The 57671-nt window shown below is 73.7% G+C and carries 42 protein-coding genes (1 of these 42 running past the window's edge); 25 read left to right on the forward strand and 17 right to left on the reverse strand.

The window, feature by feature from the left end; genetic code table 11:
• From IE217_RS27160 to IE217_RS27170, 3 genes are all read right to left on the reverse strand, one after another.
• A partial coding sequence (locus IE217_RS27160) for an ester cyclase (protein WP_190180590.1) occupies window positions 1–640 on the reverse strand: 640 nt, incomplete at its 3' end.
• 80 nt (window positions 641–720) lie between these two features.
• Window positions 721–1494, reverse strand: a complete 774-nt coding sequence (locus tag IE217_RS27165; RefSeq protein ID WP_190180591.1) for an SDR family NAD(P)-dependent oxidoreductase — start codon at window positions 1492–1494, stop codon at window positions 721–723.
• A gap of 121 nt (window positions 1495–1615) precedes the next feature.
• A complete protein-coding gene (locus tag IE217_RS27170) occupies window positions 1616–2296 on the reverse strand; it encodes an MOSC domain-containing protein (protein WP_190180592.1) in 681 nt (226 codons plus the stop codon).
• Between the two features lie 89 nt (window positions 2297–2385).
• On the opposite strand from IE217_RS27170, the gene IE217_RS27175 reads away from it, so the two are divergent.
• A complete protein-coding gene (locus IE217_RS27175; protein WP_190180593.1) occupies window positions 2386–3282 on the forward strand; it encodes a LysR family transcriptional regulator in 897 nt (298 codons plus the stop codon).
• A 146-nt stretch (window positions 3283–3428) separates the two neighbouring features.
• Here the strand turns inward: IE217_RS27175 and IE217_RS27180 are convergent, their stop codons facing one another.
• A complete protein-coding gene (locus tag IE217_RS27180; protein ID WP_189703446.1) occupies window positions 3429–3761 on the reverse strand; it encodes a WhiB family transcriptional regulator in 333 nt (110 codons plus the stop codon).
• A gap of 381 nt (window positions 3762–4142) precedes the next feature.
• On the opposite strand from IE217_RS27180, the gene IE217_RS27185 reads away from it, so the two are divergent.
• The 4 genes from IE217_RS27185 to IE217_RS27200 all read left to right on the forward strand — a co-directional run bounded on the left by IE217_RS27185 (window position 4143) and on the right by IE217_RS27200 (window position 8961).
• Window positions 4143–4754, forward strand: a complete 612-nt coding sequence (locus tag IE217_RS27185) for a response regulator transcription factor (RefSeq protein ID WP_003948568.1) — start codon at window positions 4143–4145, stop codon at window positions 4752–4754.
• Between the two features lie 698 nt (window positions 4755–5452).
• Window positions 5453–6040 carry a sigma-70 family RNA polymerase sigma factor gene (locus IE217_RS27190; RefSeq protein WP_189703447.1) on the forward strand — a complete coding sequence of 196 codons (588 nt, stop codon included), beginning with the start codon at window positions 5453–5455 and terminating at the stop codon, window positions 6038–6040.
• A gap of 175 nt (window positions 6041–6215) precedes the next feature.
• On the forward strand, window positions 6216–7718 hold the full coding sequence (gene guaB, locus IE217_RS27195; protein ID WP_190180594.1) for an IMP dehydrogenase: 1503 nt from the start codon (window positions 6216–6218) through the stop codon (window positions 7716–7718).
• 118 nt (window positions 7719–7836) lie between these two features.
• The gene (locus IE217_RS27200; RefSeq protein WP_190180595.1) at window positions 7837–8961 is read left to right on the forward strand and encodes a GuaB3 family IMP dehydrogenase-related protein; all 1125 of its coding nucleotides are present in this window, start codon (window positions 7837–7839) and stop codon (window positions 8959–8961) included.
• Between the two features lie 545 nt (window positions 8962–9506).
• On the opposite strand, the gene IE217_RS27205 is transcribed toward IE217_RS27200, so the two are convergent.
• Window positions 9507–10715, reverse strand: a complete 1209-nt coding sequence (locus IE217_RS27205; protein WP_190180596.1) for a nucleotide sugar dehydrogenase — start codon at window positions 10713–10715, stop codon at window positions 9507–9509.
• A gap of 293 nt (window positions 10716–11008) precedes the next feature.
• On the opposite strand from IE217_RS27205, the gene IE217_RS27210 reads away from it, so the two are divergent.
• The 8 genes from IE217_RS27210 (at window position 11009) to IE217_RS27245 (ending at window position 27284) form a co-directional block, all read left to right on the forward strand.
• Entirely contained in the window at window positions 11009–12715 is a 1707-nt protein-coding gene (locus IE217_RS27210; protein WP_190180597.1) for a glycerol-3-phosphate dehydrogenase/oxidase, read from the forward strand.
• A gap of 224 nt (window positions 12716–12939) precedes the next feature.
• A complete protein-coding gene (locus IE217_RS27215; protein WP_190180598.1) occupies window positions 12940–15198 on the forward strand; it encodes a serine/threonine-protein kinase in 2259 nt (752 codons plus the stop codon).
• Between the two features lie 173 nt (window positions 15199–15371).
• Window positions 15372–18008, forward strand: a complete 2637-nt coding sequence (locus IE217_RS27220) for a serine/threonine kinase C-terminal domain-containing protein (RefSeq protein ID WP_229865633.1) — start codon at window positions 15372–15374, stop codon at window positions 18006–18008.
• A 184-nt stretch (window positions 18009–18192) separates the two neighbouring features.
• Window positions 18193–19887 (forward strand): serine/threonine-protein kinase, encoded by a 1695-nt coding sequence (locus IE217_RS27225; protein ID WP_190180691.1) that lies wholly within the window; start codon window positions 18193–18195, stop codon window positions 19885–19887.
• A 146-nt stretch (window positions 19888–20033) separates the two neighbouring features.
• Complete coding sequence (locus IE217_RS27230) at window positions 20034–21698, forward strand: serine/threonine-protein kinase (protein ID WP_190180600.1); 1665 nt, start codon at window positions 20034–20036, stop codon at window positions 21696–21698.
• Window positions 21699–21773: 75 nt separating this feature from the next.
• On the forward strand, window positions 21774–23582 hold the full coding sequence (locus IE217_RS27235; RefSeq protein ID WP_190180601.1) for a serine/threonine-protein kinase: 1809 nt from the start codon (window positions 21774–21776) through the stop codon (window positions 23580–23582).
• Window positions 23583–23736: 154 nt separating this feature from the next.
• Window positions 23737–25350, forward strand: a complete 1614-nt coding sequence (locus IE217_RS27240; protein WP_190180602.1) for a succinic semialdehyde dehydrogenase — start codon at window positions 23737–23739, stop codon at window positions 25348–25350.
• A gap of 101 nt (window positions 25351–25451) precedes the next feature.
• Window positions 25452–27284, forward strand: a complete 1833-nt coding sequence (locus tag IE217_RS27245; RefSeq protein WP_308432775.1) for a GMC oxidoreductase — start codon at window positions 25452–25454, stop codon at window positions 27282–27284.
• A 588-nt stretch (window positions 27285–27872) separates the two neighbouring features.
• On the opposite strand, the gene IE217_RS27250 is transcribed toward IE217_RS27245, so the two are convergent.
• Window positions 27873–28193 (reverse strand): chorismate mutase, encoded by a 321-nt coding sequence (locus IE217_RS27250; protein ID WP_268249177.1) that lies wholly within the window; start codon window positions 28191–28193, stop codon window positions 27873–27875.
• Between the two features lie 323 nt (window positions 28194–28516).
• Here IE217_RS27250 and guaA point away from each other — a divergent pair, with 323 nt between their 5' ends.
• A complete protein-coding gene (guaA, locus tag IE217_RS27255; RefSeq protein ID WP_190180604.1) occupies window positions 28517–30091 on the forward strand; it encodes a glutamine-hydrolyzing GMP synthase in 1575 nt (524 codons plus the stop codon).
• A 20-nt stretch (window positions 30092–30111) separates the two neighbouring features.
• Here the strand turns inward: guaA and IE217_RS27260 are convergent, their stop codons facing one another.
• Complete coding sequence (locus IE217_RS27260) at window positions 30112–30588, reverse strand: pyridoxamine 5'-phosphate oxidase family protein (RefSeq protein ID WP_190180605.1); 477 nt, start codon at window positions 30586–30588, stop codon at window positions 30112–30114.
• Window positions 30589–30734: 146 nt separating this feature from the next.
• Here IE217_RS27260 and IE217_RS27265 point away from each other — a divergent pair, with 146 nt between their 5' ends.
• Window positions 30735–31529 carry a class II aldolase/adducin family protein gene (locus IE217_RS27265; RefSeq protein ID WP_190180606.1) on the forward strand — a complete coding sequence of 265 codons (795 nt, stop codon included), beginning with the start codon at window positions 30735–30737 and terminating at the stop codon, window positions 31527–31529.
• A gap of 126 nt (window positions 31530–31655) precedes the next feature.
• Here IE217_RS27265 and IE217_RS27270 read toward each other — a convergent pair whose 3' ends face one another.
• A complete protein-coding gene (locus IE217_RS27270; RefSeq protein ID WP_190180607.1) occupies window positions 31656–32537 on the reverse strand; it encodes a DUF4429 domain-containing protein in 882 nt (293 codons plus the stop codon).
• A gap of 163 nt (window positions 32538–32700) precedes the next feature.
• On the opposite strand from IE217_RS27270, the gene IE217_RS27275 reads away from it, so the two are divergent.
• Window positions 32701–33978: a hypothetical protein gene (locus tag IE217_RS27275; RefSeq protein ID WP_190180608.1), complete on the forward strand. Its 1278-nt coding sequence runs from the start codon at window positions 32701–32703 to the stop codon at window positions 33976–33978.
• A gap of 159 nt (window positions 33979–34137) precedes the next feature.
• The gene (locus IE217_RS27280) at window positions 34138–34668 is read left to right on the forward strand and encodes a DoxX family protein (RefSeq protein WP_190180609.1); all 531 of its coding nucleotides are present in this window, start codon (window positions 34138–34140) and stop codon (window positions 34666–34668) included.
• Window positions 34669–34721: 53 nt separating this feature from the next.
• Here IE217_RS27280 and IE217_RS27285 read toward each other — a convergent pair whose 3' ends face one another.
• Together IE217_RS27285 and IE217_RS27290 are read right to left on the reverse strand one after the other, a co-directional pair.
• On the reverse strand, window positions 34722–34964 hold the full coding sequence (locus tag IE217_RS27285) for a hypothetical protein (RefSeq protein WP_190180610.1): 243 nt from the start codon (window positions 34962–34964) through the stop codon (window positions 34722–34724).
• Window positions 34951–36504 carry a PspC domain-containing protein gene (locus tag IE217_RS27290; protein WP_190180611.1) on the reverse strand — a complete coding sequence of 518 codons (1554 nt, stop codon included), beginning with the start codon at window positions 36502–36504 and terminating at the stop codon, window positions 34951–34953. Before IE217_RS27290 ends, IE217_RS27285 begins: the two co-directional genes overlap by 14 nt.
• A 347-nt stretch (window positions 36505–36851) precedes the next feature.
• Between IE217_RS27290 and IE217_RS27295 the strand changes: the two genes are divergently transcribed.
• Both IE217_RS27295 and IE217_RS27300 read left to right on the forward strand, forming a co-directional pair.
• Window positions 36852–38141: an ATP-binding protein gene (locus tag IE217_RS27295; protein ID WP_190180612.1), complete on the forward strand. Its 1290-nt coding sequence runs from the start codon at window positions 36852–36854 to the stop codon at window positions 38139–38141.
• Entirely contained in the window at window positions 38141–38890 is a 750-nt protein-coding gene (locus IE217_RS27300; protein ID WP_190180613.1) for a LuxR C-terminal-related transcriptional regulator, read from the forward strand. The genes IE217_RS27295 and IE217_RS27300 overlap by 1 nt, the downstream gene beginning before the upstream one ends.
• Before the next feature lie 56 nt (window positions 38891–38946).
• On the opposite strand, the gene IE217_RS27305 is transcribed toward IE217_RS27300, so the two are convergent.
• Entirely contained in the window at window positions 38947–40002 is a 1056-nt protein-coding gene (locus IE217_RS27305) for a C40 family peptidase (RefSeq protein ID WP_190180614.1), read from the reverse strand.
• Between the two features lie 414 nt (window positions 40003–40416).
• Between IE217_RS27305 and IE217_RS27310 the strand changes: the two genes are divergently transcribed.
• Window positions 40417–40770: a hypothetical protein gene (locus IE217_RS27310; protein ID WP_190180615.1), complete on the forward strand. Its 354-nt coding sequence runs from the start codon at window positions 40417–40419 to the stop codon at window positions 40768–40770.
• Here IE217_RS27310 and IE217_RS27315 read toward each other — a convergent pair.
• Together IE217_RS27315 and IE217_RS27320 are read right to left on the reverse strand one after the other, a co-directional pair.
• Entirely contained in the window at window positions 40748–41731 is a 984-nt protein-coding gene (locus tag IE217_RS27315) for a tellurite resistance/C4-dicarboxylate transporter family protein (protein WP_190180616.1), read from the reverse strand. The genes IE217_RS27310 and IE217_RS27315 overlap by 23 nt on opposite strands.
• Before the next feature lie 113 nt (window positions 41732–41844).
• Window positions 41845–43074: a C40 family peptidase gene (locus IE217_RS27320; protein ID WP_190180617.1), complete on the reverse strand. Its 1230-nt coding sequence runs from the start codon at window positions 43072–43074 to the stop codon at window positions 41845–41847.
• 220 nt (window positions 43075–43294) lie between these two features.
• Between IE217_RS27320 and pcrA the strand changes: the two genes are divergently transcribed.
• Window positions 43295–45778 (forward strand): DNA helicase PcrA, encoded by a 2484-nt coding sequence (gene pcrA / locus IE217_RS27325; protein WP_190180618.1) that lies wholly within the window; start codon window positions 43295–43297, stop codon window positions 45776–45778.
• A gap of 60 nt (window positions 45779–45838) precedes the next feature.
• On the opposite strand, the gene IE217_RS27330 is transcribed toward pcrA, so the two are convergent.
• Window positions 45839–47413 carry a M23 family metallopeptidase gene (locus IE217_RS27330; protein ID WP_190180619.1) on the reverse strand — a complete coding sequence of 525 codons (1575 nt, stop codon included), beginning with the start codon at window positions 47411–47413 and terminating at the stop codon, window positions 45839–45841.
• Window positions 47414–47519: 106 nt separating this feature from the next.
• Window positions 47520–48389: an esterase/lipase family protein gene (locus IE217_RS27335; RefSeq protein ID WP_190180620.1), complete on the reverse strand. Its 870-nt coding sequence runs from the start codon at window positions 48387–48389 to the stop codon at window positions 47520–47522.
• 644 nt (window positions 48390–49033) lie between these two features.
• Here IE217_RS27335 and icmB point away from each other — a divergent pair.
• On the forward strand, window positions 49034–49450 hold the full coding sequence (gene icmB, locus IE217_RS27340; RefSeq protein ID WP_189703468.1) for a coenzyme B12-dependent isobutyryl CoA mutase small subunit: 417 nt from the start codon (window positions 49034–49036) through the stop codon (window positions 49448–49450).
• 74 nt (window positions 49451–49524) lie between these two features.
• On the opposite strand, the gene IE217_RS27345 is transcribed toward icmB, so the two are convergent.
• A complete protein-coding gene (locus IE217_RS27345) occupies window positions 49525–51153 on the reverse strand; it encodes a DUF5691 domain-containing protein (RefSeq protein ID WP_190180621.1) in 1629 nt (542 codons plus the stop codon).
• Window positions 51154–51408: 255 nt separating this feature from the next.
• Window positions 51409–52758 (reverse strand): SWIM zinc finger family protein, encoded by a 1350-nt coding sequence (locus tag IE217_RS27350; protein WP_190180622.1) that lies wholly within the window; start codon window positions 52756–52758, stop codon window positions 51409–51411.
• Between the two features lie 133 nt (window positions 52759–52891).
• Between IE217_RS27350 and IE217_RS27355 the strand changes: the two genes are divergently transcribed.
• The 3 genes from IE217_RS27355 to IE217_RS27365 all read left to right on the forward strand — a co-directional run.
• On the forward strand, window positions 52892–54079 hold the full coding sequence (locus IE217_RS27355) for an ATP-binding protein (protein WP_190180623.1): 1188 nt from the start codon (window positions 52892–52894) through the stop codon (window positions 54077–54079).
• 111 nt (window positions 54080–54190) lie between these two features.
• Window positions 54191–56692 carry a DUF5682 family protein gene (locus tag IE217_RS27360; protein WP_190180624.1) on the forward strand — a complete coding sequence of 834 codons (2502 nt, stop codon included), beginning with the start codon at window positions 54191–54193 and terminating at the stop codon, window positions 56690–56692.
• A gap of 26 nt (window positions 56693–56718) precedes the next feature.
• Window positions 56719–57671: the 5' portion of a VWA domain-containing protein gene (locus tag IE217_RS27365; RefSeq protein ID WP_190180625.1), read on the forward strand. Its footprint extends 241 nt past the window's final position; 953 of the gene's 1194 nt are visible here — the first part of the coding sequence; it begins with the start codon at window positions 56719–56721; its stop codon lies off the right edge, out of view.

Genomic DNA, 57671 nt, shown 5'->3' on the forward strand with positions numbered 1-57671 from the left:
GAGGCACTTCACGCCCACCCCGCCAGCCACCCAATCGGCTTGACACCATCATTGAGACTCGCTTGCCGGTGGGGGCGATGCCCAGGAAGTCACCCTTGTGGGTGGCCGTCCAGGTCCAGCGGGCGCAGGCGCGGTCGCCCTGGGCGAGGACGTCCTCGATCTCGATGGAGAAGTCGAAGGCGGCCCGCCACATGCGGTACTCGCTGCGGACGCTGTCCAGACCGATGGTGTCCTGCGGGTTCATCGGGTCGTGACTGTGGATGTCCTCGTCCAGCAGGTCGTTGAGCGGTGACAGCTCGCCCGGCGCCTCGAGCGCCTCGAAGAAGCGCCGCACCGTGATCTCGGTGAGCAACTCGTCCCGTACGACGTCCAGGTCGGTGAACGTCGGCGCCTCGTCGCACAGCGCGACCATGTCCCGGAAGATCCGGTCGGTCTCCGGGAGGTTCGAGTTCCGCACCGCCTCCTCGTACGACGGGAACTCCACCACCTCGACGATGTGCGACGCGTCCGAGCGGTCCTTGCCGACCAGTGCGTGCGTCGCCGTCCGTTTCCCCTTGGTCCGCGCGACCCAGTCGTCGAAGAGCCGGTTCATCTCGTCCAGCCGGCTCGTCCTGCACTCGATGAGCTGTACGAAGGTCATGACGCAGCCTCCGGCCCCCCTGGTCCGGTTCCGTCCCCGCCATTTTCCCACCGGGACGGCCACGTCACCCCTTCACCCGGCTACTGCGGACCGTACTTGCGGCCCGTCCTGGAGGTCACGCCGCCCAGCAGCCCGCGCGGGGTCACCTTCACCAGGCCCATCAGCGCCTTGTAGCGCGGGTCGGGGATGGACAGCGTCCTGCCGCGGGCCAGGTCGGACAGGGCCGACGCGACCAGTTTGTCGGCATCCAGCCACATCCAGTTCGGGATGTTGTCCGTGCCCATCCCGGCCCGCTGGTGGAACTCGGTGCGCACGAAGCCGGGGCACAGGGCCATCAGCCGGACACCGCTGCCCGCCAGGTCGCGCGCCGCGCCCTGGGTGAACTGCACGACCCACGCCTTCGACGCGCCGTACGTCCCGCGCGGGACGAAGGCCGCCACCGACGCCACGTTGACGACACCGCCCCGGCCGCGCTCGCGCATCGCGGCGGTCGCCGCCGACGTCAGCCGCAGCACGGCCTCGATGTGCACCTTGATCATCTTCAGCTCGTCGGCCATCGACACGTCGAGGTAGCGGCCCTTGTTGCCGAAGCCGGCGTTGTTGATCAGCAGGTCGACGGGGTTGCGGCGGTCGCCCAGCCGGTCGGCGACCGCCTCGATCCCCTCGTCCGTGGCCAGGTCGGCGGTCAGCGCCTCCGCCTCGATGCCGTGCCGGTCGTGCAGCTCGGTCGCCTGGTCCCGCAGGCGCTTGGTGTCCCGTGCCACCAGCACGAGGTCGTGCCCGTCCGCCGCCAGCCGCCGCGCGAACGCGGCGCCGATGCCCGCGGTCGATCCCGTAATCAGAGCCGTTGTCATGGCGAAAGGTTAGTGGCCGGGAACGGGTGACTCCGATCAGCGTGCGACGCGGGGGAGGGGCGGGGACGCACGGCGCCGGTGGCGGGCCGGCGCGGCCGGGCGCCGGCCCGCCCGCGCGACGTCAGCCTGCGTGCCTCTCCGTGTACTCCCTCGCCGCCGCCAGTGTGTGCGGGGGCAGGGCCGGGCCTGCCGCGAGAAGGGCCGGCAGCAGCGAGCGCTCGGTGGTGACGGCGCGGAACTGCAAGGCGATCGTCACCTCGTGGGCCGGGCGGTGCACGATCTCCACCGGGTCGCCGGTGCGGATCTCGCCGGGTTGCAGGACCCGGAGATACGCTCCCGGCGCGCCCCGGCGCGTGAACCGCTTCACCCATCCCCGCTCACCCAGATGGCCCTGGAAGGTACGGCAGGGAATCCGCCCGGAGGCGACCTCCAGCACCACCGGGGAGCCGGACGGCGAGCCGATGCGCCAGCGCTCGCCGATCAGCGCGCCGGATATGTCGATGCCCTCGGTGGTGAGGTTCTCGCCGAACGAGCCGTTGGGCAGCGTGCGGCCCAGCTCGCGCTCCCACTCGTCGAGGTCCTCGCGCGCCATCGCGTAGACCGCCTGGTGGTCCCCGCCGTGGTGCCGCAGGTCGCACACCGAGTCCCCGGCCAGCCCGCTCGCGCCCACGCCCTTCGGCCCCGGCGCCGTCACCCGCACCGGCCCGTCCACCGGCCGCTTGTCGATGCCGGTCACGCCCTCCGGCTGGTCGGTGTACGGCACGGCCCGGGCCTGGCCCAGGTTCACTGACAGAAGCTTCATGGCCGCACGGTAGGGGAGCGGAAGTCAAAGTGTCGACGTGTTTTTCCGCTCACTGGCCAAGGGAGCCTTATGGTCCCTATGCTCGAAGGGTGATTGAGGCCCGTCATCTCCGTGTGCTGCGCGCCGTCGCCGCCACCGGCTCCTTCTCCGCGGCGGCCCGCGAACTGGGCTGCACCCAGCCCGCCGTCAGCCAGCAGATGAAGGCGCTGGAGGGCTCCGTCGGCACCCCCCTGCTGGTGCGCGCGGGACGCGAGATGCGGCTGACCCAGGCCGGCGAGGCGCTCGTCCGGCACGCGGGCGGCATCCTCGCGGGCCTCACCGCCGCCGAGGAGGAGGTCGCCGCCATCGCCGGGCTCCGCGCCGGCCGGGTCCGGCTCGTCTCCTTCCCCAGCGGCAGCTCCACCCTCGTCCCCACCGCCCTCGCCGCACTGCGCGCCGCGCACCCGGGCACGCGCGTGTCGCTGGAGGAGGCCGAGCCGCCGCAGTCCGTGGAACTGCTGCGCGAGGGCGACTGCGACGTGGCGCTCGCCTTCCGCTACGAGGGTGCCGCGGGCGCCGAGGAGTGGGACGACCTCGTCGTACGGCCGCTGCTCACCGACCGCCTCGTGGGCCTCGTGCCCGAACGGCACCGGCTGGCCGGCGCGGAGTCCGTCGCCATCGGCGAGCTCGCGGGCGAGCCGTGGATCGCGGGATGCCCCCGCTGCCGGGGCCAGCTCGTCCAGGCCTGCGAGAGTGCGGGCTTCACCCCCCGTATCGACTTCGCGACCGACGACTACCCGGCGGTGGTCGGCCTGGTCGGGGCGGGACTCGGGGTCGCGGTCCTGCCCCAGCTCGCGGTCGAGTCCGTACGGCCCCGGGGCGCGCGCACGGTCGCGCTGGAGCCGGCGGTGCGCCGGGAGATCGTCGCGCTCACCCTGCCCGACCTGGCCCAGGTGCCGGCCGTCGCCGCCACGCTGGACGAACTGGAGCGCGCCGCGACGCGCTGAGGGGTCGGCAGCGCCTCATCGGCAGCACCTCATCGGCAGCACCGCATCGGCACAGGGCACGGCCCGCCGCAGCAGAAGGGCACGCGTACGGCTGCGCGTGCCCTGGGTGGTCGGGTTAGCTGAGCAATGGGTGAAGAAACGTTCCTTCAGTTGTTCGAGGCGGAGTCCCCGCTGGATGACGAAGCCGCCGACACCAGCCGGTTCCGTGCCCGCCCCATGAGCTCCTCGCGCTCGTCCTCGGTCAGGCCGCCCCACACCCCGTACGGTTCGCGCACCGCCAAGGCGTGCGCCGCGCACTCCGCACGGACCGGGCACCTCATGCAGACCTCCTTGGCCGAGTTCTCTCGAGCGCTCCGAGCCGCCCCGCGCTCGCCCTCGGGATGGAAGAAGAGCGAGCTGTCCACGCCGCGACAGGCAGCCAGCAGCTGCCAGTCCCACAGATCCGCGTTCGGTCCGGGAAGGCGGGAGAAATCTGCCATTACGTGACCCCTTGTAGCCGTTCGTGGCGGATACGGTGCCAACGACCGTACATCTCCGATCTAAGGAGATGAAAATATGACTCATTGCGAATCTAGCCCTAGACACCTAGAAACGGGAAGAAAAGGGGCTGAATGGGGCATAGCTTGTGATGAAAAGTTGAGGGTATGACGTCTGTGTCTGCGGTGTGTCCGCTCCCTCACGTAGAGTGCCGAAGATGGCACACAGCCCCGTAACTCTTTCGAGTGACCGTCGTTGAGAGTGCGGAGGCGGTTGAAAACACAAGTGCTCGGGCAGGCGTCCGAGACGGTCGACCGCACAGGTGACGATTTCGTACCAGCCTGGAGGCTCAAGGTGACGCGCATCAGCTGCGGAGGGCGGCCATGACATCCGTCCTCGTCTGCGACGACTCCCCGCTTGCCCGAGAGGCGCTCCGCCGCGCGGTCGCGACCGTGCCCGGTGTCGAGCGCGTGACGACGGCGGCCAACGGCGAGGAAGTCCTCCGCCGCTGGGGCGCCGACCGCTCCGACCTCATCCTCATGGACGTGCGCATGCCCGGCCTGGGCGGGGTCGAGACGGTCCGGCGGCTGCTGTCCGCCGACCCCGGCGCCCGGATCATCATGCTCACCGTCGCCGAGGACCTCGACGGCGTGGCGCTCGCCGTGGCCGCGGGTGCGCGCGGCTATCTGCACAAGGACGCCTCCCGCGCGGAGCTGCGTGCCACGGTGACGCAGGCCCTCGCCGACCCGACCTGGCGGCTCGCCCCGCGCCGGCTGCGCTCGGCCGAGATGGGGGCGGCCCCCACGCTCACCGCGCGTGAGATCCAGGTCCTGGAGGGCATGAGCCACGGCCGGTCCAACGCGGAGATCGGCCGTGAGCTGTTCCTCTCCGAGGACACGGTCAAGACGCACGCGCGGCGGCTGTTCAAGAAGCTCGGCGCCTCCGACCGCGCGCACGCGGTGGCCCTCGGCTTCCGGTGGGGCCTGGTCCGCTGACAGGCGCGCGCCTGTCCGTGACCCGGGTTCGCGGCTGAACCCGCGTCCGGCGCGCGGGCGTACCGGCACGACGGGCCACCTCCCGGCGGCGGGGCAAGGTCGGCCCGGCCCGGCCGAAACGTGACGGCACCCCCACGTACGGCACCGGACGTGGGGGAGCGGCGGGCCTCCGGCGTCGCCGGCACCGTCCCACCGCGGCCTCGCGCAGCGTCCTGAACGGCAGCCACCGGAGCCACCGGAGCCACCGAAGGCCCTTACGGCCGCTACGGGCGGTCACCGCAGCCCACGCGGGACGGGTCGTCGGAGCCCACGCGGGACGGGCCGTCGGATCCCACGCGGGACTGGTCGTCGGATCCCACGCGGGGCGTGCCTTCGGTGGCTCCGGAAAAGGGGCTGCCGGGCTCGTCGTACCGTCGGGCATCCACGCCCGTCGGCCCAGCGCACGGGTGGTCGCCGGGGTGCCGGCGAGGGGGCGCTACCGCACTGTTGGGGCGGGGGCAACGCGGCCCGCCGGGTGGTCGCTGCTCGTTTCGCGGCGGATGCCGCATCCTTGAGGTGTGGAGTTCCTCGGGGACGAGTCGGTCGAGCGGAAGGGGAGGGCGCAGGAGATGAGTTCCGGCGCACCTGCTCATAACGCTTCGGTGCACAACCACGATGGCGGTGCCACGGATCGGACGACGCCAAGGCACCATGGACCGATGCGTGACGACGAGGCGGCACTTGCCCATGGGGCCATCGGTGCGCTCGTCCACCGCGCGGTCGACGGAGACGAGCAGGCCACGCACGATCTGCTCGCCCGCGTCCACCCCCTGGCCCTGCGCTACTGCCGCACCCGGCTGTCCCGCCTGCCCGGCGACGCGCGCCACTTCGTCGAGGACCTCGCCCAGGAGGTCTGCGTCGCCGTACTGCTCGCCCTGCCCCGCTACAAGGACACCGGCCGCCCCTTCGAGGCCTTCGTCTTCGCCATCGCCGCCCACAAGGTCGCCGACCTCCAGCGCGCGGCCATGCGTCACCCCGGCTCGACGGCCGTGCCCTCCGACGAGATGCCCGAGCGGCCCGACGACTCCCTCGGCCCCGAGGAGCGGGCCCTGCTCAGCAGCGACGCCGAATGGGCCAAGAAACTGCTGGCCAACCTGCCCGAGAACCAGCGCGAGCTGCTGCTCCTGCGCATCGCCGTGGGCTTGACGGCGGAGGAGACGGGACAGATGTTGGGAATGTCACCGGGAGCGGTCCGGGTGGCCCAGCACCGCGCGCTCAGCAGGCTGCGCGCCCTCGCCGAGCAGTAGCCGCCCCCGCCGCCCCCGTCCATCGACCGCCGCCGGCCGCTCCGTTGAACGGACCGGGCACCGGTGTCGTACGAACATATGAAGCCCGGGGTCGCCGTCCACCGTGGAATGAGACACCTCCGCTTCCCGTTAGCATGGACATCCGCACCGATCAAGGCCATTTGGGGAAGGTGTCATGACTGTCTACGTCGACGGAGTGCCCGAGAAATTCGCGACACTCGGGCTGACCTACGACGACGTGCTGCTGCTGCCGGGCGCATCCGAGGTGCTCCCCAACGCGGTCGACACCTCGTCCCTGATCTCCCGCAACGTCAAGGTCAACATCCCGCTGCTCTCGGCGGCGATGGACAAGGTGACCGAGTCCCGCATGGCGATCGCGATGGCCCGGCTCGGCGGCGTGGGCGTGCTGCACCGCAACCTGTCGATCGAGGACCAGGTCAACCAGGTCGACCTGGTCAAGCGGTCCGAGTCCGGCATGGTCACCGACCCGATCACCGTGCATCCGGAGGCGACGCTCGCCGAGGCGGACGCCCTGTGCGCGAAGTTCCGCATCAGCGGTGTCCCGGTCACCGACCCGGCCGGCAGGCTGCTCGGCATCGTCACCAACCGCGACATGGCCTTCGAGCCCGACCGCTCCCGCCGGGTCAGCGAGGTCATGACCCCGATGCCGCTGGTCACCGGCACGGTCGGCATCTCCCGCACGGACGCCATGGCGCTGCTGCGCCGCCACAAGATCGAGAAGCTGCCGCTGGTCGACGACGCGGGCATCCTCAAGGGCCTGATCACCGTCAAGGACTTCGTCAAGGCCGAGCAGTACCCGAACTCCGCCAAGGACGCCGAGGGCCGCCTGCTCGTCGGCGCCGCGGTGGGCGCGAGCCCCGAGGCCCTCGAGCGCGCCCAGGCGCTCGCCGAGGCCGGGGTGGACTTCCTGGTCGTCGACACCTCGCACGGCCACAACAGCAACGCCCTGAGCTGGATGTCGAAGATCAAGTCGAGCGTCTCCGTCGACGTGATCGGCGGCAACGTCGCCACCCGCGACGGCGCCCAGGCCCTGATCGACGCCGGTGTGGACGGCATCAAGGTGGGCGTGGGCCCCGGTTCGATCTGCACCACGCGCGTGGTCGCCGGCATCGGCGTCCCGCAGGTCACGGCCATCTACGAGGCGTCCCTCGCGGCCCGCGCGGCCGGCGTCCCGCTGATCGGTGACGGCGGCCTGCAGTACTCCGGCGACATCGGCAAGGCGCTGGCCGCCGGCGCGGACACCGTCATGCTGGGCAGCCTGCTCGCGGGCTGCGAGGAGTCGCCCGGCGAGCTGCTGTTCATCAACGGCAAGCAGTTCAAGTCGTACCGCGGCATGGGCTCGCTCGGCGCCATGCAGTCGCGCGGCCAGGCGAAGTCGTACTCGAAGGACCGCTACTTCCAGGCCGAGGTCTCCTCCGACGACAAGCTCGTGCCCGAGGGCGTCGAGGGCCAGGTGCCCTACCGCGGCCCGCTGTCCGCCGTGCTGCACCAGCTCGTCGGCGGTCTGCGCCAGACCATGGGCTACGTGGGCGCGGCCACCATCGCGGAGATGGAGTCCAAGGGCCGCTTCGTCCGCATCACCTCCGCGGGCCTGAAGGAGAGCCACCCGCACGACATCCAGATGACGGTCGAGGCGCCGAACTACAGCAGCAAGTGACGCACGCGCGCGCGTGGACCACGTCCGAGGGCGGTCCCGGGATCCTCCGGGGCCGCCCTCGGCATGGGTGTCGGCGATACTGGAAGACGCTGAAACGCATCAGGGAAAGGCCACAGACGTGACTGAGATCGAGATCGGGCGCGGCAAGCGCGGCCGCCGGGCGTACGCCTTCGACGACATCGCCGTCGTCCCCAGCCGCCGTACGCGGGACCCGAAGGAGGTCTCGATCGCCTGGCAGATCGACGCCTACCGTTTCGAGCTGCCCTTCCTGGCCGCCCCCATGGACTCCGTCGTCTCCCCGGCCACCGCCATCCGCATCGGCGAACTCGGTGGCCTGGGCGTGCTCAACCTCGAGGGCCTGTGGACGCGGTACGAGGACCCGCAGCCGCTGCTCGACGAGATCGCCGAGCTGCCCTCCGGGGCCGCCACCCGCCGCCTCCAGGAGGTGTACGCGGCGCCCATCAAGGAGGAGCTGATCGGCGCGCGCATCAAGGAGGTGCGCGACGCCGGGGTGGTCACCGCCGCCGCGCTGTCCCCGCAGCGCACCGCCCAGTTCTCCAAGGCGGTCGTCGACGCGGGCGTGGACATCTTCGTCATCCGGGGTACGACGGTCTCGGCGGAGCACGTGTCGTCCTCGCACGAGCCGCTGAACCTGAAGCAGTTCATCTACGAGCTCGACGTCCCGGTGATCGTCGGCGGCTGCGCCACGTACACGGCGGCCCTGCACCTGATGCGCAGCGGTGCGGCGGGCGTCCTGGTCGGCTTCGGCGGCGGCGCCGCGCACACCACGCGCAACGTGCTCGGCATCCAGGTCCCGATGGCCACGGCCGTCGCCGACGTGGCCGCCGCGCGCCGTGACTACATGGACGAGTCCGGCGGCCGGTACGTGCACGTGATCGCGGACGGCGGTGTCGGCTGGTCCGGCGACCTGCCCAAGGCGATCGCCTGCGGCGCGGACGCGGTGATGATGGGCTCCCCGCTGGCCCGCGCCACGGACGCGCCCGGCAAGGGCCACCACTGGGGCATGGAGGCCGTCAACGAGGAGCTGCCGCGCGGCCAGAAGGTCGACCTCGGCACGGTCGGCACCATCGAGGAGGTCCTCACCGGCCCCTCCCACACCCCCGACGGCTCCATGAACTTCTTCGGCGCCCTGCGCCGCGCCATGGCCACGACCGGCTACAGCGAGCTCAAGGAATTCCAGCGCGTAGAGGTGACGGTCGCCGACTCCCAGCACAAGCGCTAGCCCCCCGGCGTTCCTCCCGGAGGCCCGGCCACTCGCGAGAGCGAGCGGCCGGGCCTCTTCGCGTCTGCGCAGGTGGGGGCGCGTAGAGCGATATGGGGGTGCGCGGTTGCTTTCGGGGCGAATACGCCGGGGGCGGGTGAGATGAGCCGATAGTGTCCGTGATCGGCGCCCCGGATGTTCGGGGCGCCCCCTTCCAAGGACATGGTCCGGACCCCGCCCTCGGGGCCCGGACCGAATTCCAGTGAAACCGTCTACCGGGTCTATGGGCGGCGTCATGGAAGGGGGCGCCCATGGGACGCCACCGCAAGCCCACCCGCTGGGATCGGATCCGTCTTCGGATGGTGAAGTGCCGGAGGAGGTGGATCTTGTGGATCTACGGCCGCTGAGCGGCCACCCCTATGAACACTAGGGGTGGACACTCCGCCTAACGGCCAGGAGCCCGCTGCAGTGACCCCTGCGGTGGGCTCCACCTGTGCACGTAAGTTACCCGCGCGGCGCTCCGGGTGCCAGCAGTCAGGGGTTCCGGCGCTCCCGCGCGCCCCCCTTCACAACCGGTGCGCCGCTCCCGTGGGGGCCGCGCCACGGGTGTCCAGGAGGAGTTGGGCCTTCACCGACAGGCCCTGCAGGTCGTAGGTGCGGTGGTGCTGGAGGAGGATCGTCAGGTCGGCGTCCGCCACCGCCTCGTACAGGGCGTCCGCGCGGGGTACGGGGCGGTCGAGGACGCTCCACGCGGGGATGTGCGGGTCGTGGTAGCTGACGCTCGCGCCGAGGCCGGTCAGGCGGACGGCGATCTCCTCGGCGGGGGTGCCCTGGAGGTCGGCGAGGTCGGGCTTGTAGGTGACCCCCAGAAGGAGTACGCGGGCGCCGCGGGCCGACTTGCCGTGCTCGTTGAGCAGGGTCGCGGCGCGCTGGACGACGTAGCGGGGCATGCGGCTGTTGACCTGCCGGGCGAGTTCCACCATGCGCAGACCGCGGCCGGCGGGGCCGGACAGGTCCTGGGGCAGGCCGTGGCCGCCGACGCCGGGCCCGGGGCGGAAGGCATGGAAGCCGAAGGGCTTGGTCTCGGCGCAGCGCACCACGTCCCACAGGTCGACGCCCAGGTCGTGGCAGAGGACGGCCATCTCGTTGACGAGCGCGATGTTGACGTGCCGGTAGTTGGTCTCCAGGAGCTGGACCGTCTCGGCCTCCTTCAGCCCGCGCGCGCGGACCACTTTGTCGGTGAGACGTCCGTAGAAGGCGGCGGCCGACTCGGTGCAGGCCGGGGTGAGGCCGCCGATCACCTTCGGCGTGTTGGCGGGGGTGACGTCCCGGTTGCCGGGGTCGACGCGGCTGGGTGAGTAGGCGAGGTGGAAGTCGCGGCCCGCGCGCAGCCCCGAGCCCCCCTCCAGCAGCGGGAGCAGGAACTCCTCGGTCGTACCGGGGTGCACGAGGGACTCCAGGATCACGGTGGTGTGCGGGCGCAGGTGCCCGGCGAGGGCGCGCGCGGCGGCCTCCACCTGCCCGAGGTCGGGCCCGCCGTCCGCGCCGCGCGGGGTCGGCGCGCAGATCACCGCGGTGCGCACCCGGCCGAGCTCGGCCGGGTTGGTGGCCGGCCGGAAGCCCCCCGAGAGCATCCGGCGCAGTTCCGCGGGTCTGAGGGAGCCGGACTCGTCCCCCGTCCGGTACCCGAGCGTGGGGATGCCGGCGGCGACGGCTGCCTGGGCCAGGGGCAGGCCGAGGGGACCGAGTCCGATGACGGCGAGATCTGCGGGCATGGCGTGGGCCGTCCTTCCCAATAACCGAGGCAGGGCAGACACGCAAGTCCTGTGGACAGAACGAGCGAGTGCAATGTCAGACTAGGAGTAAATATGACCGTTTTGCGGGATTGACCAGCGTGTTTCTCGGTGAGCCGGGAGGAGTTGTCCACAGGCTGGGGGCGACTGGTGGCTGAAGACGGGCAACCCGGTCAGAATTTGGGCATGGGGAGGGACGAGCGGGGACACGGGAGGGACGGAAACGGGCTTCGCCCGACGGGTGCGGCCGATGCGACCGACAGTGGGAGGCAGCGGTGAGGACAGCGACACTGGGGCCGGCGCAGCGTGCCGAGTCACTGGCGGGAATGGCCGAGCGAGAGCTGGACATCCTGGTCGTGGGCGGCGGCGTGGTCGGCGCGGGCACGGCCCTGGACGCCGTCACGCGCGGCCTGACCACCGGCATCGTCGAGGCCCGCGACTGGGCCTCGGGCACCTCCAGCCGGTCCAGCAAGCTGATACACGGAGGGCTGCGCTATCTGGAGATGCTCGACTTCGCCCTGGTGCGGGAGGCGCTGAAGGAGCGCGGCCTGCTGCTGGAGCGCATCGCCCCGCACCTGGTCCGCCCGGTGCCGTTCCTGTACCCGCTCCGGCACAAGGGCTGGGAGCGCTGGTACGCGGGCTCGGGCGTCGCGCTCTACGACGCGATGTCGATGGCCCGCGGCCACGGCAGGGGCCTGCCCCTGCACCGGCACCTGACCCGCCGTCAGGCCCTGCGCGTCGCCCCCTGCATGAAGAAGGACGCCCTGGTCGGCGCCCTGCAGTACTACGACGCCCAGGTGGACGACGCCCGCTTCGTCGCCACCCTGGTGCGCACCGCCGTGTCGTACGGCGCCAAGGCCGCCAACCGCGCCCGGGTCACCGGCTTCCTGCGCGAGGGCGAGCGCGTCGTCGGCGCCCGGGTGCGGGACGTCGAGGGCGGGGGCGAGTACGAGATCCGCGCCAAGCAGGTCGTCAACGCCACCGGCGTGTGGACCGACGACACCCAGGCCATGGTCGGCGAGCGCGGCCAGTTCCACGTCCGCGCCTCCAAGGGCATCCACCTCGTCGTGCCCAAGGACCGCATCAACTCCACCACCGGGCTGATCCTGCGCACCGAGAAGTCCGTGCTGTTCGTCATCCCCTGGGGCCGGCACTGGATCGTCGGCACCACCGACACCGACTGGGACCTCGACAAGGCCCACCCCGCCGCCTCCAGCGCCGACATCGACTACCTCCTGGAGCACGTCAACTCCGTGCTCGCGGTCCCGCTGAGCCGCGACGACGTCCAGGGCGTGTACGCGGGGCTCAGGCCCCTGCTGGCCGGCGAGTCCGACGCCACCAGCAAGCTCTCCCGCGAGCACACCGTGGCCCACCCCGTGCCCGGCCTGGTGGTGGTCGCGGGCGGCAAGTACACGACGTACCGGGTGATGGCCAAGGACGCCGTCGACGAGGCCGTGCACGGCCTGGACATGCGGGTCGCCGACTGCGTCACCGAGGAGATCCCGCTCTACGGCGCCGAGGGCTACCGCGCGCTGTGGAACGCGCGTGCGCGCATCGCCGCCGACACCGGCATCCATGTGGTGCGCGTGGAGCACCTGCTGAACCGGTACGGCTCGGCGGCCCAGGAGATCCTCGCCCTCATCGCGGGGAACCCGACCCTGGGCGCCCCTCTCCACGCCGCCGACGACTATCTGCGCGCCGAGGTCGTCTACGCCGCCTCGCACGAGGGCGCGCGCCACCTGGACGACGTACTGACCCGGCGCACCCGCATATCCATCGAGACCTTCGACCGGGGCACCCGCAGCGCCCGCGAGGCCGCCGAGCTCATGGCGCCCGTACTGGGCTGGGACGAGGACCAGATCCAGCGCGAGGTCGAGCACTACGAGAAGCGGGTGGAGGCCGAGCGGGAGTCGCAGCGCCAGCCCGACGACCTGACGGCCGACGCGGCCCGGCTCGGGGCGCCCGACATCGTGCCGTTGTAACAGTCCCGACCCCGGAGCCGGGCGGCCGCAGGGGCCGTTAAGAGAGGAAGTGTCCCCAAGCGCCTGACCACGGCGCCGCCCGTTTGTCACGGCCCGTCATGGCGCCGCACGCAGCGCGTCGTTCACCGAGGGCGCGCGTGTCCCCAGGAGCACCCTGGGCGTCGGGCACTTGTCGGGTGAGAGACAATGGAGGCTCTGTCAGGGCGGGTTGCATGAGGGGACGCATGTCGGAGGCGGAGCGGGGCGGGGCATCTCGTCGGAACACTCGTCAGGACACTCTCCAGGGCCGAAGCGAGCGCCTTCTCGCCGGGCGGTACCGGCTGGGGGACGTACTCGGGCGCGGCGGCATGGGCACCGTGTGGCGGGCCGAGGACGAGACCCTCGGCCGTACGGTCGCGGTCAAGGAACTGCGGTTCCCGGCGAACATCGACGAGGACGAGAAGCGGCGGCTGATCACGCGCACCCTGCGCGAGGCCAAGGCGATCGCGCGGATCCGCAACACCAGCGCGGTGACCGTCTTCGACGTGGTCGACGAGGACGACCGGCCGTGGATCGTCATGGAACTCGTCGAGGGCAAGTCGCTCGCCGAGGTCATCCGCGAGGACGGCCTGCTGGAGCCGAGGCGCGCGGCCGAGGTCGGGCTCGCCGTCCTCGACGTGCTGCGCTCCGCGCACCGCCAGGGCATCCTGCACCGTGACGTGAAGCCGTCCAACGTCCTCATCGCCGAGGACGGCCGGGTCGTGCTCACCGACTTCGGCATCGCCCAGGTCGAGGGCGACCCCTCCATCACCTCCACCGGCATGCTCGTCGGCGCCCCCTCCTACATCTCGCCCGAGCGGGCCCGCGGCCACAAGCCCGGCCCGGCCGCCGACCTGTGGTCGCTCGGCGGCCTGCTGTACGCGGCGGTCGAGGGCACCCCGCCGTACGACAAGGGCTCGGCGATCGCGACCCTCACCGCCGTGATGACCGAGCCCCTGGGCGAGCCGAAGAACGCCGGCCCGCTCCGGGACGTCATCCACGGCCTGCTCAACAAGGACCCGGACAAGCGGCTCGACGACGCGGGCGCCCGGGCGATGCTCAACGCCGTCATCCACGCCCCCGACCCGAAGGAGGCCGAACCCGAGCCTCCCGCGGACGCCACCAGGGTCGTACCGCTGCCCGCGCGGCCGGACAGCCGGGACGAGCCGGGCAAGGCGGCCAGGAGCGGTGCGCCGGGCGGCGGGGGCAAGCGCGGCGAGGAGGCCGGCGAGCGGCTGCGCGGCGCGCTGCGCTCGGTGCGCAAGGCCGCCGTCGCGGCGGGCGCGGCCACCTCGGCGGCCGCGAGCCGCACCAAGCCGGCCGCCGGCGGCGCCGGTTCGGGTGCGGTGGGTGCGGCGGGTGCGGCGGGCGCCGGTACGTCGGCCTCCGTGGCCGCCCCCGCGGCGAAGCCGTCGCCTGCATCGTCATCGCCGTCGGTGTCCCCTGCCGCGCCGGACCCGGCGGTGGCTCCGGTGGACGCGTCCGCGGGCCGGACCGGCAAGGACGGCAAGGGCGGCCCGGCGGGCGGCGCGGCCTCCTCCGGGGCGGGCGCCGGTGCCGGTACCGGTGACGCGGCGACCACCGCCGTGGGCGGTGTGCAGGGCGGGCGGACCCGTTCGGGGTGGCCCGTGATGCCGCCGCCGGACCTGGACCTGGCTCCCCGGCCGGTGCCCAGGGCGCCGCTCACCGACGTGGTGCCGCGCCGGACGCTGGTCATCATCGCCGTGGTCGTCGCGCTCGCCGTGATCGGCGCGGTGCTGGCCCTCACCCTCAACGGCGACGACAAGGGCTCCAAGGGCTCCAGGAGCGGCGCGGCCCGCGCCTCCACGACCGCCGGGGCCTCCGCCAGCGCCTCCACCAAGGAGGACACCACCGGCGGGACCGGCACGGACGGCAAGCAGGCCGACGCCGAGAACGGCACGGCCGGACCGGGCGGTTCGCCCGCCGCGTCCACCGCCTCCGGCGGGCAGGGCGACGGCTCCGGCGACGGGTCCGGCGGCTCCGGCCCGGACGGCGGCGGCTCCAAGGACGACGGCGCGGCGACGACGTACAAGAGCTCCCAGGGGTTCACCATCGGGTTGCCCAAGGGCTGGAAGTACGCCAGCACCGACTCCGCGGGCGTCCGCTTCACCGGTCCGGACGGGCAGAAGCTGCTGGTCGCCTGGACCTCCTCGCCCAAGGACGACCCGGTCGCCGACTGGAAGAACCAGGAAGGCTACATGGTGCGCTCGCAGTACCAGCGCATCCGCATAGAGCAGGTGGGCTACCGCGGCTGGAACGCGGCCGACTGGGAGTTCACCTACGTCGACGGCGGCACCGAATACCGCACCGTCGACCGGGGGTTCGTGGTGAACGGACATCTCGGGTACGCGCTGATGTACACGGCTAAGTCCGCGAACTGGGACACCGACCTGCGCCGGAACACCTGGCGGACGCTCACGAAGACCTTCGAGCCCAAGTCCTGAGCGCTCCGGCCCCCGGATCCCGGGGTATCGCACAGGATTTGGGGGCCCTAATCCGTCATCCCCTCTTTGCGGGTTGCCTGCGGCACGTATCGTGAGTGGTTGCGGACCGTAAGCATCGGGAACGGGACGCGTGGCGAACGGATTTGACCGACCGTGCGGCCGGGGGAGGCACTGTGGACGACTATGCGGGCCGGGTACTCGCCGGCCGCTACCGCCTGCCTCTGCCCCCGTCCCACGAGTACGAACTCACCGAGAGCCGCGCCTTCGACACCTACAGCGGCCAGGAAGTCCTCGTACGGCAGGTGCCGTTGCCCGAGGTCGTCGAGGCGGAGGTGCTCGACGCGGACGGGCTGCCCGAGGGCTTCACGGGGCGCACGGCGGCGCGGCGGCCCACCGATCCGGCGGTGCGGCGCGCGGTCGAGGCAGCGCAGGCCGCCGCGCGGATCCCCGACCATCCGCGCCTCGACCAGGTCTTCGACGTGTTCGCGGAGGGCGGTTCGCTGTGGATCGTCAGCGAACTGGTCGCGGCACGCCCGCTGGCGGCCCTGCTCGCCGAGAAGCCCCTGACGCCGTACCGGGCCGCCGAGGTCGCCTCCGACCTGCTCATGGCCCTGCGGGTGCTGCACGCCCACGGCTGGGTGCACCGCAACATCACCGCGCGCACCGTCCTCGTCTGCGACGACGGCCGTGTGATGCTGACCGGCCTCGCGGTCGGCGCGGCCGAGGAGGCCCTGTGCGGGTACGACCCGGTCCCGGCCGAGGACGGCGAGGGCACGCCGGTCCCGCCCCCGCCCCCCGCCAACGGCACGGGCGGTGGCACGGGGCTCGGCGCCGGGTCGGCCGAGGCCGACCCCGAGGCCGCGCGGCGGGCCGCGATCGAGGCCCGTGCGGCGGGCGCGCTGCCCCTGCCCGGGACCGAGCCGGGCGGCGCGGCCGGTGCGCCGGGTCCGGCGGGTGCGCCGGCTCGGCGGGCTCCCGTGAGCGGCGAGGACGTCAGGGCGGCGCGGGCCGGGGCGATCGCCGCCTATCGCGCGGGCGCGCGGGCGGCGGCCAGGGTGCAGGAGGCGCAGCAGAGCGCGCGGGCCGCGCTGCCCGGCGCCCGGCAGCCCGGCACGGGCGAGCGGCCCTCCGACCGGCTCGCCGAGCCGTCGTACGGCACCGTCACGGGCCCCGGCGACCGGGGCCGCACCGCGCCACCCGGCCGGATCGCCGACCCCTACGGCGTCCGCCCCGCCCAGTGGAACGGCACCGGATCCCGGCCGGGCACCGAGGACCCGCAGCAGCCCGGCCGGCTGGGCGGCGGGCAGGGCCGCGCCGCACTCCCCGGCGGCACACCGCTTCCCGGTTCCGCGTCGACGGACGCCGGCCGTGCGGCCGTTCCCGGGTCCGGGACAACGGACGGCAGTCGTACGGCCTTTCCCGGTTCAGGGGCAACGGACGGCGGCCGTACGGCCCTTTCCGGCCCCGTGGCGCAGGAGGGCGCCCGGATGGCGCTTCCCGCCTCCGAGCCCGGCGGTGCCGTCCCGCCGCCCGCCCGGTGGGACGACCTCGCCGCCGGTGCGCCCGTGCGGCGGGGGCCGGCCACCGCGCTGGCGGCCGAGCGCGCCCGGCAGGCCCGTATGGCCGTGGTGGGCCCGGTGACCGAGCGGTGGGCGCCCGAACAGGCCGGTCCCGTGCACGAGAACTGGCAGCTGGCCGCGCCCATCGGCCCCGCCACCGACCTGTGGGCGCTGGGCGCGCTGCTCTTCAAGGCCGTGCAGGGGCACGCCCCGTACCCGGAGGAGTCCACCGCCGAACTGGTGCAGATGGTCTGCGCGGAGCCGCCCGCCTTCGCGGAGGAGTGCGGCCCGTTGCGCCCGGTCGTGGAGTCGCTGCTGCGTCAGGACCCCACCGAACGGCTGGACTTCGAGGAGCTGAGCGGCTGGCTGCGCTCGCTGGTGCGCTCCGCGCCCGAGCCGGAGGCGGGCGCGCACGTCGTCGCCGCCCCGCCCGCCGACCCGAACCGGCTGCCGGTGATACGCCGTCGCGGCGAGCTGGTGCGCAGGCGGCGCGCCGGGCTGCCCGCCCACCACGGGCGGCACAAGCGGACTGCGGCGCAGGCCCGTTCGCCGCGCAGCCTGGGCCGGACCCTGCTCCTGCTGATACTGCTCCTGCTGGCGGCGGCGGTCGCGTACGCGATGCTGTTCATGCCGAAGTCGGGGGGCGGCGGCGCGGCCGGCGCGGACCGTGCCAGAACCGCCGGCGAGGCCAGCCCCGCGCCCACGAGCACGGGCCGGGGCAGCGGCAACGGCGGGGACACGAACGGCACGTCCCAGGCCTCCGGTTCGCCCGAGACGCAGACCAGCGGCCCCGACGCCGGCTCCGGCTTCACCCTGCGCGAGGACCCCGCCGGCTTCCGTGTCGCGGTCGCCAAGGGCTGGACCCGCACGCCGGGCAACGCCGACCGTCAGGTGGTCTACTCCCAGGGCGACTTCGAGCTGATCGTGGTGCCCGGGCGGGACAGCGTGGCGCGCTTCGGCAGCGACCCGATGGTCTACCAGCGGGAGAAGGAGGCCGAGTTGCAGGGGTACCGCTCCTCCAGCTGGGCCACCTCCTCGGGACTGCGGACCATTCAGGTGGGCGGACGGACCATGGCCGAGGGGCAGTTCACCTGGACCGGCGCGGACGGCCGGCAGCTGTTCGTACGCAATCTGGCCGTGCTCATCGACGGGCGCTACCACGTGGTGCAGGTGCGCGGCCCGGAGGCCCAGCGCGACCGGGTGACGCAGCTGTACGAGCAGGCGTCGGCGACCTACCAGTACACGGGGTGACACCGCGCCTCGGCACACCGGGTGACGCCGCGCTGACGCACGGGTCGAACCACAGGACTTTTCAGGTGTCACAGGAGGCGACAACCGTCACAGTGCGGTTTCCTTGGCACCCCGCTGGTTCCCTGCCGGGGGACCGGTCCTTACTCTGGCCCTGTCAAGACCATTGCGGGGAAACGTGAATCAGATGCAGGGCCTGCTCCTCGCGGGCCGCTACCGGCTCGCCGACGCCATCGGCAGCGGTGGCATGGGCCGGGTGTGGCGCGCACACGACGAGGTGCTGCACCGGGCGGTCGCCATCAAGGAGTTGACGGCCGCGCTGTACGTCTCCGAGAGCGACCGGGCGGTCCTCCTCGCGCGTACCCGCGCCGAGGCGCGCGCGGCGGCACGGATCAACCACTCCGCCGTCGTCACCGTGCACGACGTGCTGGAGCACGACGGCCGCCCCTGGATCGTGATGGAGCTCGTCGAGGGCCGCTCGCTGGCCGACGAGGTCAAGGAGCAGGGGCGGGTGGAGCCCCGCGAGGCCGCGCGGGTCGGTCTGTGGGTGCTGCGCGCCCTGCGCGCCGCGCACGGGGCCGGGGTGCTGCACCGCGACGTCAAGCCCGGCAACGTGCTGCTCGGCCAGGACGGCCGGGTCCTGCTCACCGACTTCGGCATAGCCCAGATAGAGGGCGACACCACCATCACGCGCACCGGAGAGGTCGTCGGCTCGGTCGACTACCTCGCCCCCGAGCGCGTCCGCGGCCACGACCCGGGCCCGGCCTCCGACCTGTGGGCCCTGGGCGCCACCCTCTACACGGCGGTGGAGGGCCTCTCGCCGTTCCGCCGCACCTCGCCCCTGACGACCATGCAGGCCGTCGTCGACGAGGAGCCCCGCGACCCGCAGCACGCCGGTCCGCTCGCGCCGGTCATCACCGCGCTGCTGCGCAAGGACCCGGCCGCGCGGCCGGACGCGGCGGCGGCCGAGGCGATGCTCGCCGAGGCGGCGGAGGGCCGCCGGCCGAGCGCCGCGCAGGCGTACGTGCCGACGCAGTCGGTCGGCAACCCGCACGAGACGGCCGCGCACACGGCGGCACTCCACCCCGGGGCGCAGACGGGCGCCACGACGCCGTACCACCCGATGACCGCCCCGACGACGGCCGGACACGGACCGGGACACGGACACGGACCCGGTACGGGCACCGCGCAGGGGTACGCCACGGCGGCGGCCGCGCCGCCCAGGCGCCGCAGGCTGCGCACCCTCGCCCTCGTCGTGGTCCTCGCCGCCCTGATCGGCGGCGGCACCGCCGTGGCCCTCCAGAAGTGGGACGCGGGCCGGCGGCAGGACAGCGGCGGCACGGCATCGGCGTCCGAGTCGCCCTCGCACTCGCCCAGCCCCTCCGCCTCCGGCGGCGGCACGCCGGACGACCTCCCCGACGGGTGGGTGCGCCGGCACGACGCGTACGGCTTCAGCATCGCGGTGCCGGGCGGGGCCTGGAAGCGGCAGTCGCCCGACGAGGCCCTGCACCAGGTCGACTACTCGCCCGACGGGGGCAGGCACTTCATCCGCGTCGCCATCGACGACTCGCCCGACTTCCCCACCGCGCACGACCACCAGCTCGACCTGGACCAGCAGTTGGAGCGGCTGGTCGACTACAAGAGGGTGAAGCTGGAGGCCAACACCTACCGCGACCGGCCCGGTTCCCTGTGGGAGTACACGTGGACGGCGCTGTCCAAGGACACGCCCTTCCCCGGGCCGCGGCACGCGATCGAGGAGACGTACTTCGACCGCAAGGGCACCGAGTACGCCATCTACATGTCCTCGCCCGCGAAGGACTGGGCCACCACGGAGAAGCAGTTCAGGACGGTCCTGCAGAGCTGGCGCCCGGACTCCGACTGACGACCGGCCCGGCCGGCCCCTGCCCCCTTGCCCTTCCTCCTGCCCCGGGTCGGCTCGGTTCCGGCCGGCGTCCCCCCCCGGCGCGCCCGAGGCTTGGCCGGTCGGCGCCACGGAAGGGGGACCCCTGATGCGGCATGATGGGACGCATGGGGACCGAGGGGGACGACTTCCGTGTCATCGCGGGCCGTTACCGTCTGGAGGCGAGGCTCGGGCGCGGCGGCATGGGAGTGGTGTGGCGGGCGACCGACCAGCTGCTCGGACGGCGGGTCGCGGTCAAGGAACTCCCGCTCGACGACACGCTGTCCGCCGAGGATGCCCGGCTTCAGCGCGACCGCACGCTGCGTGAGGCCCGGGCGGTCGCCCAGCTGCGGCACCCGCACATCATCGTCGTCCACGACGTGGTGGAGGACGACGAACGCCCCTACATCGTCATGGAGTTGATCGATGGCGGCTCCCTCGCCGACCGGATCGCCGCGCACGGCCCGGTGGACGTGGCCGAGGCGGCCCGCATCGGCGTCGCCCTGCTCAGCGCCCTGCGCACGGCGCACGCGGCCGGGGTGCTGCACCGCGACATCAAACCGGCGAACGTCCTGATGGAGTCCGGCACCGACCGCGTGGTCCTCACCGACTTCGGCATCGCGCAGGTCGCGGGCGCCACCACCCTCACCGAGACCGGATCCTTCGTGGGCTCGCCCGAGTACACCGCGCCCGAGCGGATGTCCGGCACCCGGACGGGACCGGAGTCGGACCTGTGGTCGCTGGGCGCCCTGCTGTGCACGGCGCTGAGCGGCGCCTCGCCCTTCCGGCGCGACTCGCTGGGCGGCATCCTGCACGCGGTCGTCGTCGACGAGATCCGGCCACCCGCGCAGGCGGGGCCGGTCCTGCCGGTCGTACGGGGGCTGCTGCAGCGCGATCCGCAGCGGCGGCTGACGGCGGCCGAGGCGGAGCGGATGCTGGGCGCCTTCCTGGAGTCGGGGCGCACCCCGCAGCCGCCCGCCCGCTACACGCAGACCCAGCGCGACGTGCCGCGTCCGGCGGCCCCGGCGGCGACCGCACCGCGGGCGACACCCGACGGCCCGGAACCCGGGGCTCCGGCCCGGACCTCGACCCGGGGCGTGCTGGTCGCGGCGCTGCTGGTGGCGGCGATGGCCGGGGCGGGCGTGTCGGCGGCGGCGCTGCTGATGCAGGGGGACGGCAACGGGGGCCCGGCGCCGACGAGTTCGCCGGCGGGGACCGGCGTGCACAGCCCGGGCGGTACGGCCGCCTCCCGGTCCGCCTCCTCGCCGGCCCCGCACTCGCCCTCCGCGTCGTCCGCCTCGCGGGCCGCGGCGCCCGCGTCCTCGTCCTCCTCCTCGGGACCCGGTCCCACCGCTCCCTCCGGCTACCACCTGGTGCGGGACCCGGCCGGCTTCTCGGTGGCGGTGCCGGACGGCTTCACCCGCAGCCCGCAGGGGGAGCGGATCTTCTACCTGTCCCCGGGGGAGACCTTCCGCCTCGGCATCAAGATCGCCGAACCGGGAGCGGGCGGACCGCTCGGGGTGATGCGCCGCGCGGACGCGGCCGGCCCGGACACCAACCCCGGTTACCACGACGGCCGGGTCACCTCCGCCACGCACGGCGGACACCCCGCCGCCCTCTGGGAGTTCAGCTGGAACGGCTACAGCGCGGCGGAGGGGCCCCGGCACACCTACGACCTGTGCTGGGACCAGGACGGACGGATGTACGACGTGTGGGTGTCGGCGCCGGTCGGCAAGGTCCGCGAGGCCAAGGAGTACTTCGACGTGGCCCTGGACACCTTCGCGGCCGCGTAGGACGTAGGTCACCGTTTCGTGACCACCGGGCGCACACGGTGGAGGGGCGGGCGCCGGTCGCGGTATGGATGGACCATGAGCAGCAACGGGGGAGCCCGCAACGAGGCCGACGAGCCGACGAGTTTCGTTCTGCAACCGCCGGCGCCGCGGCCACGGACACCGAACCCGCAGACCAACTACGGCACGTCCGCGGGGCGTTCGGGCACACCGGCCCCGGAGTCACCGATCATCGCGGCCTCTCCGGGCACACCGACCCCGGCCTCACCGGCGCCCGTGCTGCCCCCGGCCTCGCCTGCGCCCGCGGCGACCCCGGCCTCACCGGCGCACCCGGCAGCCCCGGTCCCGTCGGCGCACCCGGCGGCAGCGCCCTCGTCGCCGCCCGCGCAGAGATCCGGCGACCCCGGGGCCGGGCGGCTGATCGCCGGGCGCTACCGGCTGCTGGAGAAGCTCGGGCACGGCGGCATGGGAACCGTCTGGCGGGCGCGGGACGAGGCCATGGAGCGTGAGGTCGCCGTCAAGGAGCCCCGCGTCCCCGACCACCTTCCCGAGCGGGAACGGGCCAACGCCTTCGAGCGGATGCGCCGCGAGGCGCGCGCCGCGGCCCGGCTCGACCACCCGGCGGTCGTCGGCGTGCACGACGTGGCCGTGGTCGACGGACAGCCGTGGATCGTGATGGAGCTGGTGCGGGGCCGCTCGCTGGGCGCGGTCCTGCTGGAGGGCAGGCTGGACGCGCGCGAGGCGGCCCGGGTCGGCCTGGAGGTGCTCGGCGCGCTGGAGGCCGCGCACGGGGCGGGCATCCTGCACCGCGACGTCAAGCCGGACAACATCCTGCTCGGCCGGCACGACCGGACCGTCCTCACCGACTTCGGCATCGCCTGGATCGAGGGCGAGACCAGCCTGACCGACACCGGCGGCTTCGTCGGCTCGCCCGAGTACATCGCCCCGGAGCGGGTGCTCGGGCAGCGCCCCGGACCGGCGAGCGATCTCTGGTCCCTCGGCGTGGTCCTGTACGCGGCCACCGAGGGCGTGTCCCCGTTCCGCCGCAGCAACACCCCGGCCACCCTCCAGTCGGTCCTCAACGCCGTCCCCGCCCCGCCGGCGGCAGCCTCCGGCCCGCTCGCCGAGGTGATCACCGGCCTGCTGCACAAGGACCCGGCGCACCGCCCGGACGCGGCCCGGGTCCGCGCCCTGCTGGAGGCGGCCGCGGCCCCGCCCGCCCCCGCGCCCACCGAGGTCGTGCGGTACACGGGCGAGGAGCGCCGCGGCTTCCGGCCCGGGCGCCGTACCTGGACCGGGCTCGGCGCGGCCGTGGTCGCGGCGGCGGTGACGGCGTACGTCCTGGTCGCGCACCCCTTCGCGGGCCCGCTGCCCGACGGCTGGCGCACCCACCACGAAGCGGACGTGGCCGCGACGCTCGCGGTGCCCGACGGCTACCAGCCCTCCTACCCCGACCGGAAGACGGACAAGGGCCACTGGGTGTCCTACAGCGACTGGAGCGGGAGCATCTCGGTCGGGCTGAACCTGGTGCGCGGGTCCGAGGACACCGGTCACTCCATCCAGGACAGCGCGGCCGCGCAGATGTACGCGGACAACGGCACCTTCAAGCAGTCCGGCGACTACGGTCTCGGCATGCCGGCCGGTCCGAGGACGCAGCCCCTGGAGGCCACCTTCCACGGCAGGAAGGCCGCCGAGAACACCGTCACCTACACCACCAACGACAGCCGGTACCCGCTGCCGCGCGAGCTGCGGATCTTCTACTACAAGACGACCGGCGGCGACATGTACAAGCTCACCGTCGGCTACCCCGCCAAGGGCGACTTCGTGGCGCGCGGACGCGAGGTGGCCCGCACGGCGATCGCCAACTGGGACCCGGACAAGCCGTAGCGCCGGCGAGCTTCCCGGCGGCGCGGTTGCCGGCTTCCACAACGCCCTGATCAGGGCATTCGTTGCCAGTGATCACTGGCGCCGTGTGGATACTCGGTGAATCCCCGTTACCGACGGGTACACAAAGGCCCCGGCGCGGCATACCCTGCGCCTCATGACGGACGCCGATGCCCCGGCCAAGACCGGCACGAATCCCCTGGCTCCCGCCCCCGCGGGCGCCCGCACCGCCGCCGACGTGGTGACCCCCCAGCTGGTCGCCCGGCTCACCAAGGACGTCGTCGGCTCCGGCCGGACCGCCAACCACACGCCGTTCACCGGCGAGAAGCTCGCCGACCTGCCCGAGTCCACGCCCGAGGACGTGGCCCTGGCCTTCGAACGGGCCCGCGCCGCCCAGGCCGTGTGGGCGCAGGTTCCCGTACGGCAGCGCGCCGCGGTCCTGCTGCGCTTCCACGACCTGGTGCTGGAGCGCCAGGCCGAGGTGCTGGACCTGATCCAGCTGGAGACCGGCAAGGCCCGGCTGCACGCGCACGAGGAGGTGCAGGCCGTCGCGGTCGCCGCCCGCCACTACGGCCGCCGCGCCGCCGCCTACCTGCGGCCCAAGCGGCACGCCGGCGCGATGCCGACCCTGACCCGGGTCACCGAACTGCGCCACCCGCGCGGTGTCGTCGGCCAGATCGCGCCCTGGAACTACCCGCTGGAGCTGTCCGTCGGCGACGCGCTGCCCGCCTTCGTCGCGGGCAACGCGGTCGTGATGAAGCCGGACACCGAGACCTGCCTGACCGCGCTGTGGGCGCGCGACCTGCTGATCGAGGCCGGGCTGCCCGCCGAGGTCTTCCAGGTCGTCATCGGCGACGGCCCGGTCGTCGGCCCCGAGGTCGTCAAGCACGCCGACTACGTCTCCTTCACCGGCTCCACCCGCACCGGCCGCGAGGTCGCCCAGGGCGCGGCCGCCCGGCTGGTCGGCGTCTCCCTCGAACTCGGCGGCAAGAACGCCATGCTGGTCCTGGAGGACGCCGACCTCGACAAGGCGGCGGCGGGCGCGGTCCGCGCCTGCTTCTCCTCCGCCGGCCAGCTGTGCATCTCCATCGAGCGGCTCTACGTCCACGAGGCGGTCGCGGACGCCTTCCTCGAGCGCTTCGCCGCCCGCACCAGGGCCATGCGCCTGGGCACCGCCCTCGCCTACGGCGCCGACATGGGCTCGCTCGTCGGCGAACGCCAGCTGAAGACCGTCACCCGGCACGTGGAGGAGGCGGTCGCCAAGGGCGCCAAGGTGGTGGCCGGAGGTGTCGCCCGTCCGGACGCCGGGCCGTACTTCTTCGAGCCGACGATCCTCGACGGCGTCGAGGCGCCCATGTCGGTGTGCACCGAGGAGACCTTCGGTCCGGTCGTCTCCGTCTACCGCTTCGCCACCGACGACGAGGCCGTCGAGCGCGCCAACTCCACGCCGTACGGCCTGAACTCCTCGGTGTGGACCAAGGACGCCCGGCGCGGCCGCGAGATCGCCGCCCGGCTGCGCACCGGCACGGTCAACATCAACGAGGGGTACGCCCCCGCCTACGGCAGCGTCCAGTCCCCGATGGGCGGGATGAAGGACTCGGGCCTCGGCCGCCGGCACGGCTCCGAGGGCATCCTCAAGTACACCGAGGCCCAGACCGTCGCCCATCAGCGGCTGCTGCCCATGGCGCCGTCGCTCGGGATGGACGACGAGAAGTACGCGGCCTTCATGAGCCGCAGCCTGAAGCTGATGAAGGCGTTCCGCTTCCGTTAGCCCAAGCCGCCCCTCCGTCAGCCCCAGCCGCCCCTCCGTCAGCCCAAGCCACCCCCCCCCGTCAGCCCAAGCCACCCCTCCGTTCTCGAAGAGGAGAGCACGTGTCGCAGGAGAACTCCGTCCAGACCCGGGACCAGGACGGGAACGACGACGGGTACGACGAGGACGGGTACGACTACGACGTCATCGTCGTGGGGTCGGGGTTCGGCGGGTCCGTCTCCGCGCTCCGCCTGACCGAGAAGGGCTACCGCGTCGGCGTACTGGAGGCGGGCCGCCGCTTCACCCGCGAGACCCTGCCGAAGAACTCCTGGGACCTCAGGAACTACCTGTGGGCCCCGAAGCTCGGCATGTACGGCATCCAGCGCATCCACCTGCTGGGCAACGTCATGGTCCTGGCCGGCGCGGGCGTCGGCGGCGGCTCGCTCAACTACGCCAACACCCTCTACGTACCGCCGAAGGCCTTCTTCGACGACCCCCAGTGGCGGGACATCACCGACTGGCAGGAGGAGCTGAGCCCGTACTACGACCAGGCCAGGCGCATGCTCGGCGTGCGGCTCAACCCGACGATGACGCCGTCCGACGTGCACCTGAAGGCGGCGGCCGAGCGGATGGGCGTGGGCGACACCTTCCACATGGCGCCGGTCGGGGTGTTCTTCGGGGACGGCGAGGACGCGGACGGCACGACGAGGGCGGCCCCCGGCGAACAGGTCGCCGACCCCTACTTCGGCGGAGTGGGACCGGACCGCAAGGCGTGCACCGAGTGCGGCGAGTGCATGACCGGCTGCCGGCACGGCGCGAAGAACACGCTCAACGAGAACTACCTGTACCTCGCCGAGAAGGCGGGCGCGGTCGTGCACCCCATGACCACGGTCGTCTCCGTCACCGACGACTCGCGCGGCGGCTACGCGGTGGCCACGCTGCCCACCGACAACAAGAAGAAGGGCGCCGGCCGCCTCTTCACGGCCCGCCGCGTCGTCCTCGCCGCCGGCACCTACGGCACCCAGACCCTGCTGCACCGCATGAAGGCGACCGGCAGGCTGCCCCACCTCTCGCCCCGGCTGGGCGAGCTGACCCGCACCAACTCCGAGGCGCTGGTGGGCGCCCAGACCGACAACCGGCGCTACCGCAAGGCGACCGGCGAGGCGAGGGCCGACTTCACGCGCGGAGTCGCCATCACGTCCTCCGTCCACCCCGACGAGAACACCCACATCGAGCCGGTCCGCTACGGCAAGGGCTCCAACTCGATGGGCGGGCTGTCGATCCTGCAAGTCCCCTACGCGGACGGCGGGTCGAGGGTCGCCGCCTGGGTGGCGAACGCCGCCCGCCACCCCCTGCTGGTGCTGCGCTCCCTGTCCAACCGCCGCTGGTCGGAGCGCACGATCATCGGCCTGGTCATGCAGTCCCTGGACAACTCCCTGACCACGTACCTGAAGCCGGACGGCGTCGGCAAGGGCCTGCTCACCGCGCGCCAGGGCCACGGCTCGCCCAACCCCAAGCAGATCAGGGCCGCCACCGAGGGCGCCACCGCGCTCGCCGCCGAGATCAACGGCTTCGCCGGCTCCAACGTGGGCGAGCTGATGGGCACCCCGCTCACCGCGCACTTCCTCGGCGGCTGCCCGATCGGCGCCTCCAGCGAGACGGGCGTCATCGACCCCTACCACCGCCTCCACGGGCACCCGGGCATCTCGGTCGTCGACGGCGCCGCGGTCTCGGCGAACCTGGGGGTCAACCCGTCGCTGACGATCACGGCGCAGGCCGAGCGGGCGATGTCGTACTGGCCCAACAAGGGCGAGAGCGACCCGCGGCCGAGGCAGGGGGCGGCCTACGAGCGCCTGAAGCCGGTGGAGCCGCGCCATCCGGTGGTCCCGGCCGAGGCCTTCGGCGCGCTGCGGCTGCCGTTCCTCGGCATGCCGGCGGTGCCGCCGAAGAAGTAGCGGCCGGGCGGGGAGAGCGGCGGAGAAAAAAGAGAGGACCTGCGTCCCCCTCCTGACGCAGGTCCTCCTTGTTGCTGATGTGACCCTTCCCGGCTGTGAATGGTTGTGCCGCAAGACGGCGAATCGGGTGTGGCCTGAGTCACATTCCGGCAGGGGCTCGCGAGGGCCGGCACGGCGGGCAGGTACGGCGGCTCGGTCCGGACGCGCGGAGGGCCCCGCGGGGCCTGGGCCGCGGGGCCCTCGCGTCGGTCGGCACCGGCGTCAGGGCCGCACCGGTGCCCGGTGAGCGGCGCCGGGGGGTCGCGCCGCCTGCCGCTGTCTTCCCTGAGGGGGGTGCTTCTTCCGCCGGCCGGCCCCGGGCGTCCCCGGAGCCGGCCGTCAGTTGGGTGACCGGGCTGCTGTCCCCTGCCGTCCGGTCACTTCCCCGGGGCGAGGTCCCACGGCGCACGGCACGATCCGCAACGCCTCATCGCCCCGGAGAGCCACGCGTGGTTCTTGCGGGCCCGCCCCTGGCTGGCACGGACACCCCGACCAACGAACCGGCCCGCCCGGCGGTCACGTGCCGTACGGGTGAGAGGCCGCCCGAACTCAGATGCGACCCCGGCACAGCTCGAGCAGCGTCATCGCCAGGGGCGTACCCGGCCTGCCGAGCGCCTCGCTGTAGCGGCCGAGGATCTCCATCTCACGGGAGAGGTTCACCCGCCGTCCGCCGGAGGCGATCCGCGCCTCCTGGACGACGGCGGAGACGGCCACGCGCTCCTGGATCAGGCCGATGATCCGGTCGTCGAGCGCGTCGATGCGCTCACGTGCGCCGGCGATCACGCCGGCGGCCTCGGGGGTGCGGGCGCCGGTGATGTCGGTGGCGGTCATACGGGGCTCCTCGTCGGACGGGGCGTCCCGGAACGGCAGGACCCGGAGAACGGCAGGCGCCCCGGGCCTTGTCGGCCCGGGGCGCCTGGGAAGTCGCTTGTCAGTTGCTCAAGCAGCACGACCATGGCAGCCGGCGGGCCGGTCGCCATAGGTAAAGAGGAAGGACGCGTGCGTGAGCATGGCCCCAGTATGCCGCGCCGCCAGCCGGCGTTCCAAGCCGCGGTTCGCATCCTGAGACCGCGGGGGCCGCACAGCCGTCGCGGGCCCGGGCCGGGACCGGACCGCTCTCGCACCGGAGCGCCTCCGGCCGGGCCGGTAGACTCGGGGGCACACAGCCCTCGCTCACCGCCGGAAGGCAACCCGTGTCATCAGCGAACCCCGCAGCCCCCGACACCGTCCTGGTCGTCGACTTCGGCGCGCAGTACGCCCAGCTCATCGCCCGTCGCGTCCGCGAGGCCCGGGTCTACAGCGAGATCGTGCCGAGCACCATGCCGGTCGCCGAGATGCTCGCCAGGAACCCGGCGGCGATCATCCTCTCCGGCGGCCCGTCCTCGGTCTACGAGGAGGGCGCCCCCCGCCTGGACCGCGAGATCTTCGAGTCCGGCGTCCCCGTCTTCGGCATGTGCTACGGCTTCCAGCTGATGGCCCAGGTCCTCGGCGGCACCGTCGACAACAGCGGCGCCCGTGAGTACGGCGGCACGCCGCTGCACGTCAGCAAGGCGTCCTCCACCCTCTTCGAGGGCACCCCGGCCGAGCAGTCGGTGTGGATGTCCCACGGCGACGCCTGCTCCGCCGCCCCCGAGGGCTTCACCGTCACGGCCTCCACGGACGTCGTCCCGGTCGCCGCCTTCGAGAACGACGAGAAGAAGCTCTACGGCGTCCAGTACCACCCCGAGGTCATGCACTCCACGCACGGCCAGCAGGTGCTGGAGCACTTCCTCTACCGGGGCGCGGGCCTGGAGCCCGACTGGACCACGGGCAACGTGATCGACGAGCAGGTCGCCGCCATCCGCGAGCTGGTCGGCGACAAGCGCGCGATCTGCGGCCTGTCCGGCGGCGTGGACTCCGCCGTCGCCGCCGCCCTGGTGCAGAAGGCCATCGGCTCCCAGCTGACCTGCGTCTACGTCGACCACGGCCTGATGCGCAAGGGCGAGACCGAGCAGGTCGAGAAGGACTTCGTGGCGGCGACCGGCGTCCAGCTGAAGGTCGTGGACGCGAGCGAGCGCTTCCTCACCGCGCTCAAGGGCGTCTCGGACCCGGAGGAGAAGCGGAAGATCATCGGCCGCGAGTTCATCCGCGTCTTCGAGCAGGCCCAGGCGGAGATCATCGCGGACGAGGGCCCGGCCGTGGAGTTCCTCGTCCAGGGCACCCTCTACCCGGACGTGGTCGAGTCCGGCGGCGGCACCGGCACCGCCAACATCAAGTCGCACCACAACGTGGGCGGGCTGCCCGAGGACCTCGAGTTCAAGCTGATCGAGCCGCTGCGCAAGCTGTTCAAGGACGAGGTCCGCATGGTCGGACAGGAGCTCGGCCTGCCCGAGGAGATCGTCCAGCGCCAGCCCTTCCCCGGCCCCGGCCTCGGCATCCGCATCGTCGGCGAGGTCACCAGGGAGCGCCTGGACCTGCTGCGCGAGGCCGACGCCATCGCCCGCGAGGAGCTGACCGCGGCCGGCCTCGACCGGCAGATCTGGCAGTGCCCGGTGGTCCTCCTCGCGGACGTCCGCAGCGTCGGCGTCCAGGGCGACGGCCGCACCTACGGCCACCCGATCGTGCTGCGCCCGGTCTCCTCCGAGGACGCCATGACCGCCGACTGGTCCCGGCTGCCCTACGAGGTGCTGGCGAAGATCTCCACCCGGATCACCAACGAGGTGCGGGACGTCAACCGCGTGGTGCTGGACGTGACCTCCAAGCCGCCGGGCACCATCGAGTGGGAGTGACCGGGGCGGCCTGAGCGTCGCTACTTGCGCTTCACCGTGCGCAGGGGCTCACCGGGCTTCCAGACCTGGACGACCAGAAAGGTGTCGTCCTCGACGAAGGTCCGCACGACCTCGGTCAGCTCGGTGCGGAAGAGGTGGAACGGCTGCGGCGGTTCCACCTCTTCGACGTACCAGCCCTTCCTCGCGTCCCGCACCTCGTGCGCCAGCCCGCTGATCCGCACGTCACCGCCGCCCATGCCCGTCCCCTCGCCCGGGTTCGCGTGGAGCGAGAAGCGCGGGTCGCGGAGCAGGTCGAGGGCTTTGCGCGAGTTCTCCATCATCCCGAACCAGAGCTCGCCGTCGCGGAAGTCGGCCTCGAGGCCGGACAGGCGCGGCGAGCCGTCCTTGCGGAGGGTGGCGAGTACGTGGTGGCGGAAGGCGCCGAAGCGCCGCTCGACGGTGGCCGCCAGACCGGGTGCGTCGGCGGCGAAGGATGCCCAGTTGATACGGGTGCTCATACGGGCCAGTCTCACGGGGAAACCGGACAACCACTGTCGTGTATTCACCGCGTACGTCATCTTTGCTCAAGACCACTGCCCTTTTGCGCTGACCGGGGGTAACTTCCGGCCGTACCCCGATCCCGCGCCGGAGGACCCACGGACCCATGCACGGCCCCACTCCGCCCCAGCCCCTGCCCACCGAGAAGCTGCGCTTCGCGATGCCGCCGATGCACGAGTCGGTCGAGGAGGAGCGCCGGCACCGCAAGGAGCGGCTCGCGGGCGCGCTGCGGATCTTCGGCCGGTCCGGCTTCGAGGACGGCGTCTCCGGGCACATCACCGCCCGCGACCCCGAGTTCAGCGACTGCTTCTGGGTCAACCCCTTCGGCATCCCCTTCAAGCACGTCACCGTGAGCGACCTCGTCCTCGCCAACCAGGACGGCCAGGTCGTCGAGGGCCGCTACCACGTCAACCAGGCCGCGTTCACCGTGCACTCCCAGGTGCACGCCGCCCGCCCGGACGTCGTCGCCGTCGCCCACTGCCACTCCGTCCACGGCCGCGCCCTGGCCGCACTCGGTGAACTCCTGGACCCCATCACCCAGGAGAGCTGCGCCTTCTACGAGGACCACGCCCTCTACGACGCCTACACCGGCGTGGCCGTCGACGCGGAGGAGGGCCGCCGGATCGCCGCCGCGCTCGGATCCCGCAAGGCGCTCGTCCTGCGCAACCACGGCCTGCTCACCGTCGGCGACTCGGTCGACGCGGCCGCCTGGTGGTTCCTGTCCATGGAACGCTCCGCCCAGGTGCAGCTGACCGCCCGCGCGGCCGGCCGCCCGGTGCTGATCGACCACAAACTGGCGGTGGCCACCCGCGAGCAGCTCGGCGGCGACCTGGTGGCGTGGATCAACTACCAGCCCCTGTGGCAGGACATCACCCGCGGCGAACCCGACCTGCTGAGCTGACCCCGCCCGGCGGCCGCTGAGCCGGCCCGTCCGGTGGCCGCTGAGCCGGCTCGTCCGGTGGCCGCTGGGCCGGCTCGTCCGGTGGCCGCTGGGCCGGCCCGTCCGGCGATGCGGCACGCCCCTTGGTCAGAAGCCGCGCAGCACGGCCGCCTTGGCCCGCGCGAACTCCTCGTCCGTGAGCACCCCCGCCCGGTGCAGCTCGCCGAGCTCCCGCAGCCGCCGCAGCAGCACGTCGTGGTGGCCGGCGGGCGGCGGCCCGGCGGTGGCCTCCCGGCGGTCGGCGGACCGGGCGCCCGCACGGGTGGAGGGGTGGGGCAGCCGCGCGGTGACCGCGGTGGCCACCAGCGCGGTGAGCAGGTCCCGGCGGGCGCTGCCCCACAGATCGAGGGCGTACGGGTCCTTCTCCGGCGGCAGCTTCGAGAAGGCCGTCTCGCGGGTCACGAACCGCAGGAAGCCGTCCTCGTGGCCCGAGTTGGGCAGCCACTCCACCTGGACCAGGTCTTCCAGGGCGATCACGCGCGGGCCGGTCGCCCGCTTGACCCGGTCGGAGGTGTCGGCCCAGTCGACACGGACCCGGGTGCCGTCGAAGGAGACCGTGCCGTCGGAGGAACGCACCGACACCGGCACCGGCGGCCCCGTCAGCAGATACGACGTCACCGGCCCCTTGGGCACCTGGTCCAGGAGCAGCGCCCGGCGGATCTCCTCGGCCACGTACTCCGCGACCCCCGACCGGTCGGGCTCCACCAGCAGCCGGTACGGATCGGCCGCCTCCGGCAGCCGGCCGCCGGTCGCCTGGAGGAGGGGGTCGGCGCCCTCGCGCAGCCGCATCCGCAGCCGGCCCCGCCTGCGCTCGGGTTCGTGGACGACGCCCGCCACCGCCTGGAGCGGCACCGCGATCTCCCCGTAGGTCTGCCGGAACAGCGGCACGGACCGGTGCAGCCCCGGCGTGATCCTGACGGTGCTGCCGTCGAAGGCCCAGGTCCCGTCCCGCTGGATGATCTCGGCCATGGGCAGATTCTCCCAGCCGGGTCAACACGGCGGCCGGGGCTTCACCCGCGCTGACCGGGCCGGGCCGACGGGGGAGGGGTGGCGTAGGGCACAATTCGCTGTCGGTGCGGGGGTGTTGTCCGCAGAACTGCTGCGGAATCCGTGGGGAAGGCGGGCATCGGGCGTGGCGGTGCAGGAAGCGAGAGACGGCGCGGGCACGGGTGCCCACTCGGGCGGCTGCGCCTGCGGGGACTGCCCGCACGGGGCGCGCACGGGGCACCGGCGCGCAGTCGCCGAATTCCTCCTCAAACGGGACGGGTTCGCCGCCGGCCAGGGCCTTCCGGCGGCCGTCGCCCACTCGGCGTCCGCCTCCCGGCAGTGGGTCTCGGAGGAACTGACCCAGTCCGCCGGACTCGTCGCCGAACGCGGGCGTGCCGAGGGCGAGGCGTGGCTCGCCCGGTTGTGGCGCCGCACGGTCGGCGCGGTGGGCGCGGCGGTCGTCGTACTGCTCCTCGTGCAGGCGCTGACCGCCGTCGGCGCGGGCTGGACCGCCGCCCGCACCGCGGGACTGCTCGCGGCGCTCGTGGTGGGCGGGGCGCTCACCGCCGCCTCGTGGTTCCACCGGGCGCGCGGCGGCGCCCTGGCCCCCGTCATCGGCGAGGACAACCGGCTGTCCACCTCGCGTGCCGTCGCCGCCGCCTGGGTCCTCTTCGTGGCCTACGCGGTGCTGGTCCTCGCGGGCCGCCTCGCCCTGGCCTCCGACCACACCGAGCGCGACGCGCTGATCGACGGGCTCGGCCTCGCCCGCGGCGCCGGCGTGGTGACCGTGCTCGCCGTGGTCTGCGGCATCGCGGTCCTGGTACGGCGCGTGGTCGCGCTGCGCGTGCTCGGCCAGCGGCTGCAGAAGGTGCGGGCGTACCGGCCGCGCGCCGCCGACCTGCTGACCGACGACGCGGGACGCGGCTCCTTCGCCGACATCCAGTACGTCGTGATCAGCGCCGTGGCCCTGGTGTTCGCGGCGGTGCGGCTGGCCCGGCGCCCCGGCCAGCTCCCCGACCTGCCCTGGGGACTGGCCGTCCTCGCGCTGGTCTCGGCGGCGACCTACCTGGCCGGCAAGTACGCCGAGGGCGGCCGCCCGGTGATCCTCTCGGTGGTCCGGGCCCGGGAGGCCGGCGACCTGGACGCGCCGGTCCGCACCGGCGACGACATCGAGATCCGCGGCGCCGGCTTCGTCCCGCCCGGAGCCCAGGACGCCGACCGGCTGTCGCGGATGGTGGTCCGCATCGGCGCGGTCAACGTCCACGTGCCCCTGGTCCCGGTCGCGGGCGGCTTCAGCAACCCCGCGGACTGCGTCCTCACCGTGCCCGTGCCCGCGGACGTGGAACCGGGCCGCGTGGACGTCCAGGTGGTCACCGCCGCCGGCGTCGAGACCAACCGGTACGCCATCGATGTCACCGAATGACACCGCCCGGAGGGGACACCCGGGGTGTCCGTGACTCAGCGGGCCCAAGCCACGCGTAAGCCGGAAAAAACGGTCCCCCAGGGTTGAGCGACTGCTTTCTTACGTACGTATGGTCTGTTGAAGTCTGGACCACGTCCCGGTGAGAGGCAGCTGATCGCGATGACTCACGGCGTTCGTACGGACACGCGCACCACTTACACCGACCGACGCGGTGGCCTGCGGGAGACCGCCGCCCGCGATGCTCTCCTTCCGCTGCGCGTCTTCCTGGGCGTCACCTTCGTCTACGCGGGTCTGGACAAACTCACCGACAGCTCCTTCATGAAGGCCGCGGGCTCCGGCTCGCTCGGCGACACCATGCGCGCGGTCCGCGACTCCGCCGCCATCCCGGCCCTCGTCGACCTGGCCCTGAAGAACCCGGTCGGCTTCGGCTACGCCATCGCCCTCGGAGAACTCGCCGTCGGCATCGGCGTCCTCGTCGGCCTGTTCGGCCGGCTCGCCGCGCTCGGCGGGGCGCTGATCTCCCTCAGCCTGTGGCTCACGGTCAGCTGGGCCACCACCCCCTACTACTACGGCAACGACCTCGCCTATCTGATGGCCTGGCTGCCCCTGGTGCTCGCGGGCACCCCCAGGTTCTCCCTCGACGCGGTCCTGCGCTCGCGCCGCCGGCGAGGGGCCCGGGACTACCTGTAGCCCGGCACGTTCCAGCCCTGGGCCGGCGCCCGCTCCCTCAGGAGCCCGCTCCCTCAGGGACCCGCGGGCTCCGTCCCGGGACCGTCGGCCGCGGTGCGGCCGGACCGGCGCCGGCGCACCGCCCGGTTGACGGCGGCCGCCGCTCCGGCCAGGCACAGGCCGCCCACGACCAGCGGTATCGCCACGAACCACGGCGCCTGCCAGGCACCGGTCGCGTCGCCCGCGTAGACGACGCCCACGGCCGTCAGGAAGACACCGGCCACCAGCCTCCCGGGCTGGAACTCATGACGCAGCACGGCTCACCTCCGCCTGTCCCAGCCCGACCTCCAGGTCGAGTTCGATCGTCCCGGCGTTCCTGGTCCCGGCGGGCGGGGGCAGCGTCACCTGCTGGTGCCTGCCCGGCGCCACGTCGACGTCCTTGGAGCTGTCGCCCGGCAGCTGGACGTCGCCGAGCCCCACGTCGATGCCGGCCCGCACGGTCACGTCCCGGGGGACGATCACCAGCAGACGCCCGGCCCCCACCTGGGCGCGTGTCGTCACCGTGTGCCCCTGGCCCGGGCGTATTCGGGTCAGGTCGAGGGTGCCCTCGCCGGTTCCGAGGGTGTAGTGGCCCTGGACGTCCGCGGTGGCGGCGGGCTGCCACGTCCGGTGCGTCCAGTGCGTGCCGATGTCCTTCGGGAGGGCCGCCGAAGCGGTGAGCAGGGCCGCGGTGATCAGGGCGAGCAGCATCGTGCCCACGCCCGTGCGCCCGAGGAAGGAGCTCACCGCCATGCCCAGCCCGAACACCGCGAGCGCGCAGGCCAGGCCGATCTGCAGGCTGGTGCCGAGCGCGTGGCCGCCCCACGTCAGGCGGGTGCCGAGGCCGCCGGCGAGCAGGGCGAGCAGGAATATCCAGCCGCCTGTCCAGCGCGGGCCGCGCGGGCGCGGCGGCTCGGTGCGCGGGCCGCGCGTGTCCTCTCTTCCGTAGGCGCCGAGGCTGATGTTGACGGCGGCCGCGATGTCCCGGTCGCGCGAGTCGCTGGGACCCCACAGATAGCCCGTGCCCCCGACATGGGTCCCGTCCTTGACGATGGGGTCGCGCCACCAGGACGGATAGCCGGCCGGGACCGGCGGCGCCTTGGCCTCCGGCGGGGCGTCGGCGGCGGCCTGGGCGGCCAGGGGATCGGGGTCGGGGGCGCCGCGGTGCCGCGACCAGTACCCGGCGCCCGCGAGGAGCAGGGAGAGGACCACGGCGAAGGTGAGCACCCCGGCGTTGCTCAGCATGGACAGGAACACCCCGCAGCCGACCAGCGCGAACAGCACGGCCGCCAGCGCCTGCCCGTCCACCCTGCCGGTGAGGATCTTGCGGACCTCGTTCTCCTCCTCGCCCTCGTAGGGCACGAAGAGCCAGGCGAAGCCGTAGAAGATGAGGCCTATGCCGCCGGTCGCGGCGAGCACCGCCAGGGTGATCCGGAAGATCACCGGGTCCATGTCGCACAGCCGGCCCAGCCCGGAGCAGACTCCCGCTATCGTCCTGTGCCGCCGGTCCCGCCGGAATCCCGGCGCACCCCCGGCGGCCCGCGCGCCCTCCTCGGGCGCGGCCGGCCGCCCGGACGCCTCCGCTGTCCCCGTCACATCCGCCTCTCCCCTTGAGCGGGCCCCGCCGGCCCCGTCCGGCCGTCCGCCCGTTCCTCCCTCTCCGCGCGCGCCCGCCCGCTCGTGCGGGCGCGACTCCTCACCGGCACCGGCGTCGCCGGCGGGCGGGCCGGGTGCCGCGCCCTCCGGGCCGGCGCCCCAGGGCGGGCGCGGGCCGGAGCCCGGTCCTGTACCCCTCGGGGCGTGCTGGTGATTCGTCATGCGTCCATGGTGACGGGCGCGGCACCCCGGCGGCAGCCGGGACTACCCTGGCCGAACCCTGATTCGCCCCTGACCCCCGGCCGGGGATGTGTTCGACGGGACGCCTGCGGCGGCCGGGGCCTGCCCCTTCCGCGGCCGGGGCCGGGGACCGGAGGCCGAGTTTTCCACAGCTGGCGGGCCGGGCGTGAACGGGCCGCGGCCGGCAAGGCGCGGGGATCGGCCTCCGGACGGCACGGGGGCGACACGGGGGCGCGGGGGCGGTCCGCGAACGGGACGCCGGAGATCAGGGGAGTCTCGGGGGCGGACCCTGATGTCCTCCTCCTCGCGGGCGTGTGACCATCAGTGGCATGCCGGAAGCCGCAGCACTGCCCCTCGACGACCAGCGGCCGCCGCGCAAGCTCTACCGCAGCAGCGACGGACGCTGGCTCGGCGGAGTGGCGCGGGGGCTCGCCGGCCACCTCGGGCTGCCCGTGGTCTGGGTGCGGCTCGTCTTCGCGGGCCTGTTCATGGCGGACGGCCTCGGCGCGCTGCTGTACGCGGCCTTCTGGTTCTTCGTGCCCCTCGGCGTGGGAGGCGTCGCCGGCCAGAGGCCGCCGTCCCTGGTCACCAGCGAGACCTCGCCGGACGGCCGCCGCAGGATCGTCGCCCGCAAACCGGACCGGGGCCAGATGGTCGCCCTGCTCCTCATGGTCGTCGTGGCGACCGCCTTCGTCGGCAGCGTCAACCTGGGCAACGGCGCCAAGGCCTACCTGGTGCCGGCCGTCCTCGTCGCCGCCGGTGTCGCGCTGGTCTGGCGGCAGGCCGACAACGCCCGCCGGGCCCGCTGGGTGGAGGTCGGCCGCCGCCGCCGTACGCTCACGCTGCTGCGCGCCGGCGCGGGCGTCCTGCTGGTCACCGCCGGCGTCTCCGCCATCTTCGTCCTCCAGGGGTCCGCCGCCCACCTCGGCTCGGTCCTCCAGGCGGCCCTCGCCGTCCTCGTCGGCATCACGCTGCTCGCCGGTCCGTACCTCGTGCGCATGACGCAGGACCTGTCCGAGGAGCGCCTGATGCGCATCCGCGCCCAGGAGCGCGCCGAGGTCGCCGCGCACGTCCACGACTCGGTGCTGCACACCCTGACCCTGATACAGCGCAACGCGGAGAACCCCGGCGAGGTGCGCCGCCTGGCCCGGGCCCAGGAGCGCGACCTGCGCGCCTGGCTCTACAAGCCGGAGGGCAACGGCAAGGACGAGGCGGACGAGCCGGCCACCCTCGCCGAGGCGGTCAGGCGCAACGCCGCCGAGGTGGAGGACAAGCACGGCGTCCCCATAGAGGTGGTCGTGGTGGGCGACTGCCCGCTCGACGAACGGATCGGCGCCCAGATGCAGGCCGCGCGGGAAGCCATGGTGAACGCCGCCAAGTACGGTGGCGAGGGCGGCGCCGTGCAGGTCTACGCCGAAGTGGAGGGCAGGACGGTCTTCGTGTCCGTCCGCGACCGCGGACCGGGCTTCGACCTCGACGCGATACCCGCCGACCGGATGGGCGTCAGAGAATCGATCATCGGCCGCATGGAGCGCAACGGGGGCACGGCCCGGCTGCGCGCGGTGCCGGACGGCGGCACGGAGGTCGAGCTGGAGATGGAGAGGGCGGAGAACACGTGATGAGCGACCCGACCGAGGCGAACGGTACGGCGGGGGCGGACGCGGCGCAGGCGGCGGAGGCCGCCGGGAGCGGTGCGGGCGGCGTCGGGCGGCGGGTGCGCGTGGTCCTCGTCGACGACCACCGCATGTTCCGCACGGGGGTGCAGGCCGAGATCGGCCGGACCGACGAGACCGGTGTGGAGGTCGTCGGCGAGGCGGCCGACGTCGACCAGGCGGTCACCGTCATCACCGCGACCCGCCCCGAGGTCGTCCTGCTCGACGTCCACCTGCCCGGCGGCGGCGGGGTCGAGGTGCTGCGGCGCTGCGCGGGGCTGATGGCCGACGCCGAGCGGCCCGTGCGCTTCCTCGCGCTGTCCGTCTCCGACGCGGCCGAGGACGTGATCGGGGTGATCCGCGGCGGTGCGCGGGGCTATGTGACCAAGACGATCACGGGCTCGGACCTCATCGACTCGGTCTTCCGCGTCCAGGAGGGCGACGCCGTCTTCTCCCCGCGGCTGGCCGGGTTCGTCCTCGACGCCTTCGCTTCGACCGACGCCCCGCCGGTCGACGAGGACCTTGACCGCCTGACCCAGCGCGAGCGCGAGGTGCTGCGCCTGATCGCGCGCGGGTACGCGTACAAGGAGATCGCCAAGCAGCTCTTCATCTCGGTCAAGACCGTGGAGTCCCATGTCTCGGCGGTGCTGCGCAAGCTCCAGCTGTCCAACCGCCACGAGCTGACCCGCTGGGCGACGGCCCGCCGCCTGGTGTGAACCCGGTGTGAGCGGGCGGCCCCGTCGCCCGCCCGCGCGGCAGGCGCGTCGCGGCCTCACGCCACCCGTGTCGCCCCCGCGAACGGCATCTGGTCGATGGGCGCCACCCGTACCGGCGCCGAGGGGTTGGGGGCGTGGATCATCCGGCCGCCGCCGATGTAGATGCCCACGTGGCTGACGCCGGAGTAGAAGAACACCAGGTCGCCCGGGAGCAGTTCGGAGCGCGGGACACGGCGGCCCGCGCCGATCTGGGCGTAGGTGGTGCGCGGCAGGGAGATCCCGGCCGAGCGGTAGGCCGCCTGGACCAGGCCCGAGCAGTCGAAGGCGTCGGGCCCGGTGGCGCCCCACACGTAGGGGCTGCCGAGCTTGGCGTAGGCGTACGAGACGGCCGCCGCCGCGCGGGAGCCGGGCGTCGCCTGTCCCGGCGCGCCGAGTACGTCCCGCGCGCCGTCCGAGCGGGACGCGTGCCCAGCGTCGCCGCCCTCGCCGATCGCGGCCCGCTCCTCGGGGGAGAGCCGGGACAGCAGCCGCCGGGCCTCGTCGAGCTTGCCGGTGATCGTCCTCTTCCGGCGCCGCAGCTCCGCCTGCCGGTCCTTCAGCGAGGCCAACTCCACGCGCGCGTCCCCGCGCAGCCGCTCGATCTCCCGGACCTGTCTGCGCACCCCGGCCACGGTGGCCGACTGCCGGGAGCCGGCCCGCTCGGCGAGCTCGGCGCCCTCCAGGTAGTGCCGGGGATCTGCGGACAGCATCAGCCGTACGGTCGGGTCGAGGCCGCCGGCACGGTACTGGGCGGCGGCGATCGAACCGAGCGCGTCCCGCGCCGAGTTGAGTCTGTCCTGCCCGCGCGCGGCCTCGTCGGCCAGCGTCCGCAGCCGCCGCCCGGCCGCGTCCGCCTCCTCCTTCGCGCCGTTGTACTTCTCGGTGGCGGCCTCCGCCTCCTGGTACAGCTTGTCCACCTCGGCCCTGACCCGCGCGGGCGTCGGCCGCGGAGCGGCCTGCCCGGTGCCGTCGAAGACGGCGGCGGTCGCCGCGCCCGCCAGCGCGACGGTGACGGCGGTACGGGCGGTGCCGCCGCCGAGCAGGTGTCTACGGGGCTTGCGGTGCGCTGCCACGTGGACCGTCACGTCCCTTCGTCCGGCCGCCGGAGCGGGGCCGCGCGTCCGGCGACGGCTCGCACAGGGGGAGCAGGCCGCCGCCGGACCTCTTGGCGGTGGTGTCCGGCTGCCGCCCCTGGCCCGGGCGGCGGTGGGGAGCCGGTCACCTGGGGGAGGACGCTAAACCCGTCCGTGACCGCACGGTGACCTCATGCGCGGAAGTGACGCGAGGGGACCGCCTGGTGACCGCATGTGACCGTGATCGCCGCGCAGGGGAGCGCCCTTCACAGGGAGTGGTGACCGATGCGGCGGTTCGGGGATGTCCGGGGGCCGCCGGATGCTATGGGGCGCATATATGCACCCCGCCGGTACGCGTCCGCGGGGAGGGCCGGTGTCCGGGCCGGTGACGGGCCCTGGTTAGGCTCCGGCCTCATGGACGTACTCATCCATCTCTTCGTCGGCCTGCACATCATCGGCATCGCCGCGCTGCTCGGCGGTTTCCTCACCCAGATGAAGGCGATGGGCCAGGGCACGGCCCGATTCGTGCCCGCGATGCTGCACGGTGCGCTGACCATGCTGGTCACCGGCGTCGCCCTCGTCGGCCTCAACGAGGCCCAGAGCCACCACGTCGACACGGTCAAGATCGGCGTGAAGCTCGCGGTGCTGATCGTGATCCTCGGCCTGGTCTACGTCAAGCGCGACGACGAGAAGGTCGACAAGAGCCTGTTCGGCCTGGTCGGGCTGCTGACCATGGTGAACATCTTCATCGCGGTGCTGTGGACCTGAGCGCGGTCACCCCCGCGCGCGCGTCCGCGACCGCGCCGGCGGCGACGGCCAGCCACGCCGCCATCGCGACCCACAGCAGCACCTGGCCGGGGACCTTGAGCCAGGGGTGATGCAGGGCGGTGGCCACGGACAGCACCGCCGCCGCCGACATGCCCATCGGGAACGCGGTCGACCAGCGGCGCACGTCGTAGCCCAGCCGGGGCCGCGCCGCCTCGCAGGCGAGCAGGACGACGTACCAGCACAGGTCGAGGACCACCAGAATGACGGTCATCGTGCGCAGTACGCCGTCGTCGTCGGTGTTCCACAGGTACAGGCGCGAACTGTCGGCCTCGATCAGCCTGGTCCCGGCGAGCGTCGAGATCGCCAGCGCGCCGCCCGCGACCCACTGGTCCCCGCGCCCCCGGACCACCTGGCGCGCGTCGAAGCGGCTCAGCGCGAAGACGTAGAGCACGAGGCCGAGCCAGAAGAGGACCAGCGCGGCGTACGCGAGCCACGCGGTGGTCACCGCCTTGGCCAGCGCGGCCGCCAGCACCGCGAGCCCCTCGGTGGCCACACAGCACAGGAACACCGAGCCCGGCATGTGCCGTCCGGTGTGCCGCAGGACCAGCACCAGCAGCCCCGGCCACAGCACCGCGGCCAGCGCGAGCAGGGCCTCGGCGAGGGTCTGCCAGCCGAGCGCCGAGAACCGGGTGCCCAGCACGGTCGTCGCGGCGACCGCGGTGAGCGCGCCCGGCGTCCCCGCCTCGGCCGTCCACTGCGAACGGTCGCGCAGCAGTCGTACGGCGAAGTCCGCGGCCAGCGCGATCCAGGAGGCGCAGGCCAGCACGAGGACCACGCGCGAGAACGCTTCATGACCCGCCAGGTGCAGGCCGACCGACAGGATGCCGGTCGCCATCACGGCGGCGCCGGCCGCCGGCGGACGCTGCGCCAGCCAGGCGCGGAGGAGAGAGGTGGCGGGCATGGCCCGATGCTAAGAGCTTCGCGCGCCGTGCGAGCGGGGCACGCGCGCGGGCGCGCGCAAAACGTCGGCGCGCTCCACCCAGGCCACGCCCGCCTGGCCGGGGCAGCACCGCGTCAGGCCGGCCGCACCACGCCCTCGACCGCCGGCCCGTCGGCACGGTGGATCGGCTCCTCGCACACGTACCCGCCGGGCCGCGGTGCGTGGATCATCATGCCGTCGCCCGCGTAGACGCCGATGTGGCCGATGCCGTCGTGCGCGTCGTTCCGGAAGAGGACGAGGTCTCCGGGGACCGCCTCGGACAGCGGGACCGTCCTGCCCGCGCCGGCCTGGCCGGGGATGGTGCGCGGGAGGGTGACGCCCGCCGCCTTCCACGCGGCCTGCGTCAGGCCCGAGCAGTCGTACGACCCGGGGCCGGCCGCGCCCCAGACGTACGGCTTGCCGATCTGCCCGCGGGCGAAGGCGAGGGCCTTCGCGGCCTTGGGGGCGTACGAGGTGTCCACCGCGGGGGCGGAAGCGGGCGCGGGGGCGTCCGGCGTGACGGAGGGCGCGGGCGGGAGCGGCGCGGACGCCCGGGACAGCAGTTCGCGGGCGGTGGCGAGCTTGTGCTGGACGGCGGCCTTGGCCGACCTGATGTCGTGCCGCGGCGCGGACGGCGCCTCGCGGAACTCCCGGGGCGCACGGACCGCGCCGTCCGGGCGGTCGGCGCGGTCCGCCCGGACGGGTACGGACTCCTGCCGCTGCCGGGGGATCACCGGCCGAGGGGCCACCGGGACCGGGGCCGCCGGGACCGGGGCCGCCGGGACCGGGGCCTCCGGCGCGGCCGGGGCCGCAGGCGCCTCCGGGGCCGCGAGGTTCGCCGGAGCGGCCTGGCTGTGGACCAGGCCGCGCTGCCGGGCGGTGAGCCTGCTCATGACCTGCGCCTGGTCGTAGTAGCCCCGTGGGGTGCCCGCGAGCAGTTCGGCCGCGACCTCGGGGGCGTCGGGCGCCGTCCGGTTCTGCGCGGCGGTGAAGGCGGCGAGCATCTCGCGGGCCCGGGTGAGCATGTCCGCGCGCCTGGCGGCCCGCTCCGCCCTCGCGGCCCGCTCCGCTCCCTCGGACCGCTCGCCGGCGGCCGCCGTCCTCGGCGGGACCGCCTGCTCGGTCGACGACTCCGCCCGGCGGTACAGGTCGTCGATCTTGCGCTGGATCTCTTCCCGGCTCGGCCGGCCCGCGTCCCCCGCGGGGGAGCCCTCGGCAGCGGGCGCGAACAGGGCGACCGGGGTGAGGGCCGCGGTGGCCGGGGCGGGGATGCCGAGGTCTCCTACGCGCGTAACTGCGGGGCGCGTCCTGCGGTGCGACGCCAAGGGAGGCGACTCCTTCCATCGTCCGCCTCGATCTGGCGGTGGAGCTGGGGCCCGGGCCTCGAAACCCGTGCGGCCTGAACGGCACGGTAACCAACTCGTGTGGCTGATGTGAAGGTTGGAGTGCGATATGCCCGATACGTTTTCGTTATCTTGGCCCTCGGGGGCCATGTTTCCGGGGCGGCCCCGGGTTGTCGGTGGTGCGCCCTAGACTCGTAGAGCGATGAGCAGCCTCTTTGACGACAGCTTCCTGGCGGACCTCCAGGCCCCGCGCGGCCACGGGGAGGAGCCCCCGCCGCCGCCCGAGGACGAGCACGCTCCGGAGCCGATTCCGGACGATCTGTTCGGCGGGAGGTTCGACGTGCCGCCGGACCGGGACGCGTACTACCGGGACGGGGCCCCGCGCCCCGCGGTCGACCCGGCCGCGCTCCTCGAGGGGCTGAACGAGAACCAGCGCGCGGCCGTCGTGCACGCCGGCGCCCCGCTGCTCATCGTGGCCGGCGCCGGCTCCGGCAAGACCCGTGTGCTCACGCACCGCATCGCCTACCTGCTGGCCGAGCGGGGGGTCCACCCCGGCCAGATCCTCGCGATCACCTTCACCAACAAGGCCGCGGGCGAGATGAAGGAGCGCGTGGAGCATCTCGTCGGGCCGCGGGCGAACGCGATGTGGGTGATGACCTTCCACAGCGCGTGCGTGCGGATCCTGCGCCGGGAGTCCAAGAGGCTCGGCTTCACGTCCTCCTTCTCGATCTACGACGCGGCCGACTCCAAGCGCCTGATGGCCCTGGTCTGCCGCGACCTGGACCTCGACCCCAAGCGCTACCCGCCCAAGTCGTTCAGCGCGAAGATCAGCAACCTGAAGAACGAGCTGATCGACGAGGAGGACTTCGCCGCCCAGGCCACCGACGGTTTCGAGAAGACGCTGGCGCAGGCCTACGCCCTCTACCAGTCGCGGCTGCGCGAGGCCAACGCCCTCGACTTCGACGACCTGATCATGACGACGGTCAACCTCCTCCGCGCCTTCCCGGACGTCGCCGAGCACTACCGCCGCCGCTTCCGCCACGTCCTGGTCGACGAGTACCAGGACACCAACCACGCGCAGTACGCCCTGGTCCGCGAGCTCGTCGGCACCGGCTCGCACGACGAGGACGTGCCCCCGGCCGAGGGCGACGTCCCGCCCGCCGAGCTGTGCGTGGTCGGTGACGCCGACCAGTCGATCTACGCCTTCCGCGGCGCGACCATCCGCAACATCCTCCAGTTCGAGGAGGACTACCCCGACGCGACGACGATCCTGCTGGAGCAGAACTACCGCTCCACGCAGACGATCCTGTCCGCCGCCAACGCGGTCATCGAGCGCAACGAGTCGCGCCGCCCGAAGAACCTGTGGACCAACGCCGGCGCGGGCGCCCGCATCACCGGGTACGTCGCCGACACCGAGCACGACGAGGCGCAGTTCGTCGCCGACGAGATAGACCGCCTCACGGACGCGGGCGAGGCGAAGGCCGGCGACGTCGCCGTCTTCTACCGGACCAACGCCCAGTCCCGTGTCTTCGAAGAGGTCTTCATCCGCGTCGGCCTGCCCTACAAGGTCGTCGGCGGTGTCCGCTTCTACGAGCGCAAGGAGGTCCGGGACGTCCTCGCCTACCTGCGGGTGCTGGCCAACCCGGAGGACTCCGTCCCGCTGCGCCGCATCCTCAACGTGCCCAAGCGCGGCATCGGCGACCGCGCCGAGGCCATGATCGACGCCCTCGCCCAGCGCGAGCGGATCAGCTTCCCGCAGGCGCTGCGCCGCGTCGACGAGGCGTACGGCATGGCCGCGCGGTCGGCGAACGCCGTCAAGCGGTTCAACACGCTGATGGAGGACCTGCGCACGATCGTCGAGTCCGGCGCCGGCCCGGCGACCGTCCTGGAAGCCGTCCTCGAACGCACCGGCTACCTCGCCGAGCTGCAGGCCTCCACCGACCCGCAGGACGAGACCCGCATCGAGAACCTCCAGGAACTCGCCGCCGTGGCCCTGGAGTTCGAGCAGGAGCGCGGGGAGGGGGAAGCGGTCGCGCTGTCCGACTTCCTCGAACAGGTCGCGCTGGTCGCCGACTCCGACCAGATCCCGGACGAGGAGGAGGACGGCTCGGGCGTCATCACGCTGATGACCCTGCACACCGCCAAGGGCCTGGAGTTCCCGGTCGTGTTCCTCACCGGCATGGAGGACGGCGTGTTCCCGCACATGCGCGCCCTCGGCCAGACCAAGGAACTGGAGGAGGAGCGCCGGCTCGCCTACGTCGGCATCACCCGCGCGCGTGAGCGGCTGTACCTGACCCGCTCGGCCATGCGCAGCGCGTGGGGGCAGCCCTCGTACAACCCGCCCTCCCGTTTCCTGGAGGAGATCCCGCCCGCGCACGTGGACTGGAAGCGCACGGGCGGTTCCTCGCCGATGGCCTCCGGACCCGCCTCCGCGGTCGCGTCCTCGCTGTCCTCCTCGCGGTCCCGCTCGTCGGCGTCCGGCGCCTCCGGGTTCGCCACCCGGCGGGCCTCGGAGAAGCCGGTGGTGTCCCTCGCGGTCGGCGACCGGGTCACCCACGACCAGTTCGGTCTCGGCACGGTGGTCGCGGTCAAGGGCACCGGGGGGAACGCGGAGGCGACCATCGACTTCGGCGACACCAAGCCCAAGCGGCTCCTGCTGCGGTACGCGCCGGTGGAGAAGCTGTAGCAAGCCGAACCGCCCCCGGGGAGCCGGGGGCGGTCTCGTGGTCGTCCGGCCGGGGCCGGATCAGGTCGGGTCCAGGCCGTGGCTGCGCAGCCAGGGCAGCGGGTCTATCGGCGGCCCGCCGGCCGGCCTGACCTCGAAGTGCAGGTGCGGGCCGGTGGAGTTGCCCGAGTTGCCGGAGTACGCGATGGGGGTGCCGGCCTTGACGACCGTGCCGGAGGGGACCCGGTAGCTGGAGAGGTGGCAGTACCACGTCTCCGTGCCGTCCATCGCGGTCACGATCATCATGTTGCCGTAGGCGTTGTTCCACTGCGTGCGCACGGTGCCGTCGGTCGCGGCCATGACCGTCGTCCCGTAGGAGACGGGGAAGTCGATGCCGGTGTGCACGGACATCCAGTTGACGCCGGCCTGGCCGAAGTAGGCGCTGAGCCCCCTCTGCGTGACCGGCAGGACGAACTTGGGGCGCAGCCGCTCCTTGCGGGCCGCCTCCTCCGCCGCCTTCCTCTTCTCGGCGTCCTGCTGCGCCTTGAGGTCGATGCGCTCCTGGGTGCGGCTGGCGCGGTCGGCGAAGTCGTCGGCACCGGCGGACAGGCCCTGGAGCTGGGTGTCCAGCTTGTTGTTCGCGGTGGAGGGGTGCACGGGCTGCGCGTCGGAGGCGGAGGCCGAGGTGTCCTTGGTGTCGGAGCCGAGGCCGCCGACCGAGGCCGCGGCGATACCGGCGACGCCCATCACGCAGACCGAGGGGACCGCCACGGTCAGCAGCGCGGAGCGCTTGGCCGGGGTCCGGCGGCGGGAGCGGGATCCGCCGCGCGAGGCGGCTCGCGGGCCGGGGGCCGGGGCTGCGGCCGGGGTGATCTCCTCCTGGTCGTCCAGCAGCGGCGGGACGGCGGGCATCTCACCGGTGGGCGCGGGCTCCGAGTCGTCCTCTCCGGCGGGGAGTTCGGGCTCGTCGTAGGAGTACGGCTCCTCGACCGGGTCCGCGGTGTTCCACTGGGTGGCGTCGTAGGCGCCGGTGTCGAGGGTCTGCGCGTTCCAGTCCCAGTGCTGGGTGGCCTCGGCGATGCCGGACTGGTCGGGCTGGAGCCAGCCCTGCGCGTCCCACTGACCGGTGGCGTCGACGGGTCCCGACTGCCGCGGTACGGCGGCGAGTTGCTGGTAGCCGGCGGCCCAGGCGGTCGTGTCGTAGGCACCGGTGTCGTAGGAGCCGGTGTCGTAGGCGGCGTGGTGCTGGGCAGCGTACGGGCCCTGGTCCAGGGTGTGGTGGCCGTCCGTGGCCCAGTGCGCGGTGTCGTACGAGCCGGTCGCCTGCGCGGTGTCGGCGGGGAAGGCGCCGAAGAGGGGGTCGGCCGCGAACTGCCCCGTGCCGTAGGTACCGGTGTGAAATCCGGTGGCGGTGTGGTCGCCGTACGTGGTGAAGTCGCCGTACGCGGCTTCCTGGGCGCCGTAGGACGCGTACGGCGTCGAGGCGGCATCGGAGGCCGGAGCCGGGGCGGCCACGCTCCCCGACGGGTGACGGTCGTTCACCAACTTCTCTTTCGCCTCGACAACAGGGGCTGCCAGAGCAGTGCGGCGACTGTACCCGGCGGTATGCGGGCGCGACAATCTTCCACAGGTTTCCCACACATGGGAAACGGGCATTCGGCCGTGTTTCGGGGGAGTGCGGACACGCTTTGGGTTTGCGTTCGAGGACAGTTCGACCCCGATGGGTCAACGCACCGCCGTCAGGCGGCCGTCGCGGCTCCTCCTACGCGACCGTCAGACCGCCGGTGCGGGAGGCGGACGGGTCTCCCGGCCGTACGGAGTCCAGTGCCTGGCGTATGCCGGTCGCCACGGCCGGGTGGACCGGGAGCGCGAGGTGCCCGATGCCGCTGACCTGCACATTCTCCGCCTGGAGGTCGGGGTGGTTGATGCAGGCCGACTCCAGCGGGTCCATCAGGTGGTCGAGGTCGCTCCAGAAGCTCACGAAGTGTGTACGGCAGCCGGGCGCGGGGCCGGACAGCTCCTCGATCAGCTCCGAACCGGGGCGCATCTGGCGCACGATCGGGTGGGCGTTGGCCAGCGGCGCGACCCGGGTGCCGGCGTGCGGGGTGCCGAGGGTGACCAGGGTGCGCACCCGCAGGTCGCCGCCGAGGCGCTGCACGTAGTACCGGGCGATCAGGCCGCCGAGGCTGTGGCCCACGACGTCGACCTGCCGGCTGCCGGTGCGCTCGCAGATCTCCTCGATGTGCCGGCCGAGCAGCTCGGCGGCGGTGCGGATGTCACAGGTCAGCGGCGAGTAGTTGAGGGACTCGACCCGCTGCCGCCCGTGCTGGGCGAGGTTGCGGCGCAGCAGGACGAAGACGGAGCGGTTGTCGATGAAGCCGTGCAGCAGCACGACCGGGGGCTTGGCCTCCGTGGGCAGCTCGGTGGCGCCACTTGGCGGGGGCAGCGGGCAGGACGGGCCGCCGCGGCGTTCCTGGATGATGCCGGACGGGTACAGCAGAACGTGGCCCGCGAGGATCGCGAGCTCGAGGGCGGTCGCCTTCAGGAGGGCCAGCGACAGTCCCGCGAGCCTCGTCGGGAGCAGGCGCTGACAGAGCGGAAGGAAGGGGTCTGCGACGCTGGTGACCTTCATGGCCGACCTCCTGTCGGCACGCGGGAGGACAGCTTCGTCCCCCGTGTGCCCTCGTGGGCAGTCGCGGCGAAGGCGGCCGACAGGGCGTGAGCGGGACACACCAGGGGCGTCCGGCGCGCGGCGCGTGCGATGCCGCCGGGTCCGGGCGGCCCGCCGGTGCCCCGGCGGATCCGTCCGCCGTACCGCCGGATCGGCCCTGTGTGTCCTTCGTGCCCTCGTCGATGCGCCGCACCACCGTGTCGCGCGGCCTGCGGCGCGGTGGTGCGACGACCTCGTTGCGGCTCCCGTGACGCTTGTTCCCGCTGCGGGCCCCGTGCCGCGGCGATGTGCGGCCCGTGGGCCGCGAGGACGTGGAACTCTGCGCGGCATGGGGTTCCCCCTGGCCCCAGGAGACCGGGGGAATGTCCCATCGTGTGATTTCCCCCTCGGTCCGCACCGTGAAACTGCCGGTTGCGGGATGCTGGCGATAACGTTCGTTCACTTCCCCGGACGGTGTGGTGCGGGGCGTCCGTCCCGAAGTGGCGCAGCCGGAGCGGTGAGCGGCGGAACGCACGGCATGTGCGGTATGCCCGGCATGTTCGATGCGCTCGACATGTGCGGTACTTGTCAGTACGGATGGATGTAGTCGCTTCATGGAGGCAGTGATGGGTGTGGCAGCCGGTCCGATCCGCGTGGTGGTGGCCAAGCCGGGGCTCGACGGCCACGATCGGGGCGCCAAGGTGATCGCGCGGGCGCTGCGCGACGCCGGTATGGAGGTCATCTACACGGGGCTCCACCAGACCCCCGAGCAGATCGTCGACACGGCGATCCAGGAGGACGCCGACGCGATCGGGCTGTCCATTCTCTCCGGCGCGCACAACACGCTGTTCGCCGCGGTGATCGAACTGCTCAGGCAGCGCGACGCGGAGGACATCGTCGTCTTCGGCGGCGGGATCATCCCGGAGGCGGACATCGCGCCGCTCAAGGACAAGGGCGTCGCGGAGATCTTCACCCCGGGCGCGACCACCCAGGCGATCGTCGACTGGGTCCGCGCCAACGTCCGGGAACCGGCCGGGGCGTAGACCATCGCGGCACGCCGGGACAGCGGAACCCGGGTGCCGGCCGGAGCCGTCCTCGCCCCGGTCCGGGGCGGGGCTCAGCCGGGCTGCGCCGGATCCAGCTCGCGTGCCATGGCCGAGCGCAGCCGCAGGGTCGTCACCAGCCGCTGGAACGCCTCGGCCCAGTACCCCCCGGCGCCCGGCGAGGTGTCCTCCGTCTCGTCCGGCACCGCCATCAGCGCGTCGAGCCGGCTCGCCTCGGCGGGGTCCAGGCACCGCTCGGCCAGTCCCATCACTCCACTGAAACTCCATGGGTAACTCCCTGCGTCCCGCGCGATGTTGAGCGCGTCGACCACCGCCCGCCCGAGCGGCGCGGACCACGGCACCGCGCACACCCCGAGCAGCTGAAACGCCTCGGACAGTCCGTGCGCCGCGATGAAACCGGCCACCCATTCGGCCCGTTCGCCGGCGTCCAGGGTGCCGAGCAGCTTGGCGCGCTCGGCCAGGGACACCGCGCCCGGCCCGCCCGCCCCGGGCGACGCGGGCGGGCCGAGCAGTGCCCGCGCCCACCGCGCGTCCCGTTGCCGCACCGCCGCCCGGCACCACGCGGCGTGCAGATCGCCCTGCCAGTCGTCCGCCACGGGCAGCGCCACGATCTCCCGCGGGTCGCGCCCGCCGAGGCGCCCGGACCAGGTGTCCAGCGGGCTCGCATCCAGCAGCTGCCCGAGCCACCAGGACCGCTCGCCCCGGCCCGTGGGCGGTCTGGGCACGACACCGTCGCGCTCCATGCTCGCGTCGCACTCGTGGGGCGCTTCAACGACGATCGTCGGCGTCCCGCGCGTGTGGTCGACGGCCACGCAGGCCCCGGCCCTGACCGCCATCCGGGCGGCGAGCGCCGATCCGGGCAGGGCCGACAGCAGCTCCGCGGCGGTGGCGCGGACGTTGCGGCTGCGGTCGGCGAGCGCCTGCTCCAGGAACGGCTCGTCCTCCGGTGCGAGGCCCGTGCGCAGCGAGTCGAGGAACATCAGCCGGTCCTCGGCCCGCTCGGCCGCCCAGGTGCCGGCGAGCAGTTCACGCGCGGCGGCCGGGCTGCGGGCGCGCATCGCCGCGAGCAGCGCGACCCGCTCGGCGAACAGGCCCTCCTCCCACAGCCGCCGGATCCGGTCGGTGTCCTCGGGGCCGGGCAGGGACGCGCTCCCGCCCGGGGCCGCGCGCAGGGCGAACCGCCAGTCCGGGTTCAGCCGCGCCAGCCACAGGGCGCGAGGTCCGGCGAAGGCCAGCACGGCCGGACGCAGGTCCGTACGTCCCCGGGCCGCGTCCAGCAGCGCGGGCAGTGCCTGCGGGGCGGGGGCGTAACCGTGCGCGTTCGCCGCCGCCAGCCACTGGGGCAGCAGCTCCATGAGGTCGGGTGCCGTGCCCCTGCGGCCGCCGCCCCCCGTGCCGGGCCGGTCGGCGAGCAGCAGGGCCAGCCTGCGGGCCGCCGCCGCGGGCAGCGGCGGACGCGGGTCGGCGGGGGCCGGCTCCGGGCGCCCGGCGGCCGGCGCGGGGCGCAGCCCGGCCCGTCGCCGTACGGTCTGCAGGGCCGCCGCGTCCAGCAGCGCCACTGGCGCCTCCCGGCCGGCGCCGCCCGGCGGCCTGCGGCGGTCGGTGCCGAGCAGGGCCGTGGTGACCAACTCCTCCCAGGCGCCCGCCGCGGGCGCCTCCACCGGGGCGGAGGTCCTGATCATGGGCTTCCTTTCCGTTGCCGGGTGCCTGTGAGTGGTTGAGGGGTCACCCGAGCCGGGTTTCCCCTGGGGCTGAACAAATGCGTGTAACCGGTGAGAAAAGGGCGAACGGGTGAGCTCTATCGGCGGCCGGTGTGCGCCTTTCGGGTGAGGGTTCCCGCTCCGCCGACGGCGCCCCGCGCATCGGCCCGAGGTCACTCCATTGCCGGACACGACGGGCCCCTGACCGGCCCGAATGTCGCGCAGTGTGAGCGAGTATCAGCACAGAGTCACCAGTTCGCCCCCGTCCCGCGGCCAGGCCGTCAGCGGGGTGAACCCGCGGTGGCCGCACTCGCCGAACACCGTCACCGGGGCGCCGCCCGACAGCGCCACCAGCCGCCACAGCCCCGGGCGGGTGACGGCCGCCGGCGTAAGCGGCAGCGCGGCCTCGGACCCCGCGTCGGCCAGTTGCCAGCCCTCCCCGTCCTGGACCGGCACCACCTCCGCCAGCGTCACCGGAACCGACTCCAGCCAGGGGTCGTCCCGCAGCGCCTCGCCGTAGCACTCGGCCGCCCGCGCCGTCGTCACCCCCGGCGGGCGTACCGCCGTGGGCGCCGGGGCCGCGAACCGCTCGCCGAGCGCCGCGCGCAGCTGCCCCGAGCCCGGATGGGCCCGGATTTCCGCGTCGAAGGCGAGTCCCACCGGGAGGGAGAGCTCCGGGGCGCGGCCGGCCGCGCCGTAGGACAGGAGCAGGGCGCCGCGGCCCGTGCCGGTGCCGTGCAGCCAGATCCTGCGCGTGGTCAGCCTGGTGTCCGCGGTGTCGTACTGCGCGAGGACGAGCCAGTGGTCACGCACCGGCGGGCCGTCCGCCGCGCCGGGCAGCCCGACCCGGGAGCGGACCGTCGCCGCGAGGTCAGGCGGCAGCTCGTCGCGGCGCAGCCAGCCCTGGTCCAGCAGGTGCAGCAGCGCGCACTCCTCCAGCAGACGCACCGGCCAGCCGGGCCCCGACGACGGTATGGCCCCCAGCTCGCGCACGCGCGCGGCCAGTCCGGGAGCCTGCGCGTCGACCATCCGGGCCGCCGTCTCCTCCCACAGCCCGTACCCCGCCTGCTCGGCGGACGCCAGGCCGGAACGGAGCAGGTCGGCGAGGCGCTGCTCGAGCTCCGTCGCCCCCGCGGTGATCCGCTCGGCACGGCGCTCCGCCCGCCGCCGCGCCGCCTCCGGATCGGCGGGCCCCGCACCGGCCGCGCCCGCCGCCGGTTCGCGCGCCGTCCGCTCCCTCCTGCCCGTGATCCACTGCTCGGCCCAGTCCGGTGCCCGCCCCGGCGGCACCGCGCCGTCGCCGGCCGCCCAGAGCAGGAGCAGCCCGAGCGCGTGCTTGCACGGGAACTTCCGGCTCGGGCAACTGCACTTGTACGCCGGTCCGGCCGCGTCCGCGATGTCGACCACCGTCCGGTACGGCTTGCTCCCGCTGCCTTTGCACAGCCCCCACACCGTCCCCTCGCCACAACTGCCCGCCTCGGACCACGGCCCGGCCGCGCCGAGTTTGCTTCCCGCTTTGCGTGACGCGTCGTCAGGCGCCAGTGCCAGCACCTGGTCCGCCGTCCAGCGCACCCCCTGCAACGTCATGCCATCGAAGGTAGATCCCACCACTGACAATCGCTTCGGCGACCGCGTTTGCGCAGGTCAGAACGGATTGTCAGTGCCGTGGTGCACGGTGGACACCAGATCCGAACCGGCCGAGCTGGAGGGGGCCTCAGCCATGTCTGTGCCCGTCGAACCGACACCCGTCGAACCGAGTCAGCACCGCTCCGCGCCCGCGAACACGGGCGCGGGGGAAAAGGGACGGGCAGGCGCGGCGCAAGCCGGGCCCGAGGCGCTGCGGCCGCACGCCGAGGACGCCTTCGCCGCCGAACTGGCCGCGCTGGCCGCGCAGGACGACCGCCCGCGCCCGGCCCGCTGGAAGCTGTCGCCGTGGGCCGTCGCCACCTACCTCCTCGGCGGCACCCTGCCGGACGGCACGGTGATCACCCCGAAGTACGTCGGCCCGCGCCGCATCGTCGAGGTCGCCGTGACCACCCTCGCCACCGACCGCGCCCTGCTCCTGCTCGGCGTGCCGGGCACGGCGAAGACCTGGGTGTCCGAGCACCTGGCCGCCGCGGTCAGCGGCGACTCGACCCTGCTGGTGCAGGGCACGGCGGGCACACCCGAGGAGGCGATCCGCTACGGGTGGAACTACGCCCAGTTGCTGGCGCACGGCCCCAGCCGCGACGCACTCGTGCCGAGCCCGGTCATGCGGGCCATGGCCGAGGGCATGACGGCCCGGGTCGAGGAGCTGACCCGGATCCCGGCCGACGTGCAGGACACGCTCATCACGATCCTCTCGGAGAAGACCCTGCCGATACCGGAGCTGGGCGCAGAGGTGCAGGCGGTCCGCGGCTTCAACCTGATCGCCACGGCCAACGACCGCGACCGCGGGGTCAACGACCTCTCCAGCGCCCTGCGCCGCCGCTTCAACACGGTGGTGCTGCCCCTGCCGGAGAGCCCAGAGGCCGAGGTCGACATCGTCTCCCGCCGCGTCGACCAGATCGGCCGGTCCCTCGACCTTCCGGCCGTGCCGGACGGCGTCGACGAGATCCGCCGGGTCGTGACCGTCTTCCGCGAACTGCGCGACGGCGTCACCACCGACAGGCGCACGAAGCTGAAGTCGCCGAGCGGCACGCTGTCGACGGCCGAGGCCATCTCGGTCGTCACCGGCGGCCTCGCGCTCGCCGCCCACTTCGGCGACGGCGTCCTGCGGGCCGGCGACGTGGCGGCCGGCATCCTCGGCGCGGTCGTCCGGGACCCGGCGGCCGACCGGGTCGTCTGGCAGGAGTACCTGGAGACGGTGGTCCGCGAGCGCGACGGCTGGAAGGACTTCTACCGGGCCTGCCGGGAGGTGAGCGCATGAGCGCCAACGGGCGGATGTGGGGCGGCGCGGCGCAGGCGAGCGCCGAGGACGAACCGAGCTGGACGGGCGGACGCGGCGGCCGGCGCGCGCGGCCGGCGCGAGGAGGACGGCATGGCGGGAGCTGAGGGGACGGCGGGCCACCGGCCCGGCGCGGGACCGCTGCTGCTCGGTGTCCGGCACCACGGGCCGGGCTCCGCGCGGGCGGTCAGGGCCGCGCTGGACGCGGCCCGGCCGAGGGTTGTGCTCATCGAGGGGCCGCCGGAGGCCGACGCGCTGATCCCGCTCGCCGCCGAGGAGGGCATGCGGCCGCCGGTCGCCCTGCTCGCCCACGCCGTGGACGAACCGGGCCGCTCGGCCTTCTGGCCGCTGGCCGGATTCTCCCCGGAGTGGGTCGCGATCCGCTGGGCGCTGCGGCACGACGTCCCCGCCCGCTTCATCGACCTGCCGGCCACCCACACCCTGGCCTGGCAGCGCGAGGACACCGGCACCCCGGAGGGGAAGCGCGCGCCGCAGACGGACGGCGCGCCGGACGGGGAGGGTGCCCCGGGTGGGGACGGCGCCCCGAGCGGGGAGGTCCGCCCGGGCGGGGACGGTGCCCCGGGCGGGGACGGTGCCCCGGGTGGGGAGGGCGCCGAAGACGCTCCGGCCGACGCCGGGGTGCGGGTCGATCCGCTGGCCGCGCTCGCCGGGGCCGCCGGGTACGACGATCCGGAGCGCTGGTGGGAGGACGTGGTCGAGCACCGGGGCGTGGGGGAGGGCGACCCGTACGCGCCGTTCCTCGTGCTCGAGGAGGCCATGGCGGCGCTGCGGGAGGTCCACGGCAGCGGCGGGCACGACCGGGACCTCGTGCGCGAGGCGTACATGCGGCTCCAAGTACGGGCCGCGACCCGGGAGTTCGGGGAAGACGTCGCCGTGGTCTGCGGCGCCTGGCACGTGCCCGCGCTGCGGCGGAAGACGGCCGTCGGCGCCGACCGCGCGCTGCTCAAGGGGCTGCCCAAGGTCAAGACGGACATGACCTGGGTGCCGTGGACGCACCGCAGACTGGCCCGGGCCGGCGGCTACGGCGCGGGCATCGACTCACCCGGGTGGTACGCCCACCTGTTCGCCGCCCCGGACCGGCCGGTCGAGCGCTGGCTGACCAAGGTGGCCGGACTGCTGCGCGAGGAGGACCGGATCGTCTCCTCCGCGCACGTCATCGAGGCGGTGCGGCTCGCGGAGACGCTCGCCGCGATGCGCGGCCGCCCGCTGCCAGGGCTGAGCGAGACCACCGACGCCGTGCGGGCGGTCATGTGCGACGGCTCGGACGTCCCCCTGGCGCTCGTACGAGACCGGCTGGTGGTCGGGGACGTACTGGGCGAGGTGCCCGAGTCGGCGCCCGCGGTGCCCCTCCAGCGGGACCTGGCCGGGCTCCAGCGCCGGTTGCGGCTCAGACCGGAGGCGGCGGAACGGGAGTTGGAGCTCGACCTGCGCGGCGGGACCGACGCCGGCCGCAGCAGGCTGTTGCACCGGCTGCGGCTGCTCGGCGTCGGCTGGGGGGAGCCCGCGGCCTCGCGGGGGAGTACGGGCACGTTCCGGGAGACGTGGCGGCTGCGCTGGGAGCCGGAGTTGTCGGTGCGGGTCGCCGAGGCCGGGGTGTGGGGCACCACCGTGCTCGCCGCCGCGACCGCCAAGGCGGAGGCCGACGCGGTGGGCGCCGGGGCGCTCGCCGAGGTGACCCGGCTCGCCGAGCAGTGCCTGCTCGCCGGGCTCGCGGACGCGCTGCCGGTGGTGATGCGGGTGCTCGCCGACCGCGCGGCCCTGGACGCGGACGTAGGGCACCTCGCCCAGGCCCTGCCCGCCCTGGTCCGCTCGCTGCGCTACGGCGACGTGCGCGGCACCGACACCGCCGCCCTCGCCGAGGTCGCCGCCGGCCTGGCCGAGCGGATCTTCGTCGCACTGCCCCCGGCCTGCGCCGTACTGGACGCGGACGCGGCCGAGGAGATGCGCCGCCATGTGAACGCCGTGCACACGGCGGTGGGTCTGCTCGGCGACACCCCCATGGCGGGCCACGGCGACCTGCGCGCCCGCTGGCACGGCGTGCTGGGCGTGCTGTCGGGCCGCGACACGATTCCCGGGGTCGTCCGGGGCCGTGCCGTGCGGCTGCTGCTCGACGACGGGGAGGTCGAGCAGGAGAAGGCGGCGCGGCTGATGGGGCTCGCCCTCTCGCCGGGCACCGCGCCCGCGGACGCGGCCGCGTGGATCGAGGGGTTCGTGGGCGGCGGGGGCGGGATGCTGCTGGTGCACGACGAGCGGCTGCTCGCCCTGGTCGACGACTGGCTGACCGGGGTGCCGGCTCAGGCGTTCACCGACGTACTGCCGCTGCTGCGGCGCACCTTCTCGGCGTACGAACCGGGGGTGCGCAGATCGCTCGGCGAACTGGTCCGGCGCGGGCCGCGACCGGGGGGCGGCCCGGCCGGCGCCACGGCGGCCGGACCCCCCGGCTTCGGCGCGGACCTCGACCGGGAGCGGGCCGACGCCGTGCTGCCCGTACTGCGGCTGCTGCTCGGCCTGGGCCCGGACGGCGCCGGAGCCCAGGACGCAAGCGGCGGCGAACTCGCGGGGGCGGCCAGATGACCACGGCGACCGGAAGGACGTACGGCATGGCCGGCACGGACGGTATGGAAGGTATGGACGGCACGGACCCGGCGGGGGAGCGGCTGCGGCGGTGGCGGCTCGTCCTCGGCGGTGACGCGGCCGACGGCACCGGCTGCGCGCTGTCCGGGCGGGACGCGGAGATGGACGGCGCGCTCACCGCGCTCTACGGCAAGGACGACCGGCCGAGGGCGAGACGGACGGGCCGGGACCGTTCGGCGGGGCTCGGAGCCTCCGCGCCGTCGGTCGCGCGATGGCTCGGGGACATACGGACGTACTTCCCGTCCCCCGTCGTACAGGTCATGCAGCGCGACGCCATCGACCGGCTCGGCCTGGCCACGCTGCTGCTCGAGCCGGAGATGCTGGAGGCGGTGGAGGCCGACGTGCACCTCGTCGGCACGCTGCTGTCGCTGAACAAGGCGATGCCGGAGACGACGAAGGAGACGGCGCGGGCGGTCGTGCGCAAGGTCGTCGAGGACCTGGAGAAGCGGCTGGCCACCCGGACCCGGGCCACCCTCACCGGCGCGCTCGACCGCAGCGCCCGCGTCAGCCGGCCGCGCCACCACGACATCGACTGGCACCGCACGATCGCGGCCAACCTCAAGCACTACCTGCCGGAGTACCGGACGGTCGTGCCGGAGCGGCTCATCGGCTACGGGCGCGCCTCGCAGTCCGTGAAGAAGGAGGTCGTCCTCTGTATCGACCAGTCGGGCTCGATGGCGGCGTCGGTCGTGTACGCGTCCGTCTTCGGCGCGGTGCTCGCGTCCATGCGGTCGATCAGCACCCGGCTGGTCGTCTTCGACACGGCGGTCGTCGACCTCACCGACCAACTCGACGACCCGGTCGACGTCCTCTTCGGCACCCAGCTCGGGGGCGGCACGGACATCAACCGGGCGCTGGCGTACTGCCAGTCGCAGATAACCCGGCCCGCCGAGACGGTGGTGGTACTGATCAGTGACCT

This window comes from Streptomyces naganishii JCM 4654, from assembly GCF_014650575.1.
GTDB classification, from domain to species: domain Bacteria; phylum Actinomycetota; class Actinomycetes; order Streptomycetales; family Streptomycetaceae; genus Streptomyces; species Streptomyces naganishii.

Coding starts and splice junctions, on each gene's coding strand:
- guaB (WP_190180594.1), top strand. CDS start 6,216: ATGACTGTCTACGTCGACGGAGTGCCCGAGAAATTCGCGACACTCGGG.
- IE217_RS27335 (WP_190180620.1), bottom strand. CDS start 48,389: ATGAAGGTCACCAGCGTCGCAGACCCCTTCCTTCCGCTCTGTCAGCGC.
- IE217_RS27165 (WP_190180591.1), bottom strand. CDS start 1,494: ATGACAACGGCTCTGATTACGGGATCGACCGCGGGCATCGGCGCCGCG.
- IE217_RS27295 (WP_190180612.1), top strand. CDS start 36,852: ATGCCGGAAGCCGCAGCACTGCCCCTCGACGACCAGCGGCCGCCGCGC.
- IE217_RS27345 (WP_190180621.1), bottom strand. CDS start 51,153: ATGATCAGGACCTCCGCCCCGGTGGAGGCGCCCGCGGCGGGCGCCTGG.
- IE217_RS27270 (WP_190180607.1), bottom strand. CDS start 32,537: ATGGCCGAGATCATCCAGCGGGACGGGACCTGGGCCTTCGACGGCAGC.
- IE217_RS27185 (WP_003948568.1), top strand. CDS start 4,143: ATGACATCCGTCCTCGTCTGCGACGACTCCCCGCTTGCCCGAGAGGCG.
- IE217_RS27355 (WP_190180623.1), top strand. CDS start 52,892: ATGTCTGTGCCCGTCGAACCGACACCCGTCGAACCGAGTCAGCACCGC.
- IE217_RS27235 (WP_190180601.1), top strand. CDS start 21,774: ATGAGCAGCAACGGGGGAGCCCGCAACGAGGCCGACGAGCCGACGAGT.
- IE217_RS27225 (WP_190180691.1), top strand. CDS start 18,193: ATGCAGGGCCTGCTCCTCGCGGGCCGCTACCGGCTCGCCGACGCCATC.
- IE217_RS27180 (WP_189703446.1), bottom strand. CDS start 3,761: ATGGCAGATTTCTCCCGCCTTCCCGGACCGAACGCGGATCTGTGGGAC.
- IE217_RS27265 (WP_190180606.1), top strand. CDS start 30,735: ATGCACGGCCCCACTCCGCCCCAGCCCCTGCCCACCGAGAAGCTGCGC.
- IE217_RS27205 (WP_190180596.1), bottom strand. CDS start 10,715: ATGCCCGCAGATCTCGCCGTCATCGGACTCGGTCCCCTCGGCCTGCCC.
- IE217_RS27350 (WP_190180622.1), bottom strand. CDS start 52,758: ATGACGTTGCAGGGGGTGCGCTGGACGGCGGACCAGGTGCTGGCACTG.
- IE217_RS27260 (WP_190180605.1), bottom strand. CDS start 30,588: ATGAGCACCCGTATCAACTGGGCATCCTTCGCCGCCGACGCACCCGGT.
- IE217_RS27240 (WP_190180602.1), top strand. CDS start 23,737: ATGACGGACGCCGATGCCCCGGCCAAGACCGGCACGAATCCCCTGGCT.
- IE217_RS27280 (WP_190180609.1), top strand. CDS start 34,138: ATGACTCACGGCGTTCGTACGGACACGCGCACCACTTACACCGACCGA.
- IE217_RS27170 (WP_190180592.1), bottom strand. CDS start 2,296: ATGAAGCTTCTGTCAGTGAACCTGGGCCAGGCCCGGGCCGTGCCGTAC.
- IE217_RS27330 (WP_190180619.1), bottom strand. CDS start 47,413: ATGCCCGTTTCCCATGTGTGGGAAACCTGTGGAAGATTGTCGCGCCCG.
- IE217_RS27300 (WP_190180613.1), top strand. CDS start 38,141: ATGAGCGACCCGACCGAGGCGAACGGTACGGCGGGGGCGGACGCGGCG.
- IE217_RS27315 (WP_190180616.1), bottom strand. CDS start 41,731: ATGCCCGCCACCTCTCTCCTCCGCGCCTGGCTGGCGCAGCGTCCGCCG.
- pcrA (WP_190180618.1), top strand. CDS start 43,295: ATGAGCAGCCTCTTTGACGACAGCTTCCTGGCGGACCTCCAGGCCCCG.
- IE217_RS27310 (WP_190180615.1), top strand. CDS start 40,417: ATGGACGTACTCATCCATCTCTTCGTCGGCCTGCACATCATCGGCATC.
- IE217_RS27190 (WP_189703447.1), top strand. CDS start 5,453: ATGCGTGACGACGAGGCGGCACTTGCCCATGGGGCCATCGGTGCGCTC.
- IE217_RS27215 (WP_190180598.1), top strand. CDS start 12,940: ATGTCGGAGGCGGAGCGGGGCGGGGCATCTCGTCGGAACACTCGTCAG.
- icmB (WP_189703468.1), top strand. CDS start 49,034: ATGGGTGTGGCAGCCGGTCCGATCCGCGTGGTGGTGGCCAAGCCGGGG.
- IE217_RS27360 (WP_190180624.1), top strand. CDS start 54,191: ATGGCGGGAGCTGAGGGGACGGCGGGCCACCGGCCCGGCGCGGGACCG.
- IE217_RS27290 (WP_190180611.1), bottom strand. CDS start 36,504: ATGACGAATCACCAGCACGCCCCGAGGGGTACAGGACCGGGCTCCGGC.
- IE217_RS27230 (WP_190180600.1), top strand. CDS start 20,034: ATGGGGACCGAGGGGGACGACTTCCGTGTCATCGCGGGCCGTTACCGT.